Origin of the sequence: Streptomyces sp. NPDC017890 (assembly GCF_044328675.1) — a bacterium.
In the GTDB taxonomy this organism is placed as follows: Bacteria; Actinomycetota; Actinomycetes; order Streptomycetales; family Streptomycetaceae; genus Streptomyces.
In genome coordinates this window covers 113,048-167,813 of the sequence record NZ_JBIRHU010000009.1, presented here as the reverse complement: position 1 = coordinate 167,813, position 54,766 = coordinate 113,048, and the positions used below count along the sequence as shown (strand labels likewise).

Here is a 54,766-nt window from a genome sequence, read left to right as displayed (position 1 = left end):
ACCGACTACGCACCGACTACGCTTCGCTTCGCTGACCACCGTGCTGTGTGAGGAGCCCTCTTTTGGCCTGTGACCTGTGGCTGGTACCGCTCGTCGATGTCTTGTGCCACACGCCGGACAACCCGTTCGCCGAGGAACTCGCGCAATACGACAAGGTGCTCGCCGAGGCCGGGCTGCCGCCGGTGCCGGTGTACCAGTACATGCCGGGACTCTCCGGCGAGGTCGCCCCGGTGGCCGGGTTCGACTACGACGCCCTGCACTTCCTGCGCCGGGCGTACCTGCTCCAGGTGTGCGGGCTGCCGGTGACGCCGGTGGACGAACTCGGCGGCGACTACGAGCAGTTGCTGGAGATGTTCGAGGCGACGGCCCAGCAGTCGCACCTGGTCTGGCACTACGACCACGCGGGCGCCTACGTCCCCGTCGACTTCCCGCACCCGCTCGCGAACGACGAACTCCTCGCGGGCGGCGGCCCGTTGGGCTCCTCTCACGCCCTGCTGCGGGAACTGGAGGCAGTCGGCCCGGCCCTCGGTATCGATCCGGCCAACCCTCCGCCGCCGCCGCAGCCGCCGCTCGGCCCGACGGAGCTGGAGGAGCCGGCCGCGCCCCCCGCGCCGTACGACTCAAGTCCCTTCGCCCGGGAGCGCCATGTGTGGCTGGGGCTGCACGCGGCGGCCACGCGGAGCCTGGCGCAGGGGTCGATGATCGTATTCAGCTGACCGGCTCACCGGCTGACCGGCTGCCGGTCAGCCGAGCCCGGAGAGGCCCTTGCGCAGGTCGTCCGCGTTCATGATCGGGGACAGCTCCACCTCGGCGTTCAGCTCGGTGAAGAACGGCTCACCGATGGGCGGCAGCTCGGAGCTGTCCCGCATGTCGAAGACCATCAGGGCCGTCCGCCGGCCACCGAGGGGGCCGAAGTAGGCCGCCTCCGGCTCGACCTGGTCGAGCATCCGGCTGATCAGCTCGGGCAGCTTCCCGCTGCGGACAGCCTCGTTCGACTTCTCCGTGTCCAGCGTCGCCTTGAGCAGCACGCGCATCGCACTCACCCTCTTCTGCCGACGCGACGTGTACAGCCTCAGCCTATGCCCGTGATGTCCAGTTCGCTCAGGCGTTCCGGCTCCGCGATCACGTCGATGCCGGTGATGAGACCGTCGTCCGCGAAGGTGAAGCGGAGCACCACGCGCAGTCGGCCCCTCGAGATCATCGCCATGCCCACCCTGCCGTCGACCAGGACGACACCGGCGGACCCGGCACGGCCCATCGAGGCCATCGCTCCCCTGGCCACCTGCGCCACTCCGCTGACGGTGATGGGCGCGGGCGTCGGGACGACCGCCGCGTCGGCGCTCAGGACGACGTCCGGGTGGAGCAGGGAGACCAGCGCGTCGAAGTCGCCGCCGCGCGTGGCCGCCAGGTACGCGTCGACCGCGCGGCGCCGGCGTGCCAGGTCCGCGTCGGGCGCGGGGACGCCCCGGACCCGGCGGCGGGCGCGGCTGGCCAGCTGACGGGTGGCCGCGGGCGTCTTGTCGAGCATCGCGGCGATGTCGTCGAAGGGCACGTCGAACATGTCGTGCAGGACGAACGCGAGCCGCTCGGCGGGGCCCAGGGTGTCCAGGACGATCAGCAGCGCCGTACCGACGGAGTCGGCGAGCTGTGCCTCCTCCTCCGGATCGGCGGCGGACGTGCCGCCGGGCACGCCGACGGCGGCGGCCGGTGGCCGGTCCGCCGTGGCGTCCAGCGGCTCCTCTCGGCGCGTGTCCCGGGCGCGGAGCATGTTGAGGCAGACCCGGGCCACGACCGTGGTGAGCCAGCCGGAGGGGTTCTCCACGTCGGAGGTGTCCGCGCGGTCGGCGCGCAGCCAGGCGTCCTGGAGGGCGTCGTCGGCCTCGCCGAGCGAGCCGAGGATCCGGTACGCGACCGCCCGCAGCCGGGGCCGGTCCTGCTCGAACCACCGTGCCATCACGTCAGGGGATCGTCCGGGCACCGTACGGCTTCCTTCCGCGTCCTTGGGGCCTTCCATCGGGCCGGGATCCACCCGGGGGTCCCAGTGAACCATCCCCGCGGCTCGGCGCCCTAGAGAACGGTGGCGTCGGCCAATCCGACGCACTTGCGCTTCTGCGGGATCCACTTCACGGCGGGGTCCAGCGCGGAGAGGATGCCGCCCACCTCCTCGCGCGGGCCGGAGTACGTGAACTCCACGGCCGGTGAGCGCCCGTACGTCCGCAGGACACTCACGCCGTCGCGCTCCAGCCGCTCCTCGTCCAGGACCCAGTCGACGCCGTCGGCCGTGACGCAGAGGTTGATGTTCGGCATGAGTTCCTCGGCGCCGCAGCGGAACACCGCTTTCTGGCCACCCCAGGAGGCGACGCCGTCGCCGAGGGTCCAGTCGCGCGACGCGCCCGGTATGCCGTCCGGGAGCCGGGAGACCACCTCGTCGCACCTGGGGTCGTCGGCGTGCGGGGCGGCGGAGACGCGGTGGCTGTCGACGAAGAGGAGCGCGCCTGTCACGGCGACGACCGCGACGGTCAGCCAGATCCACACCCGGGTGGTGGGCTTCCTGCGCAGGCCGACGGGCAGGGGGTTACCGATCCGCATGTTCCGCTCGCTCCGCGCTGTCCGTCCGCTGCTGGCCTCTGTCAGCGTATCCGGCCACCGGACGCCGACGGCCGGGGCCCCGCTCGGGGCCCCGGCCATCGGTTGTCGTCGTCCGCGCTTCGCTTCCTACAGGAACGAGTTGATCTCGATCGTCTCGTCCCGGCCCGGGCCGACGCCGATCGCGGAGATCGGGGCGCCGGACATCTCCTCCAGCGCCTTGACGTACGCCTGGGCGTTCTTCGGCAGCTCGGAGAAGGACTTCGCCTTGCTGATGTCCTCGCTCCAGCCCGGCAGCATCTCGTAGACCGGCTTCGCGTGGTGGAAGTCGGACTGCGAGTACGGCAGCTCCTCGACGCGCTTGCCGTCGATCTCGTACGCCACGCAGACCGGAATCTGCTCCCAGCCGGTCAGGACGTCGAGCTTGGTGAGGAAGAAGTCGGTGAGGCCGTTGACCCGGGTCGCGTAACGGGCGATCACCGCGTCGAACCAGCCGCAGCGGCGGTCGCGGCCCGTGGTCACGCCCCGCTCGCCGCCGATGCGGCGCAGCGCCTCGCCGTCCTCGTCGAACAGCTCGGTCGGGAACGGACCGGCGCCGACACGGGTCGTGTACGCCTTGAGGATGCCGATGACCCGGCTGATCTTCGTCGGGCCGACGCCGGCGCCGGTGCAGGCGCCGCCCGCGGTCGGGTTCGACGAGGTGACGAAGGGGTACGTGCCGTGGTCGATGTCGAGCAGCGTGCCCTGGCCGCCCTCGAAGAGGACCACCTTGTCGTCGTCGAGGGCCTGGTTGAGGACCAGGACGGTGTCGGCGACGTACGGGCGGAGCTTGTCCGCGTAACCCAGCAGCTCCTCGACGACCTGGCCCGTGGCGATCGCCCGGCGGTTGTAGAGCTTGGTGAGCATCTGGTTCTTGGCGTCGAGCGCCGCCTCGACCTTCTGGGTGAGGATCGACTCGTCGTAGAGGTCCTGGACGCGGATGCCCACACGGTTGATCTTGTCGGCGTAGGTCGGGCCGATGCCTCGGCCGGTGGTGCCGATCTTGCGCTTGCCGAGGAAGCGTTCCGTCACCTTGTCGACGGTCACGTTGTACGGCGTGATGATGTGCGCGTTTCCGCTGATCAGGAGCTTGGACGTGTCGACGCCGCGCTCGTTCAGCCCGCTCAGCTCGGAGAACAGGACCGACGGGTCGACTACGACACCGTTACCGATGACCGGCGTACAGCCGGGAGACAGGATTCCGGAAGGGAGCAGGTGGAGGGCGTACTTCTGGTCACCCACGACTACCGTGTGGCCGGCGTTGTTGCCGCCCTGGTAGCGCACCACATAGTCGACGGAACCACCGAGCAGGTCCGTCGCCTTTCCCTTGCCTTCGTCACCCCACTGAGCACCGAGCAGCACAAGTGCGGGCACGCGCGTACACCCCTTCCGGGCGGGGCATGTCCATGGTCGAGGGCGTATGCGGTGGGTTTCCGCCACATACACCGCGACCGTCGTTGGCCGCCACCGTCGGACCGGATGCCCCGGAATAGACGAAGCCCCTGGCGCAATAGCGCAAGGGGCTCTTGCACAAAGATGCTACCCGAGGAAGTGAGGCATGGCCGAGGTGGCGACTTCCGCGACATCTTCCGGAACATCTTCCGCGCTGCCCGATCAGCTCCTGGTGGTCGTCGATCCGGTCGCCCGGCGGACGGACGGAGAGTCCGTCCGGATCGCGAAAGACGTGCTCAGCGCGGGTGCGGCGAGTACGAAGGTGTGTCTGCCGGACAGTCCGGAGGAGTTCGCCCGGGCGCTGCGGCGAAGGGGTTCGAGGCGGCCCGTCCTGATCGGTGACGACCGTGCGCTGCTGCGTGCCGTGGGCCTGCTTCACCGGCAGCGGGAGCTGGCGGACTGCGCGCTGTCGGTGGTGCCGGTGGGGTCGGCGCTGGGTCTCACCCGGGCGCTCGGCCTGCCGTCGGGCGCGGTGGCGGCGGCCCGGGCGGTGCTGGACGGGGCGGAACACCGCCTCGACCTGCTCGTCGACGACAGCGACGGCGTGGTGCTGGGGACGGTGGAGATCCCGCCGGCCCCGGCGCACGAGGGCGGGCCGCCGGGGCAGGGAGCGCCGGCCCGTCCCTGGCTGCGGACCTGCCAGTCCCTCGTACGGACGCTGGCGTCCTCGCGGCCGGCCCGGATGACGGCGCCTTTGGGGGCGGCCGGTCCGGTGCGGCTGCGGGTGGAGGTCGACGGGGTGACGCTGGTCGACCTGGACCAGCCGGTCGAGGCGGTGTCGGTGATGCCGGGCGCCGGCGGGGTGGCCGTGGTGGAGGTGCGGCCGCTGTCGGTGGGCGCGGAGGCGTCGCCGCTGACGGCGAGCGGACGGACGGTGACCGTGTCGGGGGCGCACTTCCGGTACCGGGCCGACGCTGTGGTGTCGGGGCCGGTGGGGACGCGGACGTGGACGGTGCGGGAAGGGGCGTGGGGGCTGACGTTGCCGGCGGGGTAGGGGGCGTCGTGTCAGGCAACTCGGCGTAGCCGGTCGCACGCGCAGAGCGTGGCCCGATTCCCGGTCTCCCCCTCAGCCCCTCCTGAACCGCTCCTCCCGGTGCACCCGCCAGCGCTCCATCATTGCGGCGATCTCCACGTCGACGAACTCGAAGAAGGCGAGCGTCTCGGCCATGCGGCGCCCCGCCGGGCTCTCGGCGCCGAGGCTGTCGACGCCCTCGCGCAGCGCGCCCTCCCACCGCTTGAGGACGGCCTCGCGGTTGGTGAGCGCCTCGTACCACTGGTCGCTGTGCACCCGGTACCGCTCGCGGCGTGAGCCCGGCTCCCGCTCGCGCGAGACCATGTGCTGCTGGGCGAGGTGGCGCACGGCGCCGGAGACGGCGGCGGGGCTGACCCGGAGCTGCCCGCCCAGTTCCGCGGAGGTCAGGGAGCCCGAGTCGGAGGCCAGCAGCGCGGCGAAGACCCGGGCCGGCATGCGCTGCATTCCGGCCTCGACGAGCTGGGCGGCGAAGCCCTCGACGAACCTGGACACCGCCTCGGGGTCCCGATCCCGTTCCACCGGACGCGCTGCTTCGCTCATCCTTCGATCATGCCTCATATCCTGACGCTTCCTTAACTTCACAAATTTATGAAGGAAGCGTACTTTCGAAATCATGACGAAGGCAATCAGCGTCTCCGGACTCCACAAGTCGTTCGGCCGGACGCACGCGCTGGACGGTCTCGACCTGGAGGTCGAGACCGGCGAGGTCCACGGCTTCCTCGGCCCCAACGGCGCCGGGAAGTCCACCACCATCCGCGTCCTGCTCGGCCTGCTGCGCGCAGACTCGGGCGCGGCTCAGGTACTCGGCCGCGACCCGTGGGCGGACGCGGTGGAGGCGCACCGCCGGATCGCGTACGTCCCCGGCGACGTGACCCTGTGGCGCAACCTCTCCGGCGGCGAGGTCATCGACCTCTACGGCCGGCTGCGGGGAGGGCTGAACACCCGGCGGCGGGCGGAACTGGTCGGGCGGTTCGAACTCGACCCGACCAAGAAGGGCCGGACCTACTCCAAGGGCAACCGGCAGAAGGTGGCCCTGGTGGCCGCCTTCGCCTCCGACGTCGACCTGCTGATCCTCGACGAGCCGACCTCCGGGCTGGACCCGCTGATGGAGGAGGTCTTCCAGAGGTGCGTGGCCGAGGAGCGCGAGCGGGGGCGGACGATCCTGCTCTCCTCACACATCCTCGGCGAGGTCGAGGAGTTGTGCGACCGGGTCAGCATCATCCGCAAGGGCCGGACCGTCGAGAGCGGCTCGCTCGCCGACCTGCGCCACCTGACGCGGACCAGCGTGAGCGCCGAACTCGCGGGCGCCCCGGGCGGGCTGGCGCGGCTGCCGGGCGTGCACGACCTCGACGTCCGGGGCCGGCGGGTCCGGCTCCAGGTCGACACCGACAAGCTGGACGCCGTACTCAGGTCGCTGAGCGAGTCGGGCGTGCGGTCGCTGACGTCGACACCGCCGACGCTGGAGGAGCTGTTCATGCGGCACTACCAGGCAGCCGAGGCCGTCGAGGCCACGGAGGCGACGGAGGCCACGGAGGCCACCGGCGGGGTGACGGCCCGATGACCGCCGCGGCGTCCTTCGGGGTGCGGACCGGCGGCACGCGCCGACTCGCCGGCACCGGCACGCTGCTGCGCTTCGCCCTGCGCCGCGACCGGGTGATGATCCCGGTGTGGATCGCGGTGAACGCGCTGATGGTCCTCTCCATGCCCGGCACCATCAAGGGCCTGTACGGCACCGACGCCGAACGCGCCGACCTGATACGGCAGTTGGATACGAACTCCTCGCTGCGCGCGATGGTCGGCCCCGTCTTCGACGACGGCATCGGCGCGCTCACGGCCTGGCGCGTCGGTGTGTACGCCGCCGCGCTCGCCGCCGTGATGAGCCTGCTGATCGTCGTACGGCACACCCGCGACGAGGAGGAGAGCGGCCGCCAGGAGATGGTCGCCTCCGGGATGGTCGGCCGCCGGGCCCCGCTGACCGCGGCCCTGCTCACGGCGGCGGTCGCCAACGGCGTCCTGGCGCTGCTGGTGACCGCGGGACTGGCCGGGCAGGGGGCGGCCGGCGCGGTGGCCCTCGGGCTCGGGATCGCGGGCGTCGGGATGCTCTTCGCCACCATGGCGGCGATCGCCGCCCAGCTGACGGAGAGCGCGCGGGCGGCCCGGGGGCTGACGGCGGCGGTGCTGGGCGGGGCGTTCGTGCTGCGCGCGGCGGGCGACTCGGCGACCGTCGACGGCTCGTCCGTACTGACGTGGCTGTCGCCGCTGGGCTGGCTGGAGAACCTGCGGGCCTTCGCCGCCGAACGGTGGTGGGTGCTGCCGCTGATCGCCGGCGCCGCGGTGGTGCAGGGCGCGGTGGCCTACGGGCTGGCCGACCGCCGGGACCTCGGCATGAGCTTCCTGCCGACCCGGCCGGGACCGGCCGCCGGACGCCTGCGTACGGCCGGTGCGCTGGCCTGGCGCCTGCAGCGCGGGAACCTGCTCGGCTGGAGCGTCGGCTTCCTCCTCGCCGGGATCGTCTACGGCGCGATGACCGAGGGCGCGGCCGACCTGGTCGGGGACAACGAGCAGGCCCGCGACATCATCGAGCGGATGGGCGGGCAGGCCGGGCTGACCGACGCGTTCGTGTCGGCGATGGTCGGCATGCTCGGGCTGATCGCCGCGCTGTACGTGGTGGCATCGGTGCTGCGACTGCACGGCGAGGAGACGTCCGGGCGGGCGGAGCCGGTGCTCGCGGGCGCGGTGGGGCGGCTGCGGTGGGCCGCGGGACACCTGGTGATCGCCTTCGGCGGCGCGGCGCTCGTCATGCTGCTCGCCGGTCTGGGTTTCGCCCTCGGGTACGGCCGGGACGCCGGGGCGATCCTGGGCGCGTGTCTGGTGCAGTTGCCGGCGGTGTGGGTGATCGGCGGGGCGGCGGTGCTGCTGCACGGGGTGCTGCCGCGGGGCACGGTGGCCGCGTGGGGCGTCGCGGGGGCGGTGCTGTTGCTCGGGTGGGTCGGGCCGGCGCTGGACGTGCCGCAGCGCGTGCTGGACGTGTCGCCGTACGGGCATCTGCCGAAGCTGCCGGGCGGGGAGATGAGCTGGGCGCCGGTGCTGGTTCTCACGTCGATCGCCGTAGTGCTGGTGGGGGTGGGACTGGTGGGGTTGCGGCGACGGGACGTGAGGTGAGGTGACGTGTCGTAGCGAGTCGGGAGACCGGGAGAGCAGCCCGGAACAAGCCGATCGGCACCGGCTTCATGCGTGCGCGGGCGTCTCAGCGCGAGCGATGTCTGAACGAACGGTCAACTGAACGCCTCGGGGCGGTGAGCCGGCCGGCCCCGCCGACGCGCGTCACGACACGGACCACGCGGACAGGCTGACCCGGTACGGGACGACCCTCCTGGACGGCCCGCCTCACGCGTGAGGCGGGCCCGGACGGCGGCGCCGCGAAACCAGGCAGGACCCGGGTGCGTCCTGATGACCATGGGACGGCGTGACGCGGTGACGTGCGGTGGGTGTCTGGTGTCGGCGGTGGGAGCCGCGGGGGCTGTGCTCGCCTGGGGGATGTCGGGCCGTACCCAGCGGCACTTGGGCAACGGGTTCGAGAACAACGGCATGGACCTCGGCGTCCTCTACACCGAACTGCCCTTCGTCTTCCTCTCCGGAGCCGTCGCACCGGCCGCGGTCTGGGCGCTGGGCGCCTGGCTGCTGGGACGGCGCCGGCGCTCAGACCTCCACGCGTAGCTCCGCCAGCCCGCGCATCACGAAGTTCGGCCTTCGTTCCGGCTCCGTCGCCAGGCGCAGCGCCGGGGCCTTCACCAGCAGGGACGTCATGGACGCCGCCAGCTCGATACGGGCCAGCGGGGCGCCGATGCAGTAGTGGACGCCGGCACTGAAGGAGATGTGGGGGTTGTCGCGGCGGGTGAGGTCGAGGCGGTCCGGGGCGGTGAAGACCGCCGGGTCGTGGTTGGCGGAGCCGAACAGCATCGCCACCTCCGCGCCGCGCGGGACGGTCGTCCCGTCGATCTCGATCTCGTCCAGCACCCAGCGTTCGAAGAGCTGGAGCGGGGTGTCGTAGCGCATCAGCTCCTCGACGGCGGACGGCACGAGGGAGTGGTCGGCGCGCAGGGCCGCCAGCTGCTCCGGGTTGCGGAAGAGGGCCAGCCAGCCGTTGGTGGTGGCGTTCACCGTGGCCTCGTGACCGGCGTTCAGGAGCAGCACGCAGGTCGAGATCATCTCCTGCTCGGTGAGCCGGTCGTCGTCCTCGTCGTGCGCCGCGATCAGCCCCGAGATCAGGTCGTCGCCGGGCTCCTCGCGGCGGGCGGCGATCAGTCCGCGCAGGTACTCCGAGAAGTCGAGCGACGCGCGGACCGCCTTCGCCGCCGTCTCCTCGGACGGGTTCAGCTCGTACATGCCGCAGATCGCCGCCGACCAGGGGCGCAGCGGTGCCCGGTCGGACTCCGGGATGCCCAGCATCTCGGCGATCACGGCGACCGGGAGCGGTTCGGCCACGTCCCGCAGCAGGTCGCCGCCGCCCGCCGCCACCAGCCGGGACACCAGGTCGTCCGCCAGCCCGTGCACGTACGGCTTCAGCCGCTCCACCCTGCGCGGCGTGAACGCCTTCGAGACCAGACGCCGGATACGGGTGTGGTCCGGCGGTTCCAGGTCCAGCATCCCGTGGTCGTTGAGCGTGTGGAACGGCTCCTGCTCCGGCGGGGGCGCGGTACGGCCGAACTCCTCGTGCGTGAAACGGGGCCGGTACGTCCGGCCCAGCCGGCGGTCGCGCAACAGCGCCGACACGTCCGCGTGGTGCGGGACCAGCCACTGGTCGCTCGGCTCGTAGTAGAGCACGCGCCCCCGGGCCCGCAGCTCGGCGAAGGCGGGGTACGGGTCGGCGACGAACGCCGGGTCCCACGGGTCGAAGGCGAGGTCGGATGCGGCCGTCATGGACGGACAGTAAGACCTCGACCGGCCCTGTGCCCAGAGTCCCGCCCGCCCGCGTGCACGGGTCTTGACCTCGCGCTGCTGGAGCCTTAGCTTCCTTCACCAATGTTTCGGAACGCCTTCCGAAACTTTCGACGTACGACGGAATGAGACTCCCCGCATGAGATCCGTTCGTTTCGCCACCGTGGCTCTCGTCACCGCCGCCCTGACGCTGCCCCTCGCGGCGGGTTCCGCCACGGCCGACCCCGCGTCCGGCCGGCCCGCCGCACCGCACCACTCCCACGGCAAGTCCGACCGGCTGCGCGAGGCCGCCCCCGACGGCTTCCACGTGGGCACCGCCGTGGCGGGCGGCGGCCACCACCTGGAGCAGGACTACCCGGACCCGTTCACCTCGGACAAGAAGTACCGGAAGGTCCTCGCGCGCCAGTTCAGCTCGGTGTCCCCCGAGAACCAGATGAAGTGGGAGTTCATCCACCCGGAGCGCGACCGGTACGACTTCGCGGCGGCGGACGCCATCGTCGAGTTCGCCGAGCGCAACCGCCAGGTCGTACGCGGCCACACGCTGCTGTGGCACAGCCAGAACCCGCAGTGGCTGGAACAGGGCGACTTCACCGACGCGGAACTGCGCGCGATCCTGCGCGAGCACATCACCACCGTCGTCGGCCGCTACGCCGGACAGATCCAGCAGTGGGACGTGGCCAACGAGATCTTCGACGACCAGGGCAAGCTCCGCACGCAGGACAACATCTGGATCCGCGAGCTCGGCCCGGGCGTCGTCGCGGACGCCTTCCGCTGGGTGCACGAGGCCGACCCGGAGGCGAAGCTGTTCTTCAACGACTACGGCGTCGAGAGCGTCAACGCCAAGAGCGACGCCTACTACGCCCTCACCCAGGACCTGCTCCAGCAGGGCGTGCCGGTGCACGGCTTCTCCGTGCAGGCCCACCTGAGCACGCGGTACGGCTTCCCGGGCGACCTGGAGACGAACCTGGAGCGCTTCGACGCGCTGGGTCTGGAAACCGCCGTCACCGAACTGGACGTACGGATGGACCTGCCGGCCGGTGGTGTGCCCACCGCCGCGCAGGAGAAGCAGCAGGCCGACTACTACCAGCGGGCCCTGTCGGCGTGCCTGGCCGTCGAGGACTGCAACTCGTTCACCATCTGGGGCTTCACCGACAAGTACTCGTGGGTGCCGGTGTTCTTCGAGGGCGAGGGCTCCGCGACGGTCATGACCGACGACTTCGCCCCCAAGCCCGCCTTCCACGCCCTGCGGCACACCTTGAAGGCGGCGGCCCGCAAGCACTGACCCCTGCTGTCCGCCACGTCCGCCGTGTCCGCCGTGTCCGCCGCGGGGCCGTCGCCTCACACCCCGCGGCGGAGACCGCCCTCCTTGCTCACGCGCCCCCGGCCGGGGGTGCCTCCTGACGCCCTCGGCCCTGCTCCGACGTGTGGGGCGGGCAGCCGCTCTCCCGGCTCGGCAACCGGGGCGAGTACGTGTGGTGCGAGCTCGGTGCCCCTCAGCCCGGCGTCACCAGCCGGGCCTCGTAGGCGAAGACCGCCGCCTGGGTGCGGTCGCGCAGGCCCAGCTTCACCAGGATGCGGCTGACGTGGGTCTTGATCGTCGACTCGGCGACCACCAGGCGCTCGGCTATCTCCGAGTTGGACAGGCCCTGTGCGATGAGGACCAGGACCTCCGTCTCCCGCTCGGTCAGGTCGCCGTACGCGCCCTGCGCCGGGGACATCAGGCGCGGGCCGTCGGACAGCTTCGAGAACTCGGTGATCAGGCGCTTGGTGACCGAGGGGGCGAGGAGGGCCTCGCCGGCGGCCACGACCCGCACACCGTCGGCGAGCCGGCGGGCGGAGGCGTCCTTGAGGAGGAAGCCGGAGGCGCCCGCGCGCAGCGCCTGGTACACGTACTCGTCGAGGTCGAAGGTGGTGAGGACCAACACCTTCGCCGCGCCGTCCGCCGCGACGATCTCCCGTGTCGCCTCGATACCGTTCAGCTCCGGCATGCGGATGTCCATGAGGACGACGTCGGGGGCCAGCTCGCGGACCTTCGCGACCGCCTCCCGCCCGTTGACCGCCTCTCCCGCGACCTCGATGTCCGGCATCGCGTTCAACAGGACCGAGAAGCCCTCGCGCACCATCATCTGGTCGTCGGCGATCAGTACGCGGATCGTCATGCTTCACCTTCGGTCTGCGCGGCGACCGGCAGGAACACCGCCACCTCGTAGCCCCCGTCGTCGGTGGGGCCCGCCGTCATCTCCCCGTTGAGCATAGAGACGCGCTCGCGCATTCCGGTAATGCCGTGACCGGCGCCCGGCGATGGCTTGACCAGGGAGGGCTGGGGCATCGAACCGTTCACGACACGAAGGCCCAGGCCGCCCAGGACGTAGGAGACCTCGACGCGGGCGGTCGCGCCGGGCGCGTGCCGCAGGGAGTTGCTCAGCGCCTCCTGCACGATCCTGTACGCCGACAGCTCCACACCCGGCGGCAGCTCGCGCACCGCGCCGGTCACCGCCTTCTCCACGCCCAGGCCTGCGTCACGGACGTTGGCGAGCAGCGCGTCCAGATCGGCGAGCGTGGGCTGCGGGGCGTCCGGCGCCTCGTAGTCCTCGGCGCGGACGACACCGAGTACGCGGCGCAACTCGGTCAGCGCCGCCACCGCGTTCTCCCGGATGGTGGCGAAGGCCCGCTCCAGCTCCTCCGGCGGATTCGCCACCCGGTAGGGCGCCGCCTCCGCCTGGATGGCGACCACCGACATGTGGTGGGCGACCACGTCGTGCAGTTCCCGGGCGATGGTGGTGCGCTCCTCCAGCAGGGTGCGCCGGGACCGCTCGTGCGCGGTGACCGTCTGCTGGGCCGTCACCTCCTGCCGCGCCTCGCGGCGCACGTGCCGGACCGCGACCATCAGCAGGGCCAGGGCGGAGAGCAGCAGCATGGGCGCGGAGGTGTTGTACTCGCCGTCGCCGATCACGGTCTCGACGAGGAAGGCGTAGGCGGCGGTGAGGGCCCACATCCACGCGGCCGTGCGGGGCCGGGTGCGTATCGCCACGATCACCAGCACCGTCAGGTGGCAGATGAAGACGCCGGGCTGCCACGGCCACTCCCCCAGGCTGCCGTCGAGCAACGCGCCCAGTGGTGTCGCCGCCATCGACATCCAGAAGGCGCCGACCGGCCGGACCAGCGTGGCCAGCACCGGTGCCGCGCACACCAGCCCGCTCAGCAGAGCCACCGGCCCGTCCAGGGAACCCGCGGCGACGGAACCGCCGAAGAACGCGATCACGGTGAGAGCCACCACCACCGCGTGCGGCAGGCGGGCGGCGCGCGACCGCAGCCTGCCGGGGAGCCGACGGGTCAGCGGGCCGTCCGTCGCCATGAGCGGCAGCGGACGATAGGTGAAGGCGTCGTTGAACAGGTCCTGGCGCAGCCCGCTCAGAACATCCATGGCCAGCCGGAACTCGGGGCTCCGCTCGCCATCCCCGGAAGGGGCTGTCCGCATCTGGGTCGTCTCGGTCACGTTCGCAACGGTAGGCGTCGCCAAGTACCGCGGTCGTCACCAGCGAGAGGGGTTCTTCGGTATCCGTCTCAAGTACTACGGGCCCACCCCGCTCAGTACCCGGAGGGCCGCACCAGCCCCGACTCGTACGCGAACACCGCCGCTTGCGTCCGGTCCCTGAGGCCGAGTTTCACCAGGATCCGGCCCACGTGGGTCTTCACCGTCTGCTCGGCGACCACCAGCCGCTGGGCGATCTCCGCGTTCGACAGGCCCTGCGCGATCAGGGCGAGCACCTCGGTCTCCCGCTCGGTCAGCTCTCCGACGCGCGCCTTCAGCGGGCCGCGCGGCCGGTCGTCCAGCCGGGAGAACTCGGTGATCAACCGCCGCGTGATGCCCGGTGCGAGAAGCGCGTCACCGGCCGCCACGACCCGGACCGCCTCGGCGAGCTGGTCGGCGGACGCGTCCTTCAGCAGGAACCCGGACGCACCGGCCCGCAGCGCCTCGTACACGTACTCGTCGAGGTCGAAGGTGGTCAGCACCAGCACTCTGATCTCCGGGGTCGCCCCGGTGATGCGGCGGGTGGCCTCGATGCCGCCCAGCTCCGGCATGCGGATGTCCATCAGGACGACGTCCGGGGCCAGCTCGGCGACCTTGGCCACGGCGTCCAGGCCGTCCACCGCCTGCCCGATCACCTCGATGTCGGGCTGGGTGTTGAGCAGCACGGTGAAGCCCTGCCGGACCATCTGCTGGTCGTCGGCGATCAGCACGCGGATCACGCGGCCGTTGCTGCTGGTCGTCATCTGGTGTCGTCCTCGGTGGAGTCGGGAGCGGAGTCGTCGCACGGATGGTCGGCTACGGAGTCGTGGGCGGGGTGGTCGGGGGCGGAGTCCTGGGCCGGATGGTCGGGGCCGTCGGCCGGCAGGAACGCGGCTACCTGGTAACCGCCGTCCGGCAGAGGCTGCACCGTCAGGGTGCCGTCGAGCATCGCCACCCGCTCCCGCATGCCGAGCAGGCCGTGCCCCGCCCCGTCCGACGGTGCCGGGGCCCGCTTCGGCCGGGTGTTGGAGACGTCCACGCGCAGCCCGATCGGAAGGTGCGTGAGGTGGACCCGGGCGGTCGCGCCGGGCGCGTGCCGCAGGACGTTGCTCAGGGCCTCCTGCACGATCCTGTACGCCGACAGCTCCACACCGGGCGGCAGGGGTCTGCGCGTACCGCTCGTCTCGGTGGTGACGGTCAGTCCGGCGGCCCGGATGTTCTCCACCAGCGCGTCGAGCCGGTCGAGGGTGGGCTGCGGGGCGTGCGGGGTGGCGTCGCTCCCGTCGGGCGTCTCCGGCGCGTCGGGGTGCTCGGAGCGCAGCACGCCCAGTACCCGGCGCAGCTCGGTGAGGGCCTCCAGCGCGTTCTGCCGGATGCCCGCGAGGTTCTCCTTCAGCTCGTCCGACGGGTCCTCGACGAGGAGGGGGGCGACCTGGGCCTGGATGGAGATCACCGACATGTGGTGGGCGACCACGTCGTGCAGCTCGCGCGCGATGCGGCCACGCTCCTCCAGCAGGGTGCGCCGGGCTCTCTCCTCGGCGGTCAGCGTGGTCTGCTGCTTCAGCTCCGCGCGGGCCTCGCGGCGTCCGCGCAGGGCGGTGCCGAGCACCACGAAGACCGCGAAGAGGATGACGGCGAGCTGGCCGGTCGGCTGGTAGTCACGCGCGCCCACCGGGCCCTGCACGACGAAGGTGACGAGCGCGGTCAGGGCCAGCGCCTCCACAGCCACCCGGGTCCGGACCCGCAGGGCGAGCAGCAGCAGGACGAACAGGTGCGCGATGATCCCGGCGACCGACCAGGGCCAGGTGAACCGCTCACCGCCCGGGACGAACACACCGGGTTCTGGCTGGGGGACCGGGCCGCCACCCACGACCATCTCGGCCCGCACGGCAAAGGCCCCCACCAGCATGGCCGCCATCGACAGCCACCACGCCGGGATGGGCCGCCACAGCGCGAGCACCATCGCGCCGGCCTGGCCGAGGGCGATCAGGAAGGCGAACCCCGGGTCGACCCCGCCGTTGTCCCTGAGCTGCGCCGCGTCACCGAGCAGCACACCCAAGGCTGCCAGGCAGACGACCCCGTGCGGCAACCGGCGCAGCCGCACCAACGGTGGCAGTGGATCCGCCCGCCAGGTCCACAGGTCGTCGTGCAGCACCCGCAGCGCGCGCTTGACCGGGCCGCCCCTGGTCATCTGCCGGATCCCCCTTCGCTGGACACGGCCCACTCTAGACACGGCGTGCACCCGTCGCTCTCGTTCGGCCCGGTGGGCGATGCCTCCGGACGACCCGGGAGCGGCGCCGGCCGCCACCGCGCTCGCAGGAGCGAAAGGCGGCCCAGCAGCCTGCCAGGACCAGCGTGAACGCCGGGAGCCAGACGAGCCGCGCCGCGACCCAGCCCAGGCCGTCGGGGAGCGTGTGCAGGCCGGGCAGGGGGCCCACGAGAAGGGCCGTGGCCGTGGTCGCCATCAACGCGGTCTGGTGCCACAGGAAGATCGTCATCGCGGAGAGGTTGACCAGAGCGACCGCCGCCCACGCCACTGGCCGCCGCATCGCGCGGCGCAGCCGCTCGCGCAGCAGCAGCGCGAGGCCGCACTGCGCCAGGCCGAAGGTGACCGCGGCCAGCGTCGGCGGGTTGAGGTTCGATATTCCGGCACCGGGGACGCCGACCATCGACGCCGGATAGCCCGCCCAGGAGACGAGGGCCGCGGTCGCCACCGCGCCGCCGGTGCACAGGACCCAGCCCGCGCGGCGATGGTCCAGGTCGCCGCGGGCCCACGCGGCGCCGAGGGTGTAGGGGACCAGCCAGCCGGCGGCGAGGTTGACCCAGCCGAGCCAGGAGGGAGCACCGAATCCGAACCGCAGCAGGTCCACGTGGAGGACGACGACCAGCGGCCACAGCGGGTGCAGCCGGGTCACAAGCGGAGTCGCCGCGGTCAGCGCGGCGAAGACGAGGAGGAACCACAGCGGGGACAGGGCCAGCTTCACCAGGGTGTGGACGGTCACGAACTCCGCGCCCGTCAGGAGCAGCAGCGCCGCCGTCACCGTCCACAGACCGAGGACGGCCGCGACCGGGCGGAACAGCCGGGACATCCGGGCGGACAGCCAGCCGCCGTAGGACGTGCCACGGGCCCGGGCCGACGCGTAACCCCGGGTGGCCACATGGCCGCCGACCAGGAAGAACACGGCGAGGGTCTGGAAGACCCAGGAGATCGGGGACAGCCAGGGCATGTCCCGCAGTGGACTGGCCGCGCGCAGGCTGCCGCCGTCGGCGACCAGGGCCGTCACCAGCCAGTGGCCGAGGACCACACCGAGGATGGCGAAGGCCCGCAGCGCATCGACGGCCCGGTCCCGGTCCGCAGGGGTGGCGGCGTCGATCCGGGCGGCGGCACGGCGCAGCTCCTGCACGGGTGCTGCGCGGCGCGGCCCCTGCCCGGGTGCGGCACGGCGCGGCTCCTGCCCGGGAGCTGCGCGGCGCGGCCCCTGCCCGGGTGCGGCACGGCGCGGCTCCTGCCCGGGAGCTGTGCGGCGCGGCCCCTTCCGGTCGGCGGCACCGCGCCCCCGGTCCCGCGCGCCGTGCGGAGGGCTCGGTCGCGTCCGTCGGGTCGCGTCAGTCATGGGTCACCTCCGTGGTCTCGCCCAGGGCGATCCGGGCCAGGTTCGTCAGGGAGACGGAGCCGGTGTCGAAGTAGTCGCTGTGACCGCCGTCGCCGGCCGCGAAGACCCGGGCGCCGAAGTCCGGGGAGACCGGGTCGGTGCCGAAGCCGACGGTGGTGCCGAAGAGGTCGGCGCTGAGGTGCGGCACGTGCTCCACCCAGTCGTCGGCGCCCCGCGCCGCCCAGATCCGGGCGCTCGTGCGCAGGCCCGCGGCGGAGTCGGCACCGGTGCCGGGGCTGCCGACCAGGGCTATGTCGGTGACGTCCAGACCGTCGGCGGCGCGGGCGCAGACGACCGAGCCGTACGAGTGGCAGAGCAGGGTGAGGAGGGTGTCGGGGCCCGTGATGCCGCGCAGGTCGTCGACCAGGGAGCGCAGCTTCGGGGCGGCCCGGTCGGCGCGGCCGGTGGTGGCGACCGTGGTGCTGACGGTGTCCGGCGTCTCGTAGCCCAGCCAGGCCACGACCGCCGTGCGGGTGCCCTCGGGCGCCTCGGCGGCGAGCTGCCGGTGCAGGGCAAGCGCGGCGGCACGGAACCGGTCGTACGTGTCGAGGCTCGTGTCGGAACCGGGGACGAGAACGGCGACGCGGTCGGCGTGGGCCAGGTCGCCGAAGACCTCCGTGGCCAGTCCGGCACCCTGGCCGTCGAAGGCGAGCAGGTGCCGGGACGGGTCGGCCATCGAACGGTCCGCCGCCGCGCGGTGCCGGTCGCCGTGGGCGGCGGCCATCCGGGATGCCTCGGCGGCGTTGGCCCGGTTGGCGGCGTACGCCTCGTCCAGCGTGCCGGCCGTCGGGGCGGCTAGCACGGCGGGGGCCGGAGCGGGGGTCTCGGGGCGCGCGGCCCCGGAGAGAGGGAGGACCACCGCACCGCAGATGAGCGCGGCGAGGGCGGTGCGACGCCATCTGCCCACGCGCCGCCGCCAACGTACCGCCGTCCCGGGCACCATGGCCCCTCCCCTCCAGCTCGCCCGTCCATCGGGCGTGTCTGTATGGGAAGTTATGAATCGCGCCGGGTAACCCGCGTCCCGCCAGGGAACTCACCTGCGGGGTAGCTCTCAGGTACTACGGGTACGGCCCTGACACGGTTGAAGAGTCTGCACCGTGCTCATTCGAGCGGGCCGAGGACATTCCAAGGAAATCGTTCACACTTTTTCGCACCACGCCCCCCCACGCTCACCAAGCCAGCTGCGCGATCTCCTCCGCCACCACCGCGCACGCGTCCGCCGCCGGGTCGATCAGCGGATAGTGGCCGACGTCCTCCAGCAGCGTGACGCCCACCACCTCCCCGGCCTTCGCCGCCGCATCGGCATACGCCTCGGCGACCGCCTGCGGGACATCCACGTCGGCACGGCCCTGTACGAGGGTCGTCGCGATGCCGGTGGGCAGCAGCAGGGACGGGTCGGCGTAGGGCCTGCGCTCGGCGAACAGCGCCTCCCCACCGAGAAGTTGACGCGCCGCTCCGCCGCACACGTCGAGCTTGCCGGCGACCTCGAAGTCGGCGATCGGAGCGAGAGCGACCACACCGCGCAGGGGCGCCGGGCGGTCGGTGCGCCAAGGGGCGTCGGCGGGCAGCAGGTGCCGGGCGGCCGCCCACAGGGCGAGGTGGCCGCCGGCCGAGTGGCCGGTGAGCACGACACGGCGCGCGTCGGCTCGCGGGAGATGCTGCCGCACCAGCGCCGGCAGCGCGTCCAGCGCGGCGGCCACGTCGTCGAAGGTGTCGGGCCAGCGCCCCGCGACGAGGCCACCCCCGTCCTCGCTCCCGCCCTCCGCGCCGCGCCGGTACTCCACGCTGGCGACGGCGAGACCCCGGCGGGCCAGGAAGCCGGCGAAGGGGCTGACATGACGACGGTCGTACGGTGCCCGCCACGAACCTCCGTGCAGCACCACCACGACGGGAGCGGCACCACCCGGACCCCCCGCTTCGCGCGGCACGTAGAAGTCGATCACCTGGTCGGGATGGTCGCCGTACACGGCGGTGCTGTCGGGGTCGACCGCCGGGTGCGAAAAGGCCGATTTCTCCTCCGCGGCGTCCCTCGCGGCAGCGGTGTCCGGTTCTGCGGCGGCTTCCGGCATGCTCAACCTCTCAGCGGCGAAACGATGTTGGCTGACCGGGAGAAGGGAATCGGCCGTTGGCGGGACGGTATCAGGCCGGTGACGTGCGCCGACATGGGGATGTGACGCTGGGTGAGGACCGGACGTCCCGTCCGGTCCTCACCCGCCCGTCACACCAGCGTCTCCCCCAGTACCCGCGCCGCCCGCTCCACGTCCGCGAAGCCGACGTACAGCGGGGTGAAGCCGAAGCGCAGGACGTCCGGGGCACGGAAATCCCCGACCACGCCGCGCTCGATCAGCCGTTTCATGACGTCACCGGCGTCGTCGCAGCGCAGTGCGACCTGGCTGCCCCGCTCGGCGTGCGCCGCCGGAGTCAAGGACTCCACCCGGCCGTCCGGGACGTACTCCCCGACGCAGCGCAGGAAGAAGTCGGTCAGCGCCAGGGACTTGGCCCGCACCGCCTCCACCGACACCCCGTCCCACACCTGCAGTGCCGCCTCCAGCGCGAGCAGGGAGAGGATGTCCGGCGTACCGACCCGGCCGCGCACCGCCCCGGACGCGGGGGTGTACGCGGGCCGCATGCCGAAGGGCTCGGCGTGCGAGTTCCAGCCCGGCAGCGGGGAGTCGAAGCGGTCCTGGAGGCCCCGGCGCACGTACAGGTACGCGGGTGAACCGGGCCCGCCGTTCAGGTACTTGTAGGTGCAGCCGACCGCCAGGTCGACGCCGTACTCGTCGAGCCCGACCGGCAGCGCGCCCGCGCTGTGGCACAGGTCCCAGACGACGTACGCCCCCGCCTCGTGCACCGCGGCCGTGAGCGCGGGCAGGTCGTGCAGCCGGCCCGTGCGGTAGTCGACGTGGTTGAGCAGCACGGCGGCGGTCCGGTCGCCGAGTGCCGACGGCACCCCGGCCGGGGTCACCTGACGCAGGGTGCAGCCCGTCATCCGGGCCGCCGACTCGGCGATGTACCCGTCCGTGGGGAAGGTGGTGGCGTCGACGACGATCTCGTCCCGGCCCGCACCGTCCCCCCGCGCCATGCGCACGGCGGCGACGAGTGCCTTGAAAACGTTGACGCTGGTGGAGTCGCCCACCACGACCTGCCCGGCCGCCGCACCGACCAACGGGGCGATCCGGTCGCCGATCCGCTCGGGCGCGGTCCACCAGCCGCTCTCCTCCCAGGACCGGATGCGCAACTCGCCCCACTGACGGCGTACGACGTCCTCCACACGCGCGGGAACCCCGGCCGGGAGGGCGCCGAGCGAGTTGCCGTCCAGGTACGTCACGTCGTCGAGCACGAAACGCTCGCGCAGCGCCGCCAGCTCGTCGGCCGCGTCCAGCTTCCCGGCCTCACTCGCGAGCCCGGCCTCACTCATGGGTTCAGACATATGACCGCGCCGTCCACAGTTCCGGGAACACGTTGTTACGGGCCCGCTTCTCCAGCCAGGCCACCCCGGCGGAGCCGCCCGTGCCGGTCTTGGAGCCCATCGCGCGGCGGGTGGCGACCAGGTGGTCGTTGCGCCAGCGCCACACCAGCTCGGCGACGTCGGTCAGCGCCTCGCCGAGGCGGGCCAGCTCGCCGTTCTGGTCACCCGCGTACACGGCCGTCCAGGCGGCCTCCACCTCGGGCGCCGCCTCGTACTTCCGGGTGACGTCACGCCGGAGCACGGCGTCCGGGATGTCGTACCCGTGCCGCGCGAGCAGCCGGACCACCTCGTCGTACAGGCTCGGCTCGTGCAGTGCCTTCTCCAGCTCCGCGTGGACACGCGGGGCGCCGCGGTGCGGGACGAGCATGGACGCGGACTTGTCGCCCAGCAGGAACTCCAGGCGGCGGTACATCGCCGACTGGAAACCGGAACCCTCACCGAGGGCACTGCGGTACGAGTTGAACTGGGCCGGGGTGAGCTGCCCCAGCGGCGTCCACGAGGCGTTCAGCGCCTCCAGCTCCCGCACCGAGCGCTTCAGCGCGTCGGTCGCCACCGGGATCCGGTCCTCGCGCAGGGCGCGGGCGGCGGTCTCCCACTCGTGGACGATGACGGTGAACCACAGCTCCATGACCTGGGTCGTGACCAGGAAGACCATCTCGCCGGGATCGTCGGAGAGGGTGTGCTGGAGATGGGTGAGCACGTCCGCCTTGACATAGTCCTCGTACGGCGTGCTGCCCTCGAAATCGAGATTCGGGGCGTCGTGGGACATCGCTGTCTCCTGATGTGCACTTCGGGTAGCGGTCCGCCCTGCCGTTACCGACACGGGGCCCCGGTCCCCGACGTCATCCTCCGCAATCGTCGCAGGAAACCGCAAGGCCCGCCTGCGCACGGCAGACGGGCCACGACATGTCCGGGTCCGGGGTCAGCCCAGCACCTCGGCCGCCGCCGGCGAGGAGTCCTTCAGGAACTGGCTGCAGCGCTCGTACTCCTCCTTCTCGCCGATCGCCTGGGCGGCGCGGGCGAGGGCGTGCAGGGCGCGCAGGAAGCCGCGGTTCGGCTCGTGCTCCCAGGGCACCGGGCCGTGGCCCTTCCAGCCGCTGCGGCGCAGGGCGTCCAGCCCGCGGTGGTAGCCGGTACGGGCGTACGCGTACGACTCCACGACGCTGCCCCGCTCGAACGCCTCGTCGGCCAGCTGTGCCCAGGCCAGCGAGGACGTCGGGTACTTCGCGGCGACGTCGGCGGGCGAGGTCCCGCCCGCCAGGAGCTCGCGCGGCCCGGGGTCGTCGGGGAGGTGGGTCGGGGGCGGTCCCCCGAGGAGGTTCTCGTGAATGGCCATGGGCACAAGTCTGCGCCATGCCGCCGGCATACGTACGAGGGCCCGGCACCACGGGAGAATCCCGCCGGTGCCGGGCCCGTCGTGGGCGGCGCGCGGTGGCCGCTACTTGATCTTCTGGCCCGCCGAACGCAGGTGGCCACAGGCCTCGACGATGCGCGCGGCCATGCCGGCCTCGGCCAGCTTGCCCCAGGTGCGCGGGTCGTAGGTCTTCTTGTTGCCGACCTCGCCGTCGACCTTCAGGACGCCGTCGTAGTTGCTGAACATGTGGTCGGCGACCGGACGCGTGAAGGCGTACTGGGTGTCCGTGTCGATGTTCATCTTGACCACGCCGTTCTCCAGCGCGGTCGCGATCTCCTCCGCGGAGGAGCCGGAACCGCCGTGGAAGACGAAGTCGAACGGCTTGCTGCCGGCCGGCTGACCGTACTTCGCGGCGATGCCCTCGTTCAGCTCCTTGAGCAGCTCGGGGCGGAGCACGACGTTGCCCGGCTTGTACACGCCGTGCACGTTGCCGAAGGACGCGGCGAGCAGGTAACGGCCCTTCTCGCCCAGGCCCAGGGCCTCGACGGTGCGGACCGCGTCGTCGACCGTCGTGTAGAGGGAGTCGTTGATCTCGTGGGAGACGCCGTCCTCCTCACCACCGGTCGGGGTGATCTCGACCTCGAGGACGATCCTGGCGGCGCGGGCGCGCTCCAGCAGCTCCTGGGCGATGGAGAGGTTGTCGGCCAGCGTCTCGGCCGAACCGTCCCACATGTGGGACTGGAACAGCGGGTTGCGGCCCGCCTTGACGCGCTCCTCGGAGACCGCCAGCAGCGGACGGACGTACCCGTCGAGCTTGTCCTTCGGGCAGTGGTCCGTGTGCAGGGCGACGGTGACGTCGTACTTCTCGGCCACGATGTGCGCGAACTCGGCGAGGGCCACGGCGCCCGTCACCATGTCCTTGCTGTGCTGACCGCCCAGGAACTCGGCGCCGCCGGTGGAGATCTGGACGATGCCGTCGCTCTCCGCCTCCGCGAAACCGCGCAGGGCCGCGTGCAGCGTCTGGGAAGAGGTCACGTTGATGGCCGGGTAGGCGAACTTTCCTGCCTTCGCCCGGTCCAGCATCTCGTTGTAGACCTCGGGAGTTGCGATGGGCATGTCCGCTCCTTGTATGTGCGGGTGGGCGTGAAACGTGCTTACGGCCCTGACCTAGACCTGGGGGGCGACGTCATCGTCGGCCCCATCTTTCCAGACGAAGCGGGATACTCCGAGTGGACGTCCGTCCTGGCTCAGTCCAGGCCCAGCTCGTCCTTGTCGTACGCGTACAGGTACGGCACCCCGGCGCCGTCCTGGATCTTCTCCGCGGCACCCGTCGCCCGGTCGACGATCGTCGCCACGGCCACGACCTCGGCACCGGCCTCACGCACGGCCTCGACGGCGGTGAGCGGGGAACCGCCGGTGGTGGACGTGTCCTCGACGACCAGAACGCGGCGGCCCCTGATGTCCGGGCCCTCGACGCGCCGCTGCAGCCCGTGCGCCTTCGCGGCCTTGCGGACGACGAACGCGTCCAGGCGCTTCCCACGCGCGGCGGCGGCGTGCAGCATGGCCGCGGCGACCGGGTCGGCACCCATGGTCAGCCCGCCCACCGCGTCGAAGTCCAGGTCGGCGGTCAGGTCCAGCAGCACCTGCCCGACCAGCGGGGCGGCCTCACCGTCCAGGGTGATGCGGCGCAGGTCGACGTAGTAGTCGGCCTCCAGCCCCGAGGAGAGGGTCACCTTGCCGTGCACCACGGCCTTGTCCTTGATCTGCTGCAGCAGCGCGCCGCGTACATCCGTCATGCCGACCAGCTTAGAGCCGGGTCCAGCTCCAGGTCGTCGTGGCCTCCAGCGGCTCCAGGGGCGTGACCAGGCGCGGGAGGGTGTTCAGACCGTTGGGCGGACCGGTCTGCGGCTCCACGCAGACGGCGGCCTCCTGCTCGTCGTACACCACCGCCCACTGCTCCGGGCTGGTCACCTTCAGCTCCAGCCGCTCCGGCCAGGTGAGGGTGACGTCGACACCGTCCGGCATGCCGAAGCAGTCGTCCCAGGGGCCCGGCTTCGGGTCGACACGGTTGCCGGTGGGCAGGTGGTCGTCACCGCGCTCCTCCTGCCAGGCGGGGTCGAAGGAGATCGCCACGTCCGCGCCGTCGAGGGTCCGGTTGAACCACGGATGCCAGCCGATCTGCGCCGGGAAGGACGACTCGTACGTCTCCACGGACATCGTCAGCGTCAGCGCGTCCCCGGTGAGGGCGATCACCTGGGTGACGCGGCCGGGGTAGGGCCAGGGGTCGGTGAGGTCGTACGTGATGACGGCCTCGTTCCCGGTGACACGGGCGGTGCGCCAGGCGGCGTCGCGGGCGGTGCCGTGGATGGCGTGCGGCGGGGCGTTGAGCGGCATCCGGCGGACGACGGCACCGTCCCGGAAGCGGCCCTCGCGGATCCGGCCGCACCAGGGGACCATCGGGAAACAGCCGTAGCGCTCGCCCTGACGGAGCAGTTCCGTGCCGCCGACGCGCAGCCCGCCGATCCGGCCGCCGTTGCCCGGCAGCACAGTCGCCTCCGCGTCACCCGCGGTCAGCGTGATGGGTTCGTTACTCACGCCATGACCCTACTGGGGTGATCAAGGCCATCCCCAGCACGTCCGGTGCGGCGGAGTCCGGCGGCGACCGGGCCGGGACGGTTCAGCGGCGCCGGCGCAGCGCGCGGACCACCACGATCGCCGACGCCACGATCAGTGCCGCCGCGGGGGCGGCCCAGCGCAGGGGGGCACCGGCCGCGCCCGCCTGAGGCGCGGGGACGGGGGCGTACCGGCCGCGCGGCGGGGCGTGGTCCACCTCCTCGGCGCTGCGCCCGATCATCGTGCGGCGCGCGTGCGCGGCCTCTGCGGGGGGCTCGGGGGTGGCGGGGGGCTCGGGGGTGGCGGGGGGCTCGGGGGTTTCCGGTACGGCAGGAGATTGGGGGGCGCCGGGGTTTTCGGCGGCAACGGGGTTTTCGGGGGCAGCGGGGGTTTCGGGGACAGCGGGGGTTTCGGGGACGGCGGGGGACGACGGGGTTTCCGGGACGTCCGACCCGTTCTCGACGCCCTCTACGCCTTCGACGTCTTCGTCCGGGCCCGCGTCCGCGAGGGAGGGCGGGGGGACTTCCGTGTCGAAGACGGACGTGTGCCGCGGCTCCGCCTCCGCGGCAGGCCGCTCCTTCGCCTCCTCCACCGCGGTCGTGCCCAGGTTCTCCGCGAACCGGGCCAGCAGCCGGGCCACGGCCGACGTCACCGGCTCCTCCGGCAGCTCCGTGACGCGCCCGTCCGCGGTGGCCGTCCCGGTGAACGCGAGAGTGGAGCCGCCGTCGGCGTCCCGCACGACCAGGATGAGAGCGAGCGTGACCGTGCCGGTGCCGCGCGACTCGGTGGCGTCGCCCTCGACGGCGTACGACCCGTCCCCCCGCGCGGACAGACGCAGGGAGCCCCGGTAGGTGATCGAGTGGCTGCCGATGCGCACCTTCAGTCGCCCCGCGACCGGCTCGGCACCGGCGTCCTGCTGGAGCCCCGGAACCGCCCGGGCGACCCGGACGGGGTCGGCCAGCACGTCCCTGAGCCGCTCGGCCGGAACCGGAACGAACACCTCATGCTCCATGTCAGCGCAGCCTACCCAGCGGGCGCCCGGTACACCCCCCGGCTGCACAAAGTCACCCGCGACCTCCTGTGCATCCGGTGCCTCCCGCGTCTCCCGGCGACACCAGCCCCGTCTCGTACGCCACCACCACCGCCTGCGCCCTGCTGGTCAGGCCCAGCTTGGTCATCGTGCGGTTGAGGTGGGTCTTCACCGTGGCCTCGCTGATGAACAGGCGGTCGGCGGCCTCGGCGTTGCTCAGGCCGCGGGCCACCAGTTTCAGGACCTCGGCCTCGCGGGTGGTCAGCGTCGCCAGCCCGGGCGGCGGATCGGCGTCCGCAGGGTCCGGCCCCCTCGTCTCCGACATCCGCGTGAACGCCTCCACCAGGCGCCGGGTGACCGCGGGGGCGAACAGCGCGTCGCCGCCGTGCACCGCGGCGACGGCGGCCAGCAGCCGTTCGGGACCGGCGTCCTTGAGGAGGAAGCCGGAGGCACCGGCACGCAGGGCGCCGTACACGTACTCGTCGAGGTCGAAGGTGGTCAGGACCAGGACGCGGGGGGCGGGGTCCACCGCCTCGGCGAGGATCCGCTCGGTGGCCTGGATACCGGTCATACCGGGCATGCGGATGTCCATCAGGACGACGTCCGGCCGGGTCCGTCCGGCCAGCGCCACCGCCTCGGCACCGTCGGCCGCCTCGCCGACGACCTCCATGCCGGGGACAGCGCGCAGCAGTGCGGCCAGCCCGCTGCGGACGAGGAACTGATCGTCGACGACGAGCAGTCGTACAGGGCCGTCCTGCGGCCCGTCCCCCGGGCGGTCCTGCGGGTGGTCCTCCGGACGGTTCCCCGGACGGTCCTCCGGCCGGCCCATCGGGTGCTCTGCGTCGGTCATTCCCTGACGGCGTCTCCCCGGCGTGCGGTCTGTACCGGCGTCGGCAGGGTCAGGCGCACGCCGAAACCCCCCTCGCTGCGCGGGCCGACGACAATCGTCCCGCCGTAGAGCTTGGCTCGCTCCCGCATCCCGATCAAGCCATGGCCACCACGCTCGGGGATTGTGTCCGAATCCACCCCCTCCCGGCCTCCCCCCGTGGCTCCCTCTCCGCTGCCGTCATCGGTCACGGACACCGTCACCTCGCCCGCGCGGTAGGCGAGTTCGACGGCGGCGCTCGCTCCCGGGGCATGCTTGAGCACGTTGGTGAGAGCCTCCTGCACCACCCGGTAGACGCACAGCTGGACGCCGGGCGGCACGGGGCGCGGTGTGCCGGTGACACGCAGCTCCACGCCCACACCGCCGGTACGCACCCGGGTGACCATCTCGTCCAGCTGGTCGAGCCCGGGAGCTGGGGCGCCGACCGCGCCCTGCACGCCGTCGGCACGCAACAGGCCGAGCATGCGGCGCAGTTCGGCGAGAGCCTCACCACTGGCGCCCTCGATGGTGCCGAGGGCGCCGCGTGCGGTGCGGGCGTCGGAGTGGAAGACGAAGCGGGCCAGCCCGGCCTGGACGTTGATGACGGCGATGTGATGGGCGACCACGTCGTGCAGCTCACGGGCGATGCGGACGCGTTCCTCGGCGACCTCGCGCCGGGCCCGGTCGGCCTGTTCGGCACGGAGCTCCCGGGTGAGTTCGCCGGTCCGGCGGGCCACGTACCCGAACCTCCACAGCACCAGCGGGAAACCCACGGCCTGCCCCACGACCGACGCCATCGCCTCGGCGTCGCTGACCACCCCCGCGTAGATCCAGACACCGGCGAGCAGGGCGGCGCAGGCGGCGGCAGTGCGGGTGGGGCGCAGGGAGGCGGCGGTGTAGACGGCGAGCATCGGGCCGAAGGAGCCGACCACGGGCCAGTAGTCGAGGGTGACGTACACCGCCCAGCAGGCGTGGACGGCGAGGCAGACGGTGACGGGGGCCCGGGTGCGCAGGGCGAGCGGCAGGTTGAGCAGAGCTACGAGCGTCCAGGCGAGCGGGTCGAGCGCGGGCCACCCCTGGGCGACGGCCTCGGTGCCGAGCAGCACGGCCACGGTCGTCAGCGCCGCGGCGATCAGGCCGTCGGCCGCCAAGGGGTGCAGGCGCATGGCCGCAGCGTAAGTCCGCCCGTCCGGCGGCGGCGTCATCCTTCCGCCGTACCGCGGAAGTTGCAGGAACCGGGCGCCTACCGCGCTGGGTTGGGTCGCGTATCCACCCACTGCGGGATTCCGGTAGGGGCGGGGCGGCATAGGTTCTCGGTGCGAACGATCCACAGGGGGGTGTGGCGGTCCGTCCCGTACTCGGGGGAGGGCCGGGCCGCCGCACCGGGCTCGTCCCGAGGGCTGGGCCGGGGAAGCACGCTGGAGTGAGCGGCGGTTCGTGCCGGGGGGCGCGGACGGGCCGGTCCCAAGGGCGGACGCCGGCGAGGCGTCCGAGGGAGGGGGCGGGCAGCCACGTGCCCGCCCCCGGCCTCGTTCCCACTTCGGCCCTCGTGCCCGACCCCGGAACGCTCAGTACCGCGGATGCACCAGCGTCGACGGCGGCAGGCCGGGGATCCGGGTGCGGGACGCGGCGCGGGCGTCCTGGGCCAGGGACCGGGACGTGAGGGTGCGCGGGCGGGGGACCGCCGGGTCGAGGCGCAGGGCGGGGGTCCTGCGGGCGGCCAGGAGAAAGCCCCAGTCGCGGGTGGCGTGCGGCGTGGCGGCCGTACGGTCGGGGCCCGGGGCGAAGCCCGTGTCCCGGGCGTCGACACGGTAGGGGACGGCCCGCAGACCGGCCACGTGGAGCGTCGCGTGCACCGTCCAGAAGGCCCGCGGGCGTGCGGAGACCGGGCCCGCGTGCACGACCAGCCGCCCGTCGGGGGCGAGCACCCGCCGGAGCAGGCCGTAGAACTCCTGCGAGTACAGCTTCGTACTGGCCGTGATGCCGGGGTCGGGCAGGTCCGAGATCACCACGTCGTACATCGCGGTGGGCGTCGAACGCAGCCGGCGGAACGCGTCCGCCGTGATGACGCGGACGCGCGGATCGCCGTAGGCGTGCTCGTTCAGCGCGGACAGGCCGGGGTCGTGCCGGGCCAGCCGGGAGAGCCCGGGGTCGAGTTCGACGAGGTCGACACGGCGCACGCCCGGATGGCGCAGCACCTCCCGCGCGGCGAGGCCGTCACCGCCGCCGAGGATCAGCACGCGCGCGTGCGTACCGCTCATCGCCGGGTGCACCAGCGCCTCGTGGTAGCGCCGCTCGTCGCTGCCGCTGACCCGCAGCCGGCCGTCCAGGAACAAGCCGAGGGGCCTGCCGTCGGCATCGCCGGTGAGCACCACTTCCTGTACGTCGGTCTGGACGGCCACGCGGACGCCGTCCCCGTACACGGCGTGCCGGGCGGCGCGTTCGAAGTCGTCGGCGAGGACGGTGGCCGTGGCGAGGAGCGCGAGTACGACGACGTTGGCGACCAGCAGCAGCCAGCGGGCCCGTCGGGTCATGTCCCGCCGGAACAGGCCGAGGACCAGGGCGGCGCCGACGACCGCGTTGACGGTGCCGGTGAGCAGCGCGCCGGTCAGCTGGCCGAGGAAGGGCAGCAGCACGAAGGGGAAGGCGAGGCCGCCGACGAGCGCACCGACGTAGTCCGCGGCGAACAGGTCGGCGACGGCGCCACCCGCGTCCTGGCGGCGAACGCGCTGGATCAGCTCCATCAGCAACGGCACCTCGGCGCCGATCAGCACGCCGATGGCGAGCGAGAAGGCGACCAGGAGGAAGCGCGGCCCGTCCGCCCACAGGCCGCCCCAGCCACCGGTCCAGGCGAAGACGGCGTACAGCAGCATCGCGCTGGAGCCGCCGACGAGCGCGAGGACGGCCTCGACCGCGCCGAAGCCGGCCGCCGCGAACCGGCGCAGCCGTTTGGCGGCGAGCGAGCCGAGGCCCATGGCGAAGACCATGACGGACAGGACGACGGACGCCTGGGTGACCGAGTCACCGATCAGGTAGGAGGCGAGGGCGACGAGTTCGAGTTCGTACACCAGCCCGCAGGCCGCGCAGACGAACACCCCCACCAGGACCAGGAACCGCCCGGTGGCCGGCCTGACGGGCAGCCTCGGCGGCGCTCCGGGACCGCCCGGGGGCGCTCCGGAACCGTCCGGCGGCGCTCCGGGACCGTCCGGCGGCGCTCCGGGACCGTCCTGGGGCACTCCGGAACCGTCCGGGGAGCCGCCGGGGCCGCCCCAGGACGGCGGAGAGCCGGGCGGGGCGGGGGCGTGCGGTTCGATCACGCAGTGACGTTACGTCACTCCCGCACTACACTTCGTCACCCACACGGGTGAAACTGGCGTTCCGTTGGGCACCGCAGGTTTATCCCGCCGCGGCCCGCCTCCGCCCGCTCACACCCCGGACGGGCTGAGCGGCGACGCCGGCACCCGGACACCCACCCGGGTCCGCGTCGCCACCAAGTGGCCGTCCTGCGGATAGGCGTGCCAGGTCCGCCAGTGCACCTGCCCCTCGTGCCGATGGGCCAGCAGCGCGGTGAAGGCGTGCGGGCTGCCGGGGAAGACGCCGGCCAGCCCGTGCGGATGGTCGGCGACCAGGGCCAGCAGCTCCTGGGCGCGTCCGGCGAAGGAGCCCGGCGTCAGCACCTCGACCCGGGCGGCGAACTCGTACTCCCAGTCGCCCACCCGCTTGGCGACGCCCAGCGGAAGGGGGGTACTGCTGCCGGGGATGCACGCCACTGTCTCCGAACAGCTGCCCTGCTCCTCCTCGAGCAGGACTTGGTGAGAGGCCCCCAGGAGTCTCAACTGCATTTTGGCGCCCGCCAGTTCGAGATCGAGACTGGCGAGCGCGGGCAGCGGCTCGCGCCCCAGGGCCCAGGCGAGATCGGCTGCGCGCGTGTCGGTGTAGGCGGTTTTCAGGGTCGTGAGCATGGATGGGCTCCGCAAGCACACAAGGAGAGGAAGGTGTGGGGCCTGCGCATCCCGGCCACTGCCGGGGATGCGGCCCGCTCAGCCCAGTCGGCCGGTCAGGAGGGGGGTCAACAGGTCGTCCGAGGAGCTGCGTTGGTGATGGAGAGGGAATCATGAACTGTGGCGCCGCACAGCTTTTTTACCCAACTTCGTGGCGTTTCCATCCCTCAGGGGGCTCCACAGCTCAACTGTTCAACCGGGGCGCACACCCCGCACACACAGCGCGCGCCGGGGCGTGGGAGCGCCCGCCGGGTATGTTTCCCGGCGGGCGCTCGTGGTGGGCGCGGGGTCCGCCCCAGGTGCGGACCCCGTGACGGGGATGCGGTTCCCCCTGCAGGAGCTCAGCTGCCCCGTGTCAGCTGCCTCCACCGCATCCGCCGCCGCCCCCTCCACCGCAGGACGACGACCCGCCTCCGCAGGACGAGCCGCCTCCGCAGGAGGAGCCTGTGTTGTGCCCGCCGGAGGACGAGCCGTCGGCCCACCAGCTCTTCCGGCTGCTGCGGCCGCGGCTCCTTCCGCCGCCGCTCCGTGCGCCCGCCAGGAGCCCGCCGACCACCAGGGCGCCGAACACGATCAGGATGATGCCGGTGACCATGGCGTCCCCTCCTTCCGCTGCCCGGGCTCACGCCCGGAGTCCCCCGAAGCAGCCCCCCGTTGGGCGCCTCGCTCACTGTGTGAAGCTCGTTGTGCCGTTACGCGCCGCGCCGCCGCGCCGTCGTGAAGCTCATCGCGTGAACGGGAGATGCCCCTCGCCGCCACGCCCCAAAGCAGAGTTGAGGAACTTCTGAGGGTCCTTGAACGGGAACGGCCCCTGACCTGCACCGGAGTGCGAGTCAGGGGCCGTTGGCGCCTTGCTGGGCCGTCTATGGGCCGTCAGCGCCTTCCGGACCGTACCGGAACACGGAGTCGATGGCCCGCCGGGCCCGTTCGCGGCTGTCGGGCATCAAGTGGGCGTACACCCGCAGGGTCATACCCGGATCAGCATGCCCCATGTACTCGCTGACGGCCTTGATGTTCTCGCCCGCGTCGAGCAGCGCCGAGGCATAAAAGTGCCGGAGGGCGTGCATGCCGTGCTCGCGTGCCGAGTCGTACTTGCCGTCCTCCCCCGCGTCCGGGATGAGCCCGGCAGCGGCTAGGGCGGGCTTCCACTCCTTGCCGTTGAAGTTGCTGCGCCAGACCATGCCGCCCTGCTCCGCGGTGAAGAGCAGGCGGGCGGACACCTTCGGACCCTCCGGCACTCCCCACGGCAGGGTGATCTCCACGGGCTTGCAGACGTCCCTGTGCACGCGGAGCGCTTCCGCCACCGAGTCGGGCAGGGGTACGTCCCGCTTCTTGCCGCCCTTGGGCAGGGCGAACACCGGGTGCCCTTCCACGTGCTTGATCTGCCGGACGACATGCAGCGTGCGCCCGTCGGTGTCGACCGCGTCCTCGGCCAGCCCGAACACCTCGCCCTGGCGGAGGCCGCACCCGGCGCCGACGTCGACCATGGGCCGGTACCGCTCCAGGAGCGCCGTTCGAACGGCGAGTACCTGAGCGAGCGTCCAGGGAATCACCGGGTGCGCGTCGAGCCGGGGCCGCCGTACCGTGCGCGCACTGCACGGGTTGCGGGACAGGAGCGAGTCGTCCACGGCGGCGGACAGGACCGATTGGACGTCGGCGAAGATGTTCCGGGCGTAGGCGGCACTCACGCCCGGCTTGGCCTCCAGCGCGGCCAGCAGCCCCCGAATGTGCTCGGGGCGGAAGGTGCCCACGGGTCGCGAGCCGATCACCGGGTAAGCGTGCAACCGCAGTCGGCGCCCAAGTTCCTTCCGGGTCATCGGGCTGGACGTCTTGCTGTCCAACCACTTCTCGGCGTACTCCCGGAAGGTGATCCGAACCGACTTGGGGTCGGTGTACTGCCCCCGCGTCATGTCCGTCTCGATGGCGCTCAGCCACTTCTCGGCGAGCCGCTTCTTGCCGTCGGGGAAGCTCTTGGACTTCTCGGAGCCGTCCGGGCCGACGTACCGGGCCCGGTAGCGGAGCCCGCTGCCGTGGCGGTCGGTCTTGACCTTGACCGCCTTGCCGTTCGGACCCGTGCTGACCTTGTACCACCGGTCTTGGATGTGCCCCGCCATCAGGCGGCCTGCCTCAGCGACTCGACCCAGACGCGGACGTCGTCGGGGTCAAAACGGAGGTGCCGGCCGACGCGGAAGCCGGTCGGTCCCGTGCCTTTGCGGCGCCACTGGTAGACGGTGTCGACGCTGGGCAACCGGAACAGGCTCACGAGATCTTCCGGGGTCAGGTACTGCTCGGGCAGCCTCATGCGTACGCCTCCCAGTCGTTCCGGTCGGTCGACAGGTCCGCCAGGGCTTCCCGAGCGGTCTCGCGGCTTTGCTGAATGTCGCGGCGGATGTTGGCAGCGAGCCAGAGTTCGCCGGGAGTGTGGCCGTGACCGGCGTAGGACCAGTGGGCGAGAGTGAGGGTGGTTGCCTGCTCGTCGTCGGGGTCGGGCAGGCCGAGCGCTTCCCGCTGCTGGGCGGCGCGGTAGTCGGCACGGGTCTGGCGCAGGGCGCCGAGGGTGGTGGAGTACCGCCGGGACTTGCTGGAGAAGTGGCCGCGGAATCCGAGCATGTGGGCCCAGTCGCGGAACTTGCGGTCCGGGTAGAACGGGTGGAGGTCGAGGCAGGCGGCGATGAGCCGGGCGGGATGGTCGGGCACGCCGAGCAGGGCCAGGGCCTCCTTGTTGCCGATGCGGCGATCCACAGTGCCTGTGGTCTCGGCGGCCTTGGTGGCGTACTTGGCAACGTACGAGGCGACGGCCTGTTCAGTGATCTCCTCGCCGTCACCGAAAGCACCGATGGGCTGCACGTCGAGCTGAGTGCCCCAGCGCAGGGTGCGGGCGGGCTGGTCCCCGGCGGGGTCGACGTCGACAGCGACGCGGGCAGCTGCTGCGTGGATCGCGTCGGTGAGGAGGTCGAGAGTCGCCCAGACGGGCGGGGGCGAGTCGGGCCCGTCGGGACCGTCGAAGCGGACGACGGCATGGAAGTGGACGGCGCCGCGCTTCTGGTACTCGGCGACCTTGCCGAAGGCGACGCGGGACTGTTCACGGGCTGCCTTCTGCGTGAGCCCCGCACGCTTGGCGATCTCGCGTCGCAGGTAGATCGTGAAGTAGCGCCACAGGTCGGAGGCGTGGTTGTTCCACAGCACGGCGCCCCCGTAGTCGTACGCATCCGGGTCGAGGGGCGTACCGAGTTCGGCGGTGTCCTCCTGGTGGTGAGCGCCGCAGCGGCACGGTCGGCTGCCGGGCCGGTTGTGCACCGGGCCGAACGAGGGAGCGGTGAGCGTGGCGAACACTCGCGGGTGCTCTCGGATCGTGGGCCGGGTGCCCTTGTTCGGGTCACCGACGAGACCGGCGCGGATCAGGTGGTACGTGTCGCCCGCGTAGGTCCAGGCGCAGGACGGGCAGCGGGAAGCGCGGCGGTTGCCGCAGGCGACGCGGAGCCGTCCGCCAGGTTCGGTGTCGGTCGAGTAGGAGTGCAGGACGTGACGTGTCTGGGCGTCACGGACGACGACGGAGCCTTGCAGATGGATGGGGTCCGAGCAGCCGCCGGTACGGCGGATCTGGTCCTGGATGCGGTCGAAGCCGGTGGACCCGGCCAGCCTCAGCACGTCGGCGAGGGTGGCCGGATCCAGGCCCGCCATGGTGGCGGAGTCGTTCACGCGCCGGTCACCGCCTGACCGTGAGAGGCGGGGATCAGGGCCGTACGGCCGGTGCCCTGGCAGGCCTGGCAGGTGACGCGAGTGGTGGCACGGCTGCCGTCACGGTCCCGGGTACCGGTGGTGACGACGACAACCGGGAAACCGTCACATTTGCGGCAAAGCACGATCAGAGCGTGCTGGGGCATCATGGAGCTTCCCTTTCGGGTCCAGTGGATCTGAATGGGTCCAGGCGCCCGGAGCGGCGGAAGTTTGGCGACCGAGGCCGCTCCGGGGGCCGTCAGCGCTGCTTGGCGAGATCCTTGAGCAGCAGCCGCAGGACGACGGCGACCAGGGCGACCGAGACGCCGGTGATGGCCACGGCGAGGAGCATCGAGACCAGGACGGCGCCGACGACCAGGACCACGGCGCCACCACCGGCAGCGAGGGCGAGGGCACTGCCTGGGGTGAGCTGCACGGTCGGACGGTTGGCGAGGGGCGCGGTCGGGGCGGGAACCGCGGAGCCGGATGCCGGCACTTCGACGGCCGAGGCGGTAGCGGACGGTGCGGTGTCCTGGTGCGGGTACTTCGGGGTGAGCACGAGCGGTCTCCTCTCGGGAGGCTTACTTGACGATCGTGTCGACGGCGGGGCTGAGGATGCTGTCTGCGACGAGGTAGCCGCCGAGGAGGAGCACGGCGACCAGCCACCAGGGCGGGCGGATGAGCTTGACGCCGAGGAAGCCGACGACGAGCAGCGCGAGCCAGAGCGGTACGTCCATGACGGTCCCTCCTACGCCTTGCAGCGGTGGGTACGGGCGGCGAGTTCGGCGGCGGAGCGGTCGGGGTAGTCGGCGGAGAAGCCGCAGCGCGGGGCCGTGCAGGCGGCGGCGTGCATCTCGCGGCCCCGGCCGTCGTAGTAGGTGCCGACCTGCACCGGGCCGACGCGGATGCGGTTACGGAAACGGCGGTAGACGGACATGAACGGTTCTCCTCTCAGGTGAGCTGGAGTTGGGCGGAGATCGCGTTGACCATGGGTTCGGGCAAGCCGAGCCGGGCCGCCAGCGCTTCGGCGGGCATTGGCGTACCGGTCGACGCCTGGTGCGCGTCGGCGAGCTTCCGGGCGTGGTCGAGCAGGGCGGCCGGAACGGTGGGAGCACCGGGAGCAAGCTGCTGTGGTGAAGCAGGCTGCTGTGGTGAAGCGGGGGCAGGAGCGGGAGCCAGCTCGGGTGCGGCCGGCACTGGCTGCGGGTCTACGCCCGGCGGATCGGTGCGGGTCACCTCGACTTCGGGCAGCTGCGCCGGTTCGCCGTCGGCAGGCTGCTCGGGCGCGGGCTGCTCAGTGGGCGAGTGGACCAGGAGGGTGCCGCCGAGGAAGGCCAGGGCGGGCCATCCTGCGACGAGGATGCACAGCCACGCGGGCACGGCGCCGAGGTCCAGCAGACCGGCGGTCGCGACGTTGGCACCCAGCGAGGCGAACAGGGCGATGACGAACCAGGTCCATGCCGAGCGGTCTCGGCGGGCGGTACGCAGCCGACGCCAGGCGGCCACCAGCAGCAGATCCACGGAGACCGGGTAGGCCCAGGCTTTCCAGCCTGACTGCCCGGCTGCCTCAGCCAGGTCATGCAGGTGAGCGAAGGACAGCGCGCCAGCGATGACAGCTTGGACAAGGACCGCGTCCAGGCGGATCGAGCGGGACATGGGAATACCTCCCTTCCAGGGAAGTGGGGCCAGAGCAGGCCGATTCAGGGGGTGACCGGGCGCGGCTTCACCAGCGAGGGACCGGCGACCGGGGTCGGGACGACCGACGCGACGGGCCGGAACGGGTCGAGTACCGGCAGGTCGGGGACCAGGTGGGCGAAGGCCCGGCAGACGGCCACCACCTCATCCCGCGTTGTGTTCGGGGTGCGGATCTTCGACCAGCCGCCGGAGGAGTCCGCCGCAACGGCCGTGCCGGGACGCTCCATCGGGAAAAGGCTGGCCACCGCCACCGCGTCCGGGGCCACGTCGTTCAGCCCCATCTCGGCCGTCTGCTTGTCATTGACGCGATGCACGACACGGCCGGTCAGCTGAGCGCGGAGCATGGTGGCGCCCTTGCCCAGTTCGGAGCCGAAGCGCTGGCCGCAGATTTCCAGATGGATGCCGACCGCTCGGGCCATCTGCGCCAGCCGGATCAACGCCGTGACGATCCGTTCCCGGCGTTCCTCGTCCTTCTTGGAGGAGATCAGGAACAGTTCGGCGATCTCGTCCACTAGGACGACGACCGGCACCGGTCGCTCAGTCTCCGGCAGCTCCCACAGGTCGGAGACGCCGTGTCGGCTGAGGAGGTCGAAGCGATCTTCCATCTCCGCGACCATGACGCCGAGCAACGAGGCGGCATCGTCCGGGCTGGTCACCAGCGCGGACAGGCGGGACGCGTAGGCGGTCTGCTCGACCCCGCGCTTGCAGTCGATCCCGACCAGGGCCACCGGCAACTGCGCCAGCCCCTTGATCAAGTTCCGCTGGTACATCGACTTGCCCGACTGGTTCGCGCCAAGGGTGAGCGCCATAGGAGCCGCGCGATAGTCCCGCTCGAAGGCGGTCCCGTCCTCCCGCAGCGCCACCGGCACCACCATGTCCCGAGGGTGCGCCCTACGCGGCATCCGCACCCGCCGCAGCACGTCATAGCCGGTCATCCGCAGCTCGACGTACCCGGGCTTGGTCTCCGTCACGGTGACCGAGTGGACGCCCCAGGCGTGCCGCAGCCGCTCCGAGGAGGCGATCAGGTCGGCGGGCTCCAGCCCTGCCGGCAGTCGCAGCGTGACCCGCAGCCCGGTCGAGGTGCCGCGTACCCGGCGGATCCTCGGCGGTACCGGCTGCACCTCTCGGCGAGCGACGCTGCGCGTCATGAAGGCCCGCAGTCCCGAGGGCTGCACCGTCAGCCCGCACACATCCATGGTCGACCGGTAGGAGAGGGCGAACCGACCCCAGGTAACCGGCATGCCGACCAGCGACCAGTACACGCGCGGCGCGCGGATCTTCGCGTAGCCGAGTCCGCCAGCGCCTGCCACGGCCCCGGTGACCTCCAGCCACACAGTCAGGTCCGTCATGGTCAGAGCGCCGAGGTGATCGCGACCGCACGGAAGGAGATGCCGTGCCGCTTCTGCCCGTTGAACTCGTTCTCCCAGTCCCGGGCCTTGAGGCCGACCACCTTCACGGGCGTGCCCGGCGCCAGCCCCTCCGGGAAGCCGGTCTCCGGGATGGTCACCTGCCACAGGTTGCCCTCCCCCTCGTCGGAGACCAGCAGACCCACCGTGGAGAGGCCCGCGCCGGTCTCCCGGTCGATGGCCCGCTCCCCCGTCTTCTGGTTCACGAGCTTCGGCGTCGGCGCGGTGGCCACGAACACCACGGCGGACGAAAGGTCGATCTTGAACGAAGGCACAACTGTCCCCTTGCTGGTCAGACTCAGGCCCTTTGGACCTCTTGCTCAACTTGTTGGTACAAGCTGATGCGTAGAGACTTACCCACCGAGAGTGATCCGTCAAGATCTTTGGACCCACATGTACCAACAAGTTGAGCGAGTGCGTCATGATGGACCAATGAGCAAGCAGCCGAAGTACCAGCAGGTGGCCGATGCGCTACGACGCGGGATCGACAACGGCACCTACGGCCCAGGTGCTCGGCTGCCGTCGGAAGCCGAGCTGGCGACCCGCTTCGAGGCTTCGCGCAACACCGTCCGCTCCGGCCTGAACCTCCTGGTCAGCCAGGGACTCATCACGTCCAGCCAGGGCCTCGGCTACGAGGTGCGCAAGCACGAGGTCTTCGAGCTGAACGCGTCCCGCTTCGAGAACTTGCAGTTCCCGCAGAACGGCGACGCCTACTCCACCGACGTGACCAACGCGGGACGCCGACCGCACCAGACCTTCCGCGTCGAGCTGGCGACCACGTCCGAGCAGATCGCCCAGCGGCTGGAGGTGGAGGCCGGATCCCGGTCCGTGCTGCGGTTCTGCCACCGCTTCGTCGATGACGTGCCCTGGTCGACGCAGGCCACGCACTACCCGGATTGGCTTCTCCAGAAGGCCCCGCGGCTTGCCGAGCCCGGCGACATCGCCGAGGGAACCACTCGCTACCTCGCTGGCCTCGGTGTCGAGCAGGTGGGCTACGCCGACGAGATCGCGACCCGGATGCCCACGCCCGAAGAGGCCCGACTCCTGGAGATCGGCCCCGGCGTCCCGGTCATGCTCTGGACCCGCACCGGGTACACGACCGAACGCCCCGTTCGCTGCACCGTCACGACGTTCCGAGGCGACCTGAACCGCATGAACTACGAGATCGGCGATCTCTCCGCCCGGAACGAGAACGAAGCCCAGTGAAGATCACGACCGCCACCCCGGGCGACCTCCAACGACTGCTCGACTTCCGGAAGGAAGCGGCGTCTTGGATCAGCGCACTCGGCAGCGACCAGTGGAGTCGCCCGTACCCGGCCGAACGACTGCTGACGACGATCGAGGCGGGCACCGTCTTCATGCTCAGGGACGGTGACCAGACCGCCGCCACGATCACACTCACCCCGGAGGCCGAGGAGGGGTTGTGGTCGGACGAGGACCTGTCCGAGCCGTCGATGTTCGTCAACAAACTGACGGTGGCACGGGATTACTCCGGGCAGAACCTCGGAGGCGCCCTTCTGGACTGGGCAGGAGACCGTGCCTACCGGGCAGCGGCCAAGTGGCTACGCCTCGACGCCTGGACTTCCAACGCCCGGTTGCAGCGCTACTACCTCGATCAGGGCTTCCAGCACGTGAGGACCGTCCTCGAAGGCAACGCCGTCAACGGAGGCCCGCGAGTCTCAGGTTGGCTTGCCCAGCGTCCTACCCGGCCAGCAGAGCCGAAGTTCACCGACGAGACGCCGAGCCCGGAACCGCTTCGCGCCTGAGCTGTTACAAGTTTCTCTACCTCATCAAGCCCCGGCTGCGCTCCGCTCCGCCGGGCGCGCTTCCCGGCTCCGCTCCGGGCGCCGCTCCTGCCTTCGGCCCGCTCCGCCCGCGCTGCGCCGACGCGCGCCCACATGTGGATAGGGCCGGAAGCCATGAGTCGATCACCGCATAGAACGAGGCGCGGTCAAAGACGATGCCTCCGGCGGGGGATCGGCCGGCACCGGGATGGAGGGGGCGCCGTCGCCGACCGCGGGCACGTTGGGGCGTGCGTGGGGTGCTCCCATCCCGACCACCGTCGACCCAGGCAGAGCCGAGCAGACGCGGCCCAGGGCGTCCAGGTCGTTCGTACAGTGGCGCGCTCCACCTGGACGCCCTGAACCACGCCCGCTCCACGGTGTGTGGGTCGACGGCGGACGGGATGGGAGCTGGGGAGGGTGGTGTGTTAGGTCGGTGGTGCGGTGAACGGTAGACATCCCAATATCCAGGACGTAGTTCATCGGATGGTCCACCTTCCTTGCCTCAGTGCGAAAAGATCACTCCTATGAGCGCACGAGTTGGCACAGACCTGCTTGTCACATGTCCGCACTGCGAGAAGCCAGCTCTCGCCGGGGTGGTAGGAGAAGCGTCCGACTTCAGTGGCGATGACGGCCCGCCGTACCTGCTTGAGTTGGTCCGCTGTAATAAGTGCCGAAAGCCCTTCCTGACGGTGGAGGAGGACTACGGAGACGGCTGGGACGGGGAGCCTGGTGTCCTGTGGCCAGAGCAGCAACGACCCTTGAGTCTGCACGTTCCAGAGGACCTACGTCGCACGCACGCCGAAGGACGCCGGTGCTTTTCTGCGAAGGCATACACGGCCACTGCTGTGATGGTCCGCCGCACCCTAGAGGCCGTGTGCATCGACCAGGGGATGGTCGGCGATGCTCCTGGTCGTCCAAAACCATTGTTCAAGATGCTTGAAGAGATGCGCGATCAAGGCAAGATCGATGGCCGTCTTTTTGAGTGGGCTCACGAACTCCGCAGCCTTGGTAACCAGGGGGCCCACTACAGCAGTACGTCCGTGACCCGAGAGGATGCGGCCGACGGGCTAGCTCTAGCGGAGGCCCTACTCGACTACCTCTACGTGCTTCATGCCCAGTTCAACACTTTCAAGGAACGTAGGCAGGCGGCTCGGGACAAGGGTCAGAACCACACGGTCCCTTCGCCTAATGCCCGCAAGGGAGCTTCCGACGCCGGGCAGAACACAAACGCTGAGCCGTCAAAGCAGCCAGAGGCGTAGACCCAAAAATCTGCGGGTGTGCTTGTGCTCCGATTACGGAGAGCGGAGCACAAGCACCCTGGGCGCCTCAGTGGTGGTGATTCCACCAGTAGAGCACGAGTGCACCAACCCCGCTCAGGCTGGCCTTCACCCCAGCGCGGAACAGTTCATCCGTGGCGGAGTTCAAGAGTCGGCGGAAGTGGTTTCGTGCGGCCCGTTCTTCGAGGTGAGTACGCACGTGGTCACGCGCGCGGCTCGACCGGGCGATCTTCGTTGTAGGACGCTGTCGTACCTGGCGCCTACACTTCCCCTTGCTGGGAATGTCGGCCTCCTTCGGTCGGTGTTCCTGCCGGTGTTGGCGGCCTCCTGCGTAGGACCAGGGGGCCGCCGCCGTTTTCGGCGGAGACCCGTTGGCCGCATGGACCAGTCTGACGCACTGCACTGACAGTAGGTGCCTTTCGAGGTACCGGGACTCCTCGGGGACTCCTCGGGAACTTCCTGGAACGTGGCCAAAGCGGACATTGGGATCCGGGTTGAGGGAGACTTGTTGGGGATCCAGCCCTGAAGTCAAGCTTCCATGCGTTGTCGGACCCCTCGAAATCCTTGGCAAGGAACCCCATCTGCGAGGAGGTTCCACGTGAAACATGGACATGCTGCGTCGAGAGCGTTCCGCGCGTAGTCGAACTTCACGATGATGTCCTCGTGCTAATCCGCGAGGAACTTGGGGTGCTCGGCCGGCGCCACCATCTCTATGGACGGTGCTCCGACGTGCGAAGTGAGGGTTGGTCACACCACCGCACCAGGCGGACGAAGGGTGAGCCAAATTGTCAAGGTGACCTCGAACTTCTGGCAGCAGCGTCTGACACCAACAAGTACGAGCCGGGCCGGACAAGAGCGGCCCCAGCGGTCATCACACCCCCGCCGAGCTGGGGGCCCTCCGACCTCCGGGAGGGTCTGTGATCGACCTGATAAGGATGCGGGCCGAGCCCCAAGCTCAGCCTGATGTCAGAGCCAGGTGGGAGCGTGCAGTGATGGACACACTGTTTGATCTCCCCGAACCTGAGCCTGAGCAAGCCGTCATTGCTCACTACCGTCTGAGCGACGACCAGTACGGATCACCTGCGGAGCGCGAAGCCCTCTACAGCGCAGAGCGGGTCATGAGTTCCGCCGTCGAGGCGGCGGGAGTCGGCGAGGTCGACGGGAACGAGTTCGGAGGAGGCGAAGCCGTGCTGTATGCATACGGAGCGGACGCCGCGGCTCTCTTCAGGGTCATGGAGACGATCTTGCGTAGCCTGCCCTTCAGACCGGCCCACGTCGTGTTGCGGCGGGAGTCCCGCGAATCGGAGTCCCGAGTGGACCTGTGATGCGGTACAGCAGCGAAGTACCGCAACTACAGCAGCCGGACGCGCCCAGCAGCACCTCTGCGAGGCCTGCAGACGACCTGTTTGCTCCTCAGTGACCGCTCCACATAGCGCTACAGCTCAGAAGGTAGCCGCTTTCCTGTCGAGCCCGATCGCTCCGTAACTGGTGCGAAGAACCACGGCGGCTGCCGGACAGTACACAAGAGAATGACCCCTGACCGATCCGCATGGTCAGGGGCCGTTCTCACTGCTCAGCAAGCGGAGACGGTGAGACTGAAACCGCCGTGGCATCGCTGCCGCACCTGTCGTCAAGACTGGCTACTCAGGTTCGATCTCCGCCGGGCGCTCCGAGCAGGGCGGGGCACACTCGTACACCTCGATGGACAAGTCGTGTGCTCCGGAGTGCCCTTCGGCGCGACCGGCGGACCTGGCCCCTACCCGAAGGGCCTTGCCGCACCAGCAGCAGTGCCAGCCGAGGTACTGCCAGCCGTTGAGTTCCTTGACGGGTGGCGGCGTCGGCCGTCCGATCCCGGTCATGGCCGGTCGGCGTACGGGACCAGGGCGTGCTTCTCACGGCACGGACCACAGGCCGACTGCACTCGCCCCGGCCCGGTCCCCTGCTCCACCACCTCGATGACGCGGATGCCGGCACTGTAGCCGCGGTGCCATGAGCAGTAGCCGTAGGTCATGGGCTCCGCCGTGGCCGCGGCTGGGCTGTTCGCGGGGTTCTGGTCCTGCGTACTCTCGTTCACGTCGACTCCTAGTCAGTCGTCCACGCCCCTGGGTCGTTCGCGCGGCCGCAGGGGCACTGTGCGTTTACGCAGGATATGCCTAGGTAGCTAGGGTAGCTAGGCCAGTCAGGCAATCTCGTCTCGCCGAGCGGGCTCGTACTGTCTAGCTTCGGATCATGGACTGGAAGCCGGACATCCCCCGCTGGAAGCAGGTGTACGAGGTCATCGAGCAGCGGATTGCCGATGGCGAGTACCCGCCCGGAAGCCAGCTGCCCGGCGTCCTCGCGATTCAGGGTGAGTTCGGCATCGCGCAGATGACGGCCCGGCGCGTTCTCACCGAGCTGCGGGAAGCGGGTCTGGCGCAGATGCAGCCGGGCATCGGGACGTTCGTCGCCGAGCTGCCCAAACCGTAGCGGCGCTCGCTGGGCAGGGCCTCCCTGACCACGGGTTTCCCGAGGACCGAGCCACTCCCCCGCGGGTGAGTCCCGGGCCGTCCCTGGGCCGTGCGAGGGGGGTCGACGTCGACCGACGATGACAGACGTCGACTGACCACCCGCAGGTCAGAGGGGATGCCTGGAAGATCGCCGCAGGTGGCCACCACCGAAGGTGAGTTGAGGAACTCCAGAGCTTCGGCGCAGGATGACCGCCATGACCCCCATGAGCTCCAGCGCCCGCCCCTTCCTCAACCGCCGGCTCGCCGAATTCGGGACGACGATCTTCGCCGAGATGTCCGCCCTGGCCGTACGGACCGGGGCGATCAATCTGGGCCAGGGCTTCCCGGACACCGACGGGCCCGAGGAGATCCGGGAGGCCGCCGTACGGGCGCTGCGCGACGGGCGCGGCAACCAGTACCCGCCGGGCCCCGGCGTCCCGGAGCTGCGCTCCGCCGTCGCCGCCCACCAGGAACGCCGCTACGGCCTGTCCTTCGACCCGGACTCCGAGGTCCTGGTCACCGCCGGCGCCACGGAGGCCATCGCGGCCTCCCTGCTCGCCCTGCTGGAGCCCGGCGACGAGGTCGTCGCGCTGGAGCCGTACTACGACTCGTACGCGGCCTGCATCGCGATGGCGGGCGGCACGCGCGTGCCCGTGACCCTGCGCCCCCACTCCACGGACGGGCGCGCCGCCTTCCGGCTGGACCTCGACGAGCTGCGCGACGCGGTCACCGACCGCACCCGCCTGCTGCTGCTGAACACCCCGCACAACCCGACGGGCGCGGTCCTCACCCGCGGCGAACTGGCCGCGATCGCCGAGCTGGCAGTGGAACGGGACCTGCTGGTGGTGACCGACGAGGTCTACGAGCACCTGGTCTTCGACACGGCCGAGCACATCCCGCTCGCGTCCTTCCCGGGGATGCGCGAGCGCACGGTGACCATCGGATCGGCCGGCAAGACGTTCTCGTTCACGGGCTGGAAGGTCGGCTGGATCACCGCCGCCCCCGCCCTGGTCACGGCGGTCCGCTCGGCCAAGCAGTTCCTGACGTATGTCGCCTCCGGGCCGTTCCAATACGCCGTGGCCGAGGCTCTGCGCCTGCCCGACTCGTACTTCGCGGACTTCCGCGCGGACATGCTGGCCAAACGGGACCTGCTCGCGGGCGGCCTGGAGCGGGCGGGCTTCAAGGTCTTCCGCCCGGCGGGCACGTACTTCATCACCACCGACATCCGGCCCCTTGGTGAGAGCGACGGTTTCACCTTCTGCCGTGCGCTGCCGGAGCGCTGCGGGGTGGTCGCGATCCCCAACGCAGTCTTCTACGACCACCGTGAGGAGGGCGCACCCTTTGTCCGCTTCGCGTTCTGCAAGCGGACAGGCGTGCTGGAGGAGGCGGCCTCCCGACTCAAGACGCTGGCCGCCTGACAGCCACAGATGTACCAGCAGATGGACCGGCCACACGGCCTCGTCGCTCCGAGCCGCCGCGCACCCGCACTCGACTGCCGCCTGGTCGACCGGGACACCGGTGATCGGCAGTCGCATCACGCAGCACGCCTGTCGGCGGACACGCTTCCATCAGCGATCAACCGGCGCCGCCAGGCCCGGTGACAGCGCCCCGGATCATGCAGGACAGGGTCAGCAAAGAGCCATACCGGCCCCGAAGGTCAGGAACCCGAGCTGGGCTTTACGAAGAAGGTGATGTGCGGGAAGTACCCCTCCTCGGCCGGCCAGGCGCGGGCCCGGCCGCGCTGTCGCTCATCGCGGAACCGGTGGTACCGGCTCCAGGAGCGCTCGTCACCACCGAGGACGTCCTTGAAGCGCCGGAAGGCGCCCCGCCCACCGATGGCGATCCGCAGCCTGTCGGCAAGGGCGACGTCCTCGACCTCTTCGATGAACAGCTCCATGTCCCGGTAACCGGACCGGGACCCCAGAGCCGGCACGTACAGCGATGGCTCGGGCCCACCGAACCAGCCGGTCGATCAGCAGCCTGCACGCCGCCTGGAACTCCTCCTCGGCCTCGGGTTCGAAACGCATCCGCATGAGATTCGTCCCACCTGTCAGCAGCAGTCCTTGCCGTGCCGCGCTATCGCCGAACCGGGGCCGGCAACTCGGCCGAGGACGAGCGGCCGCTGCCTCAAGGGCAGTACGTGGTGGTTGTCCCCCGCAGTAAACACGGACCGAACTTCCCTGCGACGAGCCGGACTTCGTCGCACGGACTCACGGCACGCGGAACGGCGCGCCTCCTGGCCGATCCGGATCCACGGAAGTCCGGGCAGGCCCAGCCGACTGCCCCTACCAGGAACGACAGTCCGACGACAGCGGTGCCGACGGCACGGGCCCGGCCGCCCGGGAGCCCGTCGTCAGCGAGCGTCCGCCTCGCGCTCCGGGCGCGGGAGCTCGTCGAGGTCGAGGGTGAAAGTGCGGCCGTCGGCCAGGGCGATGGGGAGCTTGCCCGTGCCGTACTTGTGCGTGTGTGCGGCGATGTAACCGGTGCCGGTCGGCTGGGTGTGGAGGACGACTTCCTGGGCGTAGGGGTCCACGACCAGGTAGACCGGGATTCCGTAGCGGCCGTACTTCGCGGTGCAGTCGTCGTAGTCCTTGCGTGCGGAGGAGGCCGAGACGACCTCGGAGATCAGCAGGACGTCCTCGAAGCTGTAGCGCTTGCCCTCTCGGCGGGCGTCCTCGCGAAGGATCGCCAGATCGGGGGCGGAGTTCTCGTCGGCGGGGAAGTCGATGTAGACATCGGAGGTGACCTTCGCGTGGCGGCCGAGGGCGAGAGCGGAGTCGATCTGCATCGACCTGATGGTGCTGGAGTGCTCTTCGCTCTGCGGGGTCATGATCACCTTTCCGTCGGCCCCGAACAGGACCGTGTACCCCTTGGGAAACTCGGTGTGCACGATCGCGTCGACGCTCATGGACGGCTCCTTCCCGTGTGTGGTCAGGATACGACGGACAGTCCCGCGCCACCGAGCCCGGCGGTACGGCCGGGAGACCGGTCCGGACGGCTTGTGCGGTCGGCTCACCGACGATGCCGGAGATCCGCGGCGGGGCCGGTCGCACCACCGACACATAGGTAGGCCAACGAGGCGTCGCCCGGATCACCGCCGCTCCCGCCCTGGTCACGGCGGTCCGCTCGGCCAAGGAGTACCTGACGTACGTGGCCTCCGGGCCCTTCCAGTACGCCGTCGCCGAGGCCCTCGCGCTGCCCGACTCGTACTTCGCCGCCTACCGTGAGGACATGCGGGCGAAGCGGGACCTGCTGGCGATGGACCTGGAGGGGGCCGGCTTCGGCGTCTACCGCCCCGCCGGGACGTACTTCGTCACCACCGACATCCGCCCCCTCGGCGAGAGCGACGGCTTCGCCTTCTGCCGTGCGCTGCCGGAGCGCGCCGGCGTCGTCGCCGTCACCAACGCGGTCTTCTGCGACGACCGTGAGGCCGGCGCCCCCTTCGTCCGGTTCGCCTTCTGCAAGCGGACGTCGGTGCTGGAGGAGGCGGTGGGGCGGCTGAAGACGCTGGCCGGGTGAGTCACGACGGTACGACCGTATGACGAGAGCCCGGCTCCCCGCGGTGGCGGGGGGGCGGGCTCTCCTCACACGGGGCGGACTATTCGCCGTCCTCGTCCGTCGGCTTCTCCGACTCGTCGACCTCCTGCTCGAGGCCGAGCTGCTCCACGAGCCACCGGTCGAACTCGATGGCGGCCCGGACCCAGCTGACCGTCGAGGAGACGAAGTGCTCCAGGCTGACGCCCATGCCGATCAGCATCTGCGCCTCGCCGATCAGGCGGACCGTGCCGTCGTCGTGGGTGTGGGAGTACACCTTGGGCCACAGGGTGCGCCGGTTCCAGTCGTCGATCGACTCCAGCAGCTGCGGCTTCTCGTCGATCTGGTGGGGCCGGTCGTAGAACGTCCGCACCGAGAAGACCTGCTGGTCACCCTCACCGCGGAACATGAAGTACGTACGGAACTGCTCCCACGGCGCCGCGAGGTCACCCTCGTCGTCGACGACGTACTTCAGCTCCATCTGTTCGAGGAGCTGCTTCACAAGATCCTGATCCGGGACGACGGGGCCCGCCGGTCCTTGCGGCTGCGGCTCGGGCTGCTTGCCCCCGAAGTTCGGAATCGAGGACGGGTCGATGGTCACCGTGAATTTCCCTTCGTACGGATCTGGTCATCCTCCCCCATGCGGGGAGGGGCGTGGCAAGCCCGCCGGGGGCCTGTCAGCCCTGGGCTGACACGATCCGGCCGGACGGGTGGACAGGCCGCGGACACAGCCTGCGGACAGAGGGCGGGCAGAGGGTGGGCAGACGACGGAAAGGCAGCGGGAAGGCAGCGGGCGAAGGCGGCGGCCACGGAACTCGGCGGCCCGCCACCCACCAGGGGTGACGGGCCGGACGGCCGTGCGTCGCACCGGTCCTACAGCGTCTTGCCGCTCGCCGGTCCCACGATCAGGTCGTCGCCGAAGCGGTCCACGCGGACCGTGTCGCCGTCCTTGATCTCGCCGGAGAGGATCTCCCGGGCGAGCCGGTCGCCGATCGCGGTCTGCACGAGGCGGCGCAGCGGCCGGGCGCCGTACGCCGGGTCGTTGCCCTCCTCCGCCAGCCAGGCCAGCGCCTCGTCGGTGACCTCCAGCGTGAGCCGGCGCTCGGCGAGGCGCCGGGCCAGGGCGCCGATCTGCAGCCGCGCGATCCGGCTCAGCTCCTCCTTGGACAGTGCCGAGAAGACGACCAGGTCGTCCAGCCGGTTGAGGAACTCCGGCTTGAAGGACGCCCGGACCACCTCCAGGACCTGCTGCTTCTTCTCCGCCTCGCCGGTCGTCGGGTCGACCAGGTACTGACTGCCGAGGTTGGAGGTGAGGACCAGGATGGTGTTGCGGAAGTCGACGGTGCGGCCCTGGCCGTCGGTGAGGCGCCCGTCGTCCAGCACCTGGAGCAGGATGTCGAAGACCTCGGGGTGCGCCTTCTCGACCTCGTCGAGCAGCACGACGGTGTACGGACGCCGCCGCACGGCCTCGGTCAGCTGACCGCCCTCCTCGTACCCGACGTATCCGGGCGGGGCACCGACCAGCCGGGCGACGCTGTGCTTCTCGCTGTACTCCGACATGTCGATACGGACCATGGCCCGCTCGTCGTCGAAGAGGAAGTCGGCGAGCGCCTTGGCCAGCTCGGTCTTGCCGACGCCGGTGGGGCCGAGGAACAGGAACGACCCGGTGGGCCGGTCCGGGTCGGCGATCCCGGCGCGGCTGCGGCGTACGGCGTCGGAGACCGCCCCCACGGCCTCCTTCTGCCCGATGAGCCGCTTGCCCAGCTCGTCCTCCATCCGCAGCAGCTTCTGCGTCTCGCCCTCCAGCAGCCGCCCGGCGGGGATGCCGGTCCAGGAGGCGACGACGTCCGCGATGTCGTCGGCGCCGACCTCCTCCTTGACCATGGTGTCCTTCGCGACCTCTTCCTCGGCCTCCGAGGCGGCCTCCAGGTCGCGCTCCAGGGTCGGGATCTCGCCGTACAGGAGCTTGGAGGCGGTGTCGAAGTCGCCGTCGCGCTGGGCGCGTTCGGCCTGCCCGCGCAGTTCGTCGAGCTTCTCCTTCAGCTCACCGACGCGGTTGAGGGACTGCTTCTCCTTCTCCCAGCGTGCGGTGAGGCCGCGCAGCTCCTCCTCCTTGTCGGCGAGGTCGCGGCGCAGTCGCTCCAGGCGCTCGAGCGACGCGGCGTCGGTCTCCTTGCCGATCGCCAGCTCCTCCATCTTGAGCCGGTCGACGGCGCGCTGGAGTTCGTCGATCTCGACGGGCGACGAGTCGATCTCCATGCGCAGCCGCGAGGCGGCCTCGTCGACGAGGTCGATGGCCTTGTCGGGCAGGAAACGGGAGGTGATGTACCGGTCGGACAGCGTCGCTGCGGCCACCAGCGCGCTGTCCGCGATCTGCACCTTGTGGTGCGCCTCGTAGCGCCCCTTGAGCCCGCGCAGGATCGCGATGGAGTCCTCGACGGTCGGCTCGGCGACCAGCACCTGCTGGAAGCGCCGCTCCAGCGCCGGGTCCTTCTCGATCCGCTCCCGGTACTCGTCGAGCGTGGTCGCGCCGACCATGCGCAGCTCTCCGCGGGCGAGCATGGGCTTGAGCATGTTCCCGGCGTCCATGGCGGAGTCGCCGCCGGCCCCGGCCCCCACGACGGTGTGCAGCTCGTCGATGAAGGTGATGATCTGCCCGTCGGAGTCCTTGATCTCGGCGAGGACGGTCTTCAGCCGCTCCTCGAACTCGCCCCGGTACTTGGCGCCGGCGACCATCGCGCCGAGGTCCAGCGCGACCAGCCGCTTGTTCTTGAGCGACTCGGGCACGTCCCCCTTGACGATGCGCTGGGCGAGCCCCTCGACGACGGCGGTCTTGCCGACACCGGGCTCGCCGATGAGGACGGGGTTGTTCTTGGTACGGCGGGAGAGCACCTGCACGACGCGCCGGATCTCCTGGTCCCGCCCGATGACGGGATCGAGTTTGCCCTCCCGGGCGGCGGCGGTGAAGTCGGTGCCGAACTTCTCCAGCGCCTTGTACTGACCCTCGGGGTCGGCGGTGGTCACTCGACGCCCTCCCCTGGCCTTGCGGAAGGCCTCTTGCAACTTCTTCGCACTGGCACCCTGCCCCTCCAGTACCTCACCGGCCGCGCCGCCCTTCGCGGCGATGCCGAGGAGCAGGTGCTCGGTGGAGAGGTACTCGTCCCCGAGATCCTTGGCGCGGGCCTGGGCGTCGGCGACCACCGCGAGCATCTCACGGCTGGGCTGCGGCGGCGCGACCGTGGACCCGGTCACGCTGGGCAGTCCGGCGACGATGCGCTCGGCTCCGGCGCGTACGACGGCGAGGTCGGCCTCCACGGCGGCGAGCAGATCGGTGATGTTCTCGTTGTCCTGACCCTGGAGCAGGGCCAGGAGCAGGTGGGCGGGGGTGAGGTCGGCGTTCCCCTCGGTCACGGCCCGGTTGCTGGCCGCGTTGATGGCGTCCCGGCTCCGGTTGGTCAGCTCGGCGTCCACGTTCTGGCTTCCCTCCTCGCGTCGGCCGTCGGCGGTCGGCCGTGTCTCCCAGTGCTGACTCAGGCAACGTACACAAAGTTGAGTCTATTCCACTCAAGGAAGAAACGCGGGCATGGCTTCCCCCCGCGCGGCCACCGCGCTCCCCTCTGTGGGTGCCCACGCGGCGCGAGAGGATTTCCAGCCAGCCGACGGCAGGGGGATACCCCGAAATGTCACCGCAAACGACAGCGGCGTCACCGTGTTCAGGTCACGGTGACGCCGCTGCCGGGGGGAAGCACCTGAGCGATTTGTTACGACGGGGGAATCGCGTCAGGCACTGCGGGGGGTGGCCGAGATGGTCCTCACTTCGGGGACTTCCGGCTGCACGAGCCGGTGGTCCCGCTGGTCCAGGTTCACAAAGATCATTCCGTACCGGATGGCGCACCGCACGGGCTGCGGCGCCCCTCGGGGCCGTCGCAGGCACCGGTAGGCGCGCACGTCGCCGTCCTCGTCCAGCGTGACGACGACCGGCTCGCCGAAGACGGTCACCATCAGGGAGTCACCGGCGTGGGGGATCGCGGTGACCAGGTCGATGAAGTGCCAGCCGGAGCGGTAGGCGGTGGCCATCTCGCGCCGGAAGGAGCGGTCGTCGGGTGGTGTGGTCATGTTGATCAGTCCCACTTGCTGTCCGCCGGGAGATTGACTGCCTCGTCACCGACCGCGACGGCGGGCGCAATCTCGACCCCAACAACCGCACGGTGCGCGTCGCTCTTCGCACCGGAGAGGCCAGCCAGAGTCCCGAAGGCCACAACGGCGGAGACGGCGACAACAAGCACCGAGCGAAGCATTTTCTTACGCATAGTCGGCTTCGTCCTCACTTGAAGATCCCCTCTATCCCCCGTCGGATAAGACGATGGCTCATTCAGGCACGTCATGGCCACACAATCGGTGCATCATGTTCCTGCACGTTCAGGACCCTGGGGGGTGGAGAATTGATATCAAATGGGACCAAAGCGACACATCCCCATTCGGTCACCGAGCTCTGCGAGGACGGAAGCCGCCTCTACGCGGGGGCTCTGCGGACAGGACGAATACTGCGGACGGATGCCGATTCCGCTCCGTGTCTGATGGAGTTCGCGCTGCTTCATCCCGATCCTGACGATGCACAATGGTTGCGTCCTGTGCCTCCGGTGATCGCCCTGGCACAGCGGCTCAACCCCATCGAGCGCGAGATCACCGAGCATCGACGGCTGTCGATCGCACTCGCCGAAGCCTTCGAGCCGTTCATGGCTCTCGGCGTGCAGGCCACCGCCCCGACCCACTCCATCAGCGTGCTGGAGGGCCTGGACCGCATCAACGCGGCGCTTGACCTGGCCACGGCCCAGTGCCAGACCGAAATGCTCACCGTTCAGCCGAGTGGCAGCGCCCGTAGCGCCGAGAACCGCCTGCTGGAAGCATTGGAGCGCGACAAACCGCTGATCGAGCGAGGGGTGAGCATCCGAACCCTCTATCAACACACCGCGCGGTACAACCCCGAGCGACTCGCCTACGTCAACCAGTTCGCGAAGGGCAAGGTCGAGCACCGCACCATCGACGAACTCGTCGAGCGCCTCATCATCTGTGACGAGGCCGTCGCCTTCATCCCCATCCGTGAGGACCGGCAGGTCGCCCTGGAGATCCGTCACCCAGGCCTTGTCCGCTACCTGATCAAGGTGTTCGAGTTCATCTGGAGCCGAGCAGTTCCGCTGACCGCCGGAGCCCCGTACGAAACGGCCCCCGACGGCATCACCAACATCCAGCACTCGATCGCCAAGCTCCTGGTGGAGGGCCACGTGGACGAGGCCATAGCCCGCCGTCTCGGCATGAACGTGCGCACCTGCCGAGCGCACATCGCGAAACTGGCGGCGGTACTCGGCAGCGGCAGCCGTGCCCAACTCGGCTATCTCATAGCCCAGTCGGGGATCTTGGAGCAGGAGTCCCCAAGGCTGGGAGGAGAGATCCGCTCATGACCGACAGGACGCACCGGCACGGGGATGGCATCACCCCCCGCCAACGCGCCATAGCCGCCCTTCTCATCGAAGGCCACACCGACACCGACATCGCCGACCGCCTCGGCATGAACGTCCGCACCGCCCGCGTCCACATCGCCAAACTCGCCGCCACCCTCGGCAGCGAAAGCCGGGCACAGCTCGGCTACCTCATCGCGGAGTCAGAAATGCTCAAGCAAGGGGATGCCGCGCAGTGACGGTGCCGCATGCCGTCCATGGGCCGGAGGAACTCTGCACCCAGGGCACGCGGGTGTATCAACGCGCCCTCCAAGAGGGGCACGTGACCCAGCAGGACATCGATGCAGCGCCCTGCCTGATCGACTACGGTCTCCTGCACCCGGTGCTCGACGACCCCAGCAGACTCGAACCCGTCTCCCCGGTCACGGCACTGCACCGGCTGCTGCGCACTTCAGGGCAGCACATCGCCGGCCAACGGCGCCGCGAGGCACAGTTGATCGACACCTTCAACACGCTCATACAGGCCGGAACCCATCCGGGGACGGCTGAGGAGACCCCGACTCTGAGGCTTCTCAGCGGCAAGGAACGCATCGGCCAGGCCATCGGCGAGTCGATGGCCTGCGCCTCGGAGCAAGTTCTGTCCGTTCAACCACACGACGGTCTGGTCAAGCCACCCTTTCACCACCATGAAGCCGCCATGGAACGGGACCAGGAGTTCCTCGACCGCGGCGGCCGCATACGTGCTCTCTACCAGCACACCGTCCGCAACGCCCCGTACGTCCTCGCACGTTACGAGCAACTGGCAGGTGACGTGGAGGCCCGCACCCTTGATGAGATCACCGAACGCCTCATCGTCGTGGACCGCACGGTCGCCTTCATCCCCGCCAGCGCCGATCGCTCTCTCGCCCTCGAAGTCCGCCACCCCGCACTGATCTCCCATTTCGTCACGGTCTTCGACCGTCTCTGGCGCCTGGCCACACCCATGCACCCCAAGACCGTCCAACGCCAGTCGCTGGGCGGCATCACCCCCCGCCAACGCGCCATAGCCGCCCTTCTCATCGAAGGCCACACCGACACCGACATCGCCGACCGCCTCGGCATGAACGTCCGCACCGCCCGCGTCCACATCGCCAAACTCGCCGCCACCCTCGGCAGCGAAAGCCGGGCACAGCTCGGCTACCTCATCGGGCAGTCGGGGATTCTGGACCAGGAACCCTGACGGGGGCGGACGGCGCCGTGCCGCGCGGGGAGCCGTCCAGGCCCGCCTGGGCGATGCGCACCCCCAACTGCGTGCGGCTGGTCGCGCCCAGGGTCTCCGACAGGCGGGCGATGTGGGCGCGGGCCGTGCGGACGCTTATCCCCAGGCGCTCCGCGATCACCGCGTCCTGGTGGCCCTCCGCCAGGAGCGCCGCAATGGACTGCTCGCGGTGGGAGATGCCCTCGATGCCGGTGTCCGGGAGCGGGGCGGTCAAGGGGATCGCCAGGCGCCACAGGCGTTCGAAGACGGTGACCAGGTAGGCGACCAGGGCGGGGTGGCGTAGCTCCAGGGCCACCGTGCGCTCGGTGTTGGCGGGGATGAAGGCCACCGTGCGGTCGAAGAGGATGAGGCGGTCGATGACCTCGTCGAGGGTGCGGGCCTCCACCGTGTCGCCCATCAGCTCCAGGTAGTTGAGCAGGCCCTGCCCGTGCCGGGCGACGTGCGTGTACAGGTCCCGCATCCGCACCCCGCGCCCGCGCAACGCCAGCGCCCGGTGCAGCCCTTCCGACAGCTCGTGCTCCCGCCGGATGCCGCCGGGCTGGACGGTGAGCACCTCCGTCGTGCACGCCTGCGTCGCCTCGTCCATCGCCGCCTGGATGCGGGCCAGGCCGTCGAGGACCCGGATCGCCGTGCCCTCGGCACCGGCCACCGTCCGGATCTGCCGGCCGAGGCCCGCGTACCACTCGAAGGCCTCCACCGCGGAACCCACCCGCCGCTGACTGGCGCTGACCTCGTCGTGGACCCCGCGCAGCAGGCGGGTCATGACCTCCTGCGGTGAGGTCGGCACCAGCCAGTCCATGTCGTCGGGGTCGGGGTGCAGCAGGGCCAGTTCCAGGAGGCAGGGGACCGGCTCGGCGTCCCGGCGGGGCAGCCGGCCGCGTCGTACGGCCCGGGAGTACACGCGGTCCCCGGCCGCGCACAGCCGGTCGGCACCGTGTGGATGCTCATCCGCCCCGTGCCCGGCCATCACCCATCCCACCCCCGGTTCCGGCTCTTTCCGCAGCGCAACTATGCGCGGCCGGGCCCGGGTCCGCAACACGGCTCGACAGGCGGCGACGGCCGGAAAACACCGGTTGCGGCCGCTATGTCCAGGGCAGCGTACCGGGACCGGCCAGGCCTGCTCGGGATCACCCGGGACTGCTCGGCACTACCGGGACTGCTCGGGACTACTTCAGCCCGATCTCCGCACACGCCTCCGCGTACTTGGCGGTGCAGATGTCGGAGACCTTGTAGAAGCCGTCCGCGACGACGGTCTGCCGGATGTTCTCCTGCGTCAGGACGACGACGGGGACGAGCTGCGCGGGGATGCCCTGGTGGCTGGGGCTGTCGACCTTGTCGCGGGCGAGCGCGTCGAACTGGATGTCCCGGCCCTGGACCCGCGCCACGGCCATCTCCGCGGCGTTCTCGGCCTCCTGCGGGTAGGACTTGTACACGCTCATGTACTGCTCGCCGGTGACGATCCGCTGCACCGCCGCGAGTTCCGCGTCCTGACCGGTGATCGGCGGCAGGTCGGTGACGCCCGCGTCCTCCAGGGCCTTGATGATGCCGCCCGCCATGCTGTCGTTGGCGGAGTAGACGCCCGCGATGTTCTTCTTGCCGATCTTCTCGA

At 70.9% G+C, this 54,766-nt stretch carries 57 protein-coding genes and 2 pseudogenes (1 of these 59 only partly in view); 16 read left to right on the top strand and 43 right to left on the bottom strand.

Annotated elements, in window-relative coordinates; genetic code table 11:
- Positions 1 to 62: 62 nt before the first annotated feature.
- Entirely contained in the window at positions 63 to 716 is a 654-nt protein-coding gene (locus tag ACH4F2_RS14280) for a hypothetical protein (protein WP_398133000.1), read from the top strand.
- Between the two features lie 27 nt (positions 717 to 743).
- On the opposite strand, the gene ACH4F2_RS14275 is transcribed toward ACH4F2_RS14280, so the two are convergent.
- The 4 genes from ACH4F2_RS14275 to ACH4F2_RS14260 all read right to left on the bottom strand — a co-directional run bounded on the left by ACH4F2_RS14275 (position 744) and on the right by ACH4F2_RS14260 (position 3,999).
- A complete protein-coding gene (locus ACH4F2_RS14275) occupies positions 744 to 1,034 on the bottom strand; it encodes a hypothetical protein (RefSeq protein WP_398132999.1) in 291 nt (96 codons plus the stop codon).
- 38 nt (positions 1,035 to 1,072) lie between these two features.
- Entirely contained in the window at positions 1,073 to 1,954 is an 882-nt protein-coding gene (locus ACH4F2_RS14270) for a sigma-70 family RNA polymerase sigma factor (RefSeq protein WP_398133092.1), read from the bottom strand.
- 113 nt (positions 1,955 to 2,067) lie between these two features.
- Entirely contained in the window at positions 2,068 to 2,589 is a 522-nt protein-coding gene (locus ACH4F2_RS14265; RefSeq protein WP_398132998.1) for a DUF3515 family protein, read from the bottom strand.
- A gap of 126 nt (positions 2,590 to 2,715) precedes the next feature.
- Complete coding sequence (locus ACH4F2_RS14260; RefSeq protein ID WP_398132997.1) at positions 2,716 to 3,999, bottom strand: adenylosuccinate synthase; 1,284 nt, start codon at positions 3,997 to 3,999, stop codon at positions 2,716 to 2,718.
- A 184-nt stretch (positions 4,000 to 4,183) separates the two neighbouring features.
- On the opposite strand from ACH4F2_RS14260, the gene ACH4F2_RS14255 reads away from it, so the two are divergent.
- Positions 4,184 to 5,071, top strand: coding sequence for a diacylglycerol kinase (locus tag ACH4F2_RS14255; RefSeq protein ID WP_398132996.1), 888 nt, complete (start codon positions 4,184 to 4,186; stop codon positions 5,069 to 5,071).
- Positions 5,072 to 5,143: 72 nt separating this feature from the next.
- On the opposite strand, the gene ACH4F2_RS14250 is transcribed toward ACH4F2_RS14255, so the two are convergent.
- Positions 5,144 to 5,650 carry a GbsR/MarR family transcriptional regulator gene (locus ACH4F2_RS14250; RefSeq protein WP_398132995.1) on the bottom strand — a complete coding sequence of 169 codons (507 nt, stop codon included), beginning with the start codon at positions 5,648 to 5,650 and terminating at the stop codon, positions 5,144 to 5,146.
- Positions 5,651 to 5,723: 73 nt separating this feature from the next.
- Here ACH4F2_RS14250 and ACH4F2_RS14245 point away from each other — a divergent pair, with 73 nt between their 5' ends.
- The 3 genes from ACH4F2_RS14245 to ACH4F2_RS14235 all read left to right on the top strand — a co-directional run bounded on the left by ACH4F2_RS14245 (position 5,724) and on the right by ACH4F2_RS14235 (position 8,827).
- Positions 5,724 to 6,671: an ATP-binding cassette domain-containing protein gene (locus ACH4F2_RS14245; RefSeq protein ID WP_398132994.1), complete on the top strand. Its 948-nt coding sequence runs from the start codon at positions 5,724 to 5,726 to the stop codon at positions 6,669 to 6,671.
- Positions 6,668 to 8,272, top strand: coding sequence for an ABC transporter permease (locus ACH4F2_RS14240; protein WP_398132993.1), 1,605 nt, complete (start codon positions 6,668 to 6,670; stop codon positions 8,270 to 8,272). The genes ACH4F2_RS14245 and ACH4F2_RS14240 overlap by 4 nt, the downstream gene beginning before the upstream one ends.
- A 288-nt stretch (positions 8,273 to 8,560) precedes the next feature.
- A complete protein-coding gene (locus tag ACH4F2_RS14235) occupies positions 8,561 to 8,827 on the top strand; it encodes a hypothetical protein (RefSeq protein ID WP_398132992.1) in 267 nt (88 codons plus the stop codon).
- Here ACH4F2_RS14235 and ACH4F2_RS14230 read toward each other — a convergent pair.
- Complete coding sequence (locus ACH4F2_RS14230) at positions 8,810 to 10,030, bottom strand: cytochrome P450 (protein ID WP_398132991.1); 1,221 nt, start codon at positions 10,028 to 10,030, stop codon at positions 8,810 to 8,812. The two genes, ACH4F2_RS14235 and ACH4F2_RS14230, sit on opposite strands and share 18 nt — an antisense overlap.
- 157 nt (positions 10,031 to 10,187) lie before the next feature.
- Between ACH4F2_RS14230 and ACH4F2_RS14225 the strand changes: the two genes are divergently transcribed.
- Positions 10,188 to 11,330, top strand: a complete 1,143-nt coding sequence (locus tag ACH4F2_RS14225; protein WP_398132990.1) for an endo-1,4-beta-xylanase — start codon at positions 10,188 to 10,190, stop codon at positions 11,328 to 11,330.
- Between the two features lie 211 nt (positions 11,331 to 11,541).
- On the opposite strand, the gene ACH4F2_RS14220 is transcribed toward ACH4F2_RS14225, so the two are convergent.
- The 28 genes from ACH4F2_RS14220 to ACH4F2_RS14085 all read right to left on the bottom strand — a co-directional run bounded on the left by ACH4F2_RS14220 (position 11,542) and on the right by ACH4F2_RS14085 (position 37,637).
- Positions 11,542 to 12,207, bottom strand: coding sequence for a response regulator (locus ACH4F2_RS14220; protein WP_398132989.1), 666 nt, complete (start codon positions 12,205 to 12,207; stop codon positions 11,542 to 11,544).
- On the bottom strand, positions 12,204 to 13,544 hold the full coding sequence (locus tag ACH4F2_RS14215; protein WP_398132988.1) for a sensor histidine kinase: 1,341 nt from the start codon (positions 13,542 to 13,544) through the stop codon (positions 12,204 to 12,206). The genes ACH4F2_RS14220 and ACH4F2_RS14215 overlap by 4 nt, the downstream gene beginning before the upstream one ends.
- Before the next feature lie 92 nt (positions 13,545 to 13,636).
- Positions 13,637 to 14,323, bottom strand: coding sequence for a response regulator (locus tag ACH4F2_RS14210; RefSeq protein WP_398132987.1), 687 nt, complete (start codon positions 14,321 to 14,323; stop codon positions 13,637 to 13,639).
- A complete protein-coding gene (locus tag ACH4F2_RS14205) occupies positions 14,320 to 15,750 on the bottom strand; it encodes a sensor histidine kinase (RefSeq protein ID WP_398132986.1) in 1,431 nt (476 codons plus the stop codon). Before ACH4F2_RS14205 ends, ACH4F2_RS14210 begins: the two co-directional genes overlap by 4 nt.
- Positions 15,751 to 15,784: 34 nt before the next feature.
- The gene (locus ACH4F2_RS14200; protein WP_398133091.1) at positions 15,785 to 16,954 is read right to left on the bottom strand and encodes an acyltransferase; all 1,170 of its coding nucleotides are present in this window, start codon (positions 16,952 to 16,954) and stop codon (positions 15,785 to 15,787) included.
- A 211-nt stretch (positions 16,955 to 17,165) separates the two neighbouring features.
- On the bottom strand, positions 17,166 to 18,155 hold the full coding sequence (locus ACH4F2_RS14195) for an alpha/beta hydrolase (RefSeq protein WP_398132985.1): 990 nt from the start codon (positions 18,153 to 18,155) through the stop codon (positions 17,166 to 17,168).
- A gap of 226 nt (positions 18,156 to 18,381) precedes the next feature.
- Positions 18,382 to 19,281 carry an alpha/beta hydrolase gene (locus ACH4F2_RS14190; protein ID WP_398132984.1) on the bottom strand — a complete coding sequence of 300 codons (900 nt, stop codon included), beginning with the start codon at positions 19,279 to 19,281 and terminating at the stop codon, positions 18,382 to 18,384.
- A gap of 149 nt (positions 19,282 to 19,430) precedes the next feature.
- Complete coding sequence (gene kynU, locus ACH4F2_RS14185; protein ID WP_398132983.1) at positions 19,431 to 20,642, bottom strand: kynureninase; 1,212 nt, start codon at positions 20,640 to 20,642, stop codon at positions 19,431 to 19,433.
- On the bottom strand, positions 20,635 to 21,450 hold the full coding sequence (locus tag ACH4F2_RS14180) for a tryptophan 2,3-dioxygenase (RefSeq protein ID WP_398132982.1): 816 nt from the start codon (positions 21,448 to 21,450) through the stop codon (positions 20,635 to 20,637). Before ACH4F2_RS14180 ends, kynU begins: the two co-directional genes overlap by 8 nt.
- Before the next feature lie 153 nt (positions 21,451 to 21,603).
- A complete protein-coding gene (locus tag ACH4F2_RS14175) occupies positions 21,604 to 22,017 on the bottom strand; it encodes a DUF3151 domain-containing protein (RefSeq protein ID WP_121748183.1) in 414 nt (137 codons plus the stop codon).
- Positions 22,018 to 22,119: 102 nt separating this feature from the next.
- The gene (gene fbaA / locus ACH4F2_RS14170; protein ID WP_398132981.1) at positions 22,120 to 23,151 is read right to left on the bottom strand and encodes a class II fructose-bisphosphate aldolase; all 1,032 of its coding nucleotides are present in this window, start codon (positions 23,149 to 23,151) and stop codon (positions 22,120 to 22,122) included.
- A 131-nt stretch (positions 23,152 to 23,282) separates the two neighbouring features.
- Positions 23,283 to 23,831 carry an orotate phosphoribosyltransferase gene (pyrE, locus tag ACH4F2_RS14165; protein ID WP_398132980.1) on the bottom strand — a complete coding sequence of 183 codons (549 nt, stop codon included), beginning with the start codon at positions 23,829 to 23,831 and terminating at the stop codon, positions 23,283 to 23,285.
- A gap of 10 nt (positions 23,832 to 23,841) precedes the next feature.
- Complete coding sequence (locus ACH4F2_RS14160) at positions 23,842 to 24,630, bottom strand: aldose 1-epimerase (protein ID WP_398132979.1); 789 nt, start codon at positions 24,628 to 24,630, stop codon at positions 23,842 to 23,844.
- An 82-nt stretch (positions 24,631 to 24,712) separates the two neighbouring features.
- Positions 24,713 to 25,660, bottom strand: a complete 948-nt coding sequence (locus tag ACH4F2_RS14155; RefSeq protein ID WP_398132978.1) for an SRPBCC domain-containing protein — start codon at positions 25,658 to 25,660, stop codon at positions 24,713 to 24,715.
- Between the two features lie 52 nt (positions 25,661 to 25,712).
- Positions 25,713 to 26,507 carry a response regulator gene (locus ACH4F2_RS14150; protein ID WP_398133090.1) on the bottom strand — a complete coding sequence of 265 codons (795 nt, stop codon included), beginning with the start codon at positions 26,505 to 26,507 and terminating at the stop codon, positions 25,713 to 25,715.
- A gap of 17 nt (positions 26,508 to 26,524) precedes the next feature.
- Positions 26,525 to 27,709, bottom strand: a complete 1,185-nt coding sequence (locus ACH4F2_RS14145; protein ID WP_398132977.1) for a sensor histidine kinase — start codon at positions 27,707 to 27,709, stop codon at positions 26,525 to 26,527.
- A 402-nt stretch (positions 27,710 to 28,111) separates the two neighbouring features.
- Entirely contained in the window at positions 28,112 to 29,860 is a 1,749-nt protein-coding gene (locus ACH4F2_RS14140; RefSeq protein WP_398132976.1) for a polyamine aminopropyltransferase, read from the bottom strand.
- A gap of 108 nt (positions 29,861 to 29,968) precedes the next feature.
- Positions 29,969 to 30,505: a DUF2617 family protein gene (locus tag ACH4F2_RS14135; RefSeq protein ID WP_398132975.1), complete on the bottom strand. Its 537-nt coding sequence runs from the start codon at positions 30,503 to 30,505 to the stop codon at positions 29,969 to 29,971.
- 394 nt (positions 30,506 to 30,899) lie between these two features.
- Positions 30,900 to 31,139 carry a hypothetical protein gene (locus ACH4F2_RS14130; RefSeq protein ID WP_398132974.1) on the bottom strand — a complete coding sequence of 80 codons (240 nt, stop codon included), beginning with the start codon at positions 31,137 to 31,139 and terminating at the stop codon, positions 30,900 to 30,902.
- Positions 31,140 to 31,407: 268 nt separating this feature from the next.
- On the bottom strand, positions 31,408 to 32,658 hold the full coding sequence (locus ACH4F2_RS14125; protein ID WP_398132973.1) for a tyrosine-type recombinase/integrase: 1,251 nt from the start codon (positions 32,656 to 32,658) through the stop codon (positions 31,408 to 31,410).
- Positions 32,658 to 32,846 carry a helix-turn-helix domain-containing protein gene (locus tag ACH4F2_RS14120; protein ID WP_319216616.1) on the bottom strand — a complete coding sequence of 63 codons (189 nt, stop codon included), beginning with the start codon at positions 32,844 to 32,846 and terminating at the stop codon, positions 32,658 to 32,660. Before ACH4F2_RS14120 ends, ACH4F2_RS14125 begins: the two co-directional genes overlap by 1 nt.
- A complete protein-coding gene (gene repSA / locus ACH4F2_RS14115; protein ID WP_398132972.1) occupies positions 32,843 to 34,243 on the bottom strand; it encodes a replication initiator protein RepSA in 1,401 nt (466 codons plus the stop codon). Before repSA ends, ACH4F2_RS14120 begins: the two co-directional genes overlap by 4 nt.
- A gap of 277 nt (positions 34,244 to 34,520) precedes the next feature.
- Positions 34,521 to 34,820 (bottom strand): hypothetical protein, encoded by a 300-nt coding sequence (locus tag ACH4F2_RS14110; protein WP_030872089.1) that lies wholly within the window; start codon positions 34,818 to 34,820, stop codon positions 34,521 to 34,523.
- 22 nt (positions 34,821 to 34,842) lie between these two features.
- The gene (locus tag ACH4F2_RS14105; protein ID WP_398132971.1) at positions 34,843 to 34,998 is read right to left on the bottom strand and encodes a hypothetical protein; all 156 of its coding nucleotides are present in this window, start codon (positions 34,996 to 34,998) and stop codon (positions 34,843 to 34,845) included.
- Between the two features lie 11 nt (positions 34,999 to 35,009).
- On the bottom strand, positions 35,010 to 35,198 hold the full coding sequence (locus ACH4F2_RS14100; protein ID WP_382816054.1) for a mobile element transfer protein: 189 nt from the start codon (positions 35,196 to 35,198) through the stop codon (positions 35,010 to 35,012).
- Between the two features lie 14 nt (positions 35,199 to 35,212).
- Positions 35,213 to 35,917 (bottom strand): DUF2637 domain-containing protein, encoded by a 705-nt coding sequence (locus ACH4F2_RS14095; RefSeq protein WP_398132970.1) that lies wholly within the window; start codon positions 35,915 to 35,917, stop codon positions 35,213 to 35,215.
- Between the two features lie 44 nt (positions 35,918 to 35,961).
- The gene (locus tag ACH4F2_RS14090) at positions 35,962 to 37,305 is read right to left on the bottom strand and encodes an FtsK/SpoIIIE domain-containing protein (protein ID WP_398132969.1); all 1,344 of its coding nucleotides are present in this window, start codon (positions 37,303 to 37,305) and stop codon (positions 35,962 to 35,964) included.
- Positions 37,306 to 37,307: 2 nt separating this feature from the next.
- Positions 37,308 to 37,637, bottom strand: a complete 330-nt coding sequence (locus ACH4F2_RS14085) for a hypothetical protein (protein ID WP_398132968.1) — start codon at positions 37,635 to 37,637, stop codon at positions 37,308 to 37,310.
- A 157-nt stretch (positions 37,638 to 37,794) separates the two neighbouring features.
- Between ACH4F2_RS14085 and ACH4F2_RS14080 the strand changes: the two genes are divergently transcribed.
- The 4 genes from ACH4F2_RS14080 to ACH4F2_RS14065 all read left to right on the top strand — a co-directional run bounded on the left by ACH4F2_RS14080 (position 37,795) and on the right by ACH4F2_RS14065 (position 41,748).
- Entirely contained in the window at positions 37,795 to 38,568 is a 774-nt protein-coding gene (locus tag ACH4F2_RS14080) for a GntR family transcriptional regulator (protein WP_087808158.1), read from the top strand.
- The gene (locus ACH4F2_RS14075; RefSeq protein WP_398132967.1) at positions 38,565 to 39,128 is read left to right on the top strand and encodes a GNAT family N-acetyltransferase; all 564 of its coding nucleotides are present in this window, start codon (positions 38,565 to 38,567) and stop codon (positions 39,126 to 39,128) included. Before ACH4F2_RS14080 ends, ACH4F2_RS14075 begins: the two co-directional genes overlap by 4 nt.
- 542 nt (positions 39,129 to 39,670) lie before the next feature.
- Positions 39,671 to 40,405, top strand: a complete 735-nt coding sequence (locus tag ACH4F2_RS14070; RefSeq protein WP_398132966.1) for a DUF4145 domain-containing protein — start codon at positions 39,671 to 39,673, stop codon at positions 40,403 to 40,405.
- Between the two features lie 935 nt (positions 40,406 to 41,340).
- Entirely contained in the window at positions 41,341 to 41,748 is a 408-nt protein-coding gene (locus ACH4F2_RS14065; RefSeq protein WP_398132965.1) for a hypothetical protein, read from the top strand.
- A 530-nt stretch (positions 41,749 to 42,278) separates the two neighbouring features.
- Here the strand turns inward: ACH4F2_RS14065 and ACH4F2_RS14060 are convergent.
- Positions 42,279 to 42,497: a hypothetical protein gene (locus ACH4F2_RS14060; RefSeq protein WP_159325112.1), complete on the bottom strand. Its 219-nt coding sequence runs from the start codon at positions 42,495 to 42,497 to the stop codon at positions 42,279 to 42,281.
- A gap of 155 nt (positions 42,498 to 42,652) precedes the next feature.
- Between ACH4F2_RS14060 and ACH4F2_RS14055 the strand changes: the two genes are divergently transcribed.
- Together ACH4F2_RS14055 and ACH4F2_RS14050 are read left to right on the top strand one after the other, a co-directional pair.
- A complete protein-coding gene (locus ACH4F2_RS14055; protein WP_087808173.1) occupies positions 42,653 to 42,889 on the top strand; it encodes a winged helix-turn-helix domain-containing protein in 237 nt (78 codons plus the stop codon).
- A gap of 235 nt (positions 42,890 to 43,124) precedes the next feature.
- Positions 43,125 to 44,327 carry a pyridoxal phosphate-dependent aminotransferase gene (locus ACH4F2_RS14050; RefSeq protein ID WP_398132964.1) on the top strand — a complete coding sequence of 401 codons (1,203 nt, stop codon included), beginning with the start codon at positions 43,125 to 43,127 and terminating at the stop codon, positions 44,325 to 44,327.
- A 239-nt stretch (positions 44,328 to 44,566) separates the two neighbouring features.
- Here ACH4F2_RS14050 and ACH4F2_RS14045 read toward each other — a convergent pair whose 3' ends face one another.
- A complete protein-coding gene (locus ACH4F2_RS14045) occupies positions 44,567 to 44,842 on the bottom strand; it encodes a UPF0158 family protein (RefSeq protein WP_398132963.1) in 276 nt (91 codons plus the stop codon).
- Positions 44,843 to 45,262: 420 nt separating this feature from the next.
- Positions 45,263 to 45,817, bottom strand: coding sequence for a Uma2 family endonuclease (locus tag ACH4F2_RS14040; RefSeq protein ID WP_398132962.1), 555 nt, complete (start codon positions 45,815 to 45,817; stop codon positions 45,263 to 45,265).
- Between the two features lie 173 nt (positions 45,818 to 45,990).
- On the opposite strand from ACH4F2_RS14040, the pseudogene ACH4F2_RS14035 reads away from it, so the two are divergent.
- Positions 45,991 to 46,428, top strand: a pseudogene (locus ACH4F2_RS14035) (aminotransferase class I/II-fold pyridoxal phosphate-dependent enzyme); the annotation flags it as partial.
- Between the two features lie 79 nt (positions 46,429 to 46,507).
- On the opposite strand, the gene ACH4F2_RS14030 reads toward ACH4F2_RS14035, so the two are convergent.
- From ACH4F2_RS14030 to ACH4F2_RS14015, 4 genes are all read right to left on the bottom strand, one after another.
- Entirely contained in the window at positions 46,508 to 47,044 is a 537-nt protein-coding gene (locus tag ACH4F2_RS14030; protein ID WP_398132961.1) for a YbjN domain-containing protein, read from the bottom strand.
- Between the two features lie 272 nt (positions 47,045 to 47,316).
- A complete protein-coding gene (gene clpB, locus ACH4F2_RS14025) occupies positions 47,317 to 49,914 on the bottom strand; it encodes an ATP-dependent chaperone ClpB (protein WP_398132960.1) in 2,598 nt (865 codons plus the stop codon).
- Between the two features lie 309 nt (positions 49,915 to 50,223).
- A complete protein-coding gene (locus ACH4F2_RS14020) occupies positions 50,224 to 50,559 on the bottom strand; it encodes a hypothetical protein (RefSeq protein ID WP_398132959.1) in 336 nt (111 codons plus the stop codon).
- A gap of 5 nt (positions 50,560 to 50,564) precedes the next feature.
- Positions 50,565 to 50,753, bottom strand: a complete 189-nt coding sequence (locus ACH4F2_RS14015; RefSeq protein ID WP_398132958.1) for a hypothetical protein — start codon at positions 50,751 to 50,753, stop codon at positions 50,565 to 50,567.
- Positions 50,754 to 51,020: 267 nt separating this feature from the next.
- Between ACH4F2_RS14015 and ACH4F2_RS14010 the strand changes: the two genes are divergently transcribed.
- From ACH4F2_RS14010 to ACH4F2_RS14000, 3 genes and pseudogenes are all read left to right on the top strand, one after another.
- Entirely contained in the window at positions 51,021 to 51,902 is an 882-nt protein-coding gene (locus ACH4F2_RS14010; RefSeq protein ID WP_398132957.1) for a helix-turn-helix transcriptional regulator, read from the top strand.
- 23 nt (positions 51,903 to 51,925) lie between these two features.
- Positions 51,926 to 52,138 (top strand): annotated as a pseudogene (locus ACH4F2_RS14005) (helix-turn-helix transcriptional regulator); the annotation flags it as partial.
- Positions 52,135 to 53,118 (top strand): LuxR C-terminal-related transcriptional regulator, encoded by a 984-nt coding sequence (locus tag ACH4F2_RS14000; protein ID WP_398132956.1) that lies wholly within the window; start codon positions 52,135 to 52,137, stop codon positions 53,116 to 53,118. The pseudogene ACH4F2_RS14005 and the gene ACH4F2_RS14000, both read left to right, overlap by 4 nt.
- Here the strand turns inward: ACH4F2_RS14000 and ACH4F2_RS13995 are convergent.
- Together ACH4F2_RS13995 and ACH4F2_RS13990 are read right to left on the bottom strand one after the other, a co-directional pair.
- Complete coding sequence (locus ACH4F2_RS13995) at positions 53,081 to 54,124, bottom strand: LuxR C-terminal-related transcriptional regulator (RefSeq protein WP_398132955.1); 1,044 nt, start codon at positions 54,122 to 54,124, stop codon at positions 53,081 to 53,083. The two genes, ACH4F2_RS14000 and ACH4F2_RS13995, sit on opposite strands and share 38 nt — an antisense overlap.
- Positions 54,125 to 54,323: 199 nt before the next feature.
- Positions 54,324 to 54,766 carry the final stretch of a substrate-binding domain-containing protein gene (locus ACH4F2_RS13990; RefSeq protein ID WP_398132954.1) on the bottom strand. Its footprint extends 676 nt past the window's final position, so only the last 443 of its 1,119 coding nucleotides appear in the window; its start codon lies off the right edge, out of view; the stop codon is at positions 54,324 to 54,326.

Excerpts from the sequence above, each read along its gene's own strand:
- ACH4F2_RS14040 (WP_398132962.1), bottom strand. The coding sequence starts at position 45,817 with ATGAGCGTCGACGCGATCGTGCACACCGAGTTTCCCAAGGGGTACACG.
- ACH4F2_RS14055 (WP_087808173.1), top strand. The coding sequence starts at position 42,653 with ATGGACTGGAAGCCGGACATCCCCCGCTGGAAGCAGGTGTACGAGGTC.
- ACH4F2_RS14150 (WP_398133090.1), bottom strand. The coding sequence starts at position 26,507 with ATGGGCCGGCCGGAGGACCGTCCGGGGAACCGTCCGGAGGACCACCCG.
- kynU (WP_398132983.1), bottom strand. The coding sequence starts at position 20,642 with ATGTCTGAACCCATGAGTGAGGCCGGGCTCGCGAGTGAGGCCGGGAAG.
- ACH4F2_RS14180 (WP_398132982.1), bottom strand. The coding sequence starts at position 21,450 with ATGTCCCACGACGCCCCGAATCTCGATTTCGAGGGCAGCACGCCGTAC.
- ACH4F2_RS14205 (WP_398132986.1), bottom strand. The coding sequence starts at position 15,750 with ATGACCAGGGGCGGCCCGGTCAAGCGCGCGCTGCGGGTGCTGCACGAC.
- ACH4F2_RS14100 (WP_382816054.1), bottom strand. The coding sequence starts at position 35,198 with ATGTCCGTCTACCGCCGTTTCCGTAACCGCATCCGCGTCGGCCCGGTG.
- ACH4F2_RS14270 (WP_398133092.1), bottom strand. The coding sequence starts at position 1,954 with ATGGCACGGTGGTTCGAGCAGGACCGGCCCCGGCTGCGGGCGGTCGCG.
- ACH4F2_RS14255 (WP_398132996.1), top strand. The coding sequence starts at position 4,184 with ATGGCCGAGGTGGCGACTTCCGCGACATCTTCCGGAACATCTTCCGCG.
- ACH4F2_RS14265 (WP_398132998.1), bottom strand. The coding sequence starts at position 2,589 with ATGCGGATCGGTAACCCCCTGCCCGTCGGCCTGCGCAGGAAGCCCACC.
- ACH4F2_RS14120 (WP_319216616.1), bottom strand. The coding sequence starts at position 32,846 with ATGAGGCTGCCCGAGCAGTACCTGACCCCGGAAGATCTCGTGAGCCTG.
- ACH4F2_RS14190 (WP_398132984.1), bottom strand. The coding sequence starts at position 19,281 with ATGCCGGAAGCCGCCGCAGAACCGGACACCGCTGCCGCGAGGGACGCC.
- ACH4F2_RS14145 (WP_398132977.1), bottom strand. The coding sequence starts at position 27,709 with ATGCGCCTGCACCCCTTGGCGGCCGACGGCCTGATCGCCGCGGCGCTG.
- ACH4F2_RS14095 (WP_398132970.1), bottom strand. The coding sequence starts at position 35,917 with ATGTCCCGCTCGATCCGCCTGGACGCGGTCCTTGTCCAAGCTGTCATC.
- ACH4F2_RS14225 (WP_398132990.1), top strand. The coding sequence starts at position 10,188 with ATGAGATCCGTTCGTTTCGCCACCGTGGCTCTCGTCACCGCCGCCCTG.
- ACH4F2_RS13995 (WP_398132955.1), bottom strand. The coding sequence starts at position 54,124 with ATGGCCGGGCACGGGGCGGATGAGCATCCACACGGTGCCGACCGGCTG.
- ACH4F2_RS14240 (WP_398132993.1), top strand. The coding sequence starts at position 6,668 with ATGACCGCCGCGGCGTCCTTCGGGGTGCGGACCGGCGGCACGCGCCGA.
- ACH4F2_RS14090 (WP_398132969.1), bottom strand. The coding sequence starts at position 37,305 with ATGACGGACCTGACTGTGTGGCTGGAGGTCACCGGGGCCGTGGCAGGC.
- ACH4F2_RS14220 (WP_398132989.1), bottom strand. The coding sequence starts at position 12,207 with ATGACGATCCGCGTACTGATCGCCGACGACCAGATGATGGTGCGCGAG.
- ACH4F2_RS14235 (WP_398132992.1), top strand. The coding sequence starts at position 8,561 with ATGACCATGGGACGGCGTGACGCGGTGACGTGCGGTGGGTGTCTGGTG.
- ACH4F2_RS14015 (WP_398132958.1), bottom strand. The coding sequence starts at position 50,753 with ATGCGTAAGAAAATGCTTCGCTCGGTGCTTGTTGTCGCCGTCTCCGCC.
- ACH4F2_RS14195 (WP_398132985.1), bottom strand. The coding sequence starts at position 18,155 with ATGGTGCCCGGGACGGCGGTACGTTGGCGGCGGCGCGTGGGCAGATGG.
- ACH4F2_RS14105 (WP_398132971.1), bottom strand. The coding sequence starts at position 34,998 with ATGGACGTACCGCTCTGGCTCGCGCTGCTCGTCGTCGGCTTCCTCGGC.
- ACH4F2_RS14125 (WP_398132973.1), bottom strand. The coding sequence starts at position 32,658 with ATGGCGGGGCACATCCAAGACCGGTGGTACAAGGTCAGCACGGGTCCG.
- ACH4F2_RS14250 (WP_398132995.1), bottom strand. The coding sequence starts at position 5,650 with ATGAGCGAAGCAGCGCGTCCGGTGGAACGGGATCGGGACCCCGAGGCG.
- fbaA (WP_398132981.1), bottom strand. The coding sequence starts at position 23,151 with ATGCCCATCGCAACTCCCGAGGTCTACAACGAGATGCTGGACCGGGCG.
- ACH4F2_RS14135 (WP_398132975.1), bottom strand. The coding sequence starts at position 30,505 with ATGCTCACGACCCTGAAAACCGCCTACACCGACACGCGCGCAGCCGAT.
- ACH4F2_RS14210 (WP_398132987.1), bottom strand. The coding sequence starts at position 14,323 with ATGACGACCAGCAGCAACGGCCGCGTGATCCGCGTGCTGATCGCCGAC.
- ACH4F2_RS14275 (WP_398132999.1), bottom strand. The coding sequence starts at position 1,034 with ATGCGCGTGCTGCTCAAGGCGACGCTGGACACGGAGAAGTCGAACGAG.
- ACH4F2_RS14020 (WP_398132959.1), bottom strand. The coding sequence starts at position 50,559 with ATGACCACACCACCCGACGACCGCTCCTTCCGGCGCGAGATGGCCACC.
- ACH4F2_RS14130 (WP_398132974.1), bottom strand. The coding sequence starts at position 31,139 with ATGGTCACCGGCATCATCCTGATCGTGTTCGGCGCCCTGGTGGTCGGC.
- ACH4F2_RS14245 (WP_398132994.1), top strand. The coding sequence starts at position 5,724 with ATGACGAAGGCAATCAGCGTCTCCGGACTCCACAAGTCGTTCGGCCGG.
- ACH4F2_RS14010 (WP_398132957.1), top strand. The coding sequence starts at position 51,021 with ATGGAGTTCGCGCTGCTTCATCCCGATCCTGACGATGCACAATGGTTG.
- ACH4F2_RS14070 (WP_398132966.1), top strand. The coding sequence starts at position 39,671 with ATGAGCGCACGAGTTGGCACAGACCTGCTTGTCACATGTCCGCACTGC.
- ACH4F2_RS14230 (WP_398132991.1), bottom strand. The coding sequence starts at position 10,030 with ATGACGGCCGCATCCGACCTCGCCTTCGACCCGTGGGACCCGGCGTTC.
- ACH4F2_RS14050 (WP_398132964.1), top strand. The coding sequence starts at position 43,125 with ATGACCCCCATGAGCTCCAGCGCCCGCCCCTTCCTCAACCGCCGGCTC.
- ACH4F2_RS14155 (WP_398132978.1), bottom strand. The coding sequence starts at position 25,660 with ATGGAGCATGAGGTGTTCGTTCCGGTTCCGGCCGAGCGGCTCAGGGAC.
- pyrE (WP_398132980.1), bottom strand. The coding sequence starts at position 23,831 with ATGACGGATGTACGCGGCGCGCTGCTGCAGCAGATCAAGGACAAGGCC.
- ACH4F2_RS14175 (WP_121748183.1), bottom strand. The coding sequence starts at position 22,017 with ATGGCCATTCACGAGAACCTCCTCGGGGGACCGCCCCCGACCCACCTC.
- ACH4F2_RS14080 (WP_087808158.1), top strand. The coding sequence starts at position 37,795 with ATGAGCAAGCAGCCGAAGTACCAGCAGGTGGCCGATGCGCTACGACGC.